We start from the raw sequence: 57,671 nt of genomic DNA on the forward strand, positions 1-57,671 counted from the left end.
TTGCGAGAAACGGATATATCACTGAAGAAATGGATTTTGTTGCTAAAAAAGAAAATCTACCAGTTTCTTTAATAATGGAAGAAGTTGCGCGAGGAAGATTAATTATTCCAGCTAATATTAATCATTTGAATCTAGAGCCAATGTCCATTGGTATTGCCTCTAGATGTAAAGTTAATGCAAATATTGGTGCTTCTCCCAATGCAAGCGATATCAATGAAGAAGTAGAGAAGCTTAAGCTGGCTGTTAAATATGGGGCAGACACGGTTATGGATCTTTCTACTGGAGGAGTAAATTTAGATGAGGTTAGGCAAGCAATTATTCACGAATCGACTGTTCCTATAGGTACAGTTCCTGTTTATCAAGCCTTAGAAAGTGTGCATGGCTCAATAGATAGATTAACTGAAGATGATTTTCTTCATATTATCGAAAAACATTGCCAGCAAGGTGTAGATTATCAAACTATTCACGCTGGATTATTAATAGAGCATTTACCCAAAGTCAAGGGAAGAATCACTGGAATTGTAAGTAGAGGGGGCGGTATATTAGCTCAATGGATGTTGCATCATTTCAAGCAAAATCCTCTTTACACAAGGTTTGATGATATTTGTGAAATTTTTAAGAAATATGATTGTACTTTTTCTTTAGGAGATTCATTAAGGCCTGGATGTTTGCATGATGCTTCTGATGATGCTCAGCTAGCTGAATTAAAGACTTTAGGGGAGCTTACTCGAAGAGCATGGGAACATAATGTTCAAGTAATGGTTGAGGGTCCTGGTCATGTACCTATGGATCAAATTGAGTTTAATGTAAGAAAGCAAATGGAGGAATGTTCAGAGGCTCCTTTTTATGTGCTTGGTCCATTGGTTACTGATATTTCTCCTGGATATGACCATATTTCCAGTGCTATTGGAGCTGCAATGGCTGGTTGGTATGGAACTTCTATGTTATGTTATGTAACCCCTAAGGAGCATCTAGGTCTCCCAAATGCAGAAGATGTACGCGAGGGATTAATTGCTTATAAGATAGCTGCTCATGCTGCTGATATAGCAAGACATCGAGCTGGAGCTCGTGATAGAGATGACGAACTTAGTCATGCAAGATATAACTTTGATTGGAATAAGCAATTCGAACTTTCTTTAGATCCAGAAAGGGCAAAGCAGTTTCATGATGAAACACTACCTGAAGAAATCTTTAAAAAGGCTGAGTTTTGTTCAATGTGTGGACCTAAACATTGTCCAATGAATTCAAAAATTTCTGATGAGTCTCTTGACCAACTTAAAGATAAACTTGAAGGTTGTAATACTTCGGTATAGTTATCAACTAATATCTATAGAATTTCTTTCGTCTTATTGACTACGTTTTCAACAGTAAATCCAAAATTTTTCATACATTCTCCACCTGGAGCTGATGCACCAAACCTATCCATTGTAATACAAATCCCATCAAAACCTGTATACTTATGCCAACCAAATGAATGGGCAGCTTCTACTACTACTCTCTTTTTCACATTACTTGGTAAAACACTTTCTTTGTAAGTTTCCTCTTGCTCTTCGAAAAGTTCTACACAAGGCATAGAAACAACTCTAATTTTTTTACCTAAGTTTGAGATTTCCTTACTTGCTTCAATACAAAGATTTAGTTCGCTTCCAGTACCAATAAATATTAGATCTGGTGTTCCTTCGCAATCGGAAACAACATATCCACCTAGAGCAACTTTGTCTATCGAAGTATTTTCTTGATTTGGCATACCCTGTCTACTTAAACAAAGGGCAGAAGGCCTTTTTCTATTTTGAATAGCAAGCTTATAAGCTCCACTTGTCTCATTTCCATCTCCTGGTCTGAAAACTAGCATGTTAGGCATGGCACGAAGAGAAGGGATAGTTTCAATAGGTTGATGTGTTGGTCCGTCTTCTCCTACACCAATTGAATCATGGGTTAATACATAGATAACTCCTAATTCGCTAAGTGCTGATAGCCTCATTGAACCTCTCATGTAATCGGCGAAAACGAGGAATGTCCCGCCATATGGAATAAGACCACTATTGTGATAGGCAATACCATTAAGTACAGCTGCCATTGCATGTTCACGTACGCCAAAGTGTAAATATCTTTTTTCAGGACTATGAGGCTGGAATGATCCAGTTTCTCCTTTGATATCTGTGTAGTTAGAGTGAGTTAAATCTGCTGATCCACCAATTAATTCAGGTAGGTTAGGGCCTAATGCACCTAAACATATTTGCGAATGCTTTCTGGTAGCTAACCCTTTATCATCAGATGTATAAGAGGGGAGATCTGAGTCCCAATTCTCAGGCAATTTACCCTCTAACATTCTTTTTAACTCGGCTCCTTCAGAGGGATACTTTTTTTGATATTCATCAAATTGAGAATTCCATTCTTTCTCTAAGTATTCTCCTTTGTTAATTGATTTTCTAAAATGTGCATATACTTCATCTGGTATTTCAAATGGAGGATATTGCCAATTTAGAAACTCTCTAGTTAATGCAGCTTCTTCTTCTCCAACTGCAGCTCCATGAATTCCAGCAGTATCTGATTTATTGGGTGAACCATAACCTATTGTTGTAGAAATTTTAATAATTGAAGGTTTGTCTGTAATTAATTTTGCTTTTTCGATAGCTTCAGTTATTCCTTTAACATCATGATTGCCATCTTCAACATGTTGGATATGCCATCCATAAGCTTCGTACCTTTTTAAAACATCTTCTGTGAAAGAAACATCGGTTCTCCCATCAATTGTAATTTGATTATCGTCATAGAGCGCAATTAATTTTCCAAGCTTAAGATGACCAGCTAATGAGCAGGCCTCTGATGCGATACCTTCTTGATTACAGCCGTCACCCATTATTACGTAAGTGTAGTGATCAACAATGTTGCAATCAGCCTTATTAAATTTAGCTGCTAAGTGAGTTTCAGCTATTGCTAAACCAACAGCGTTTGAAATTCCGGCTCCAAGTGGCCCAGCAGTAACTTCAACCCCCTCAGTTTCGAATGTTTCTGGATGTCCAGGAGTTTTTGATCCCCATTGCCTAAATTCTTTAATATCTTCTATAGAAACTGATTTGTAACCTGTCAAATGAAGCAAAGAATATAACAGCATACAGCCATGTCCAGCTGATAATACAAAACGATCTCTATTGAACCATTTTGGGTTATTGGGGTTGTGATTAAGTATATTTTGCCATAATGCATAACCCATAGGAGCACACCCCATTGGTAAGCCAGGATGTCCACTATTAGATTTATTTACTGCATCTACAGCAAGCATTCTTATACTATTTACACAAAGTGATTCTAATGAAACAGATGCAGCGACCATTGTTTTAAAAATAAGTTAAGTTGGAAATACAGAATTGGTTGTCTTTAATTCATTTTGCTGAAAGCAAGGCAAACGTTGTGACCACCAAAGCCGAAAGAATTAGAAAGAGCTACTCTTATTTGAGCTTCTCTCGCATTATTTGGTACATAATCAAGATCACATTCAGGATCTGGATTGACGTAGTTAATTGTAGGAGGGATAAAATTATGTGTCAAAGAAAGTATACAAGCTACAGCTTCTATACCTCCCGAGCCTCCCAAGAGATGACCAGTCATCGACTTAGTAGAGCTTACAGGAATATGGTAAGATCTGTCTTTAAAAATAGATTTAATAGCAGAAGTTTCATTTTTATCGTTAGCTGATGTACTTGTTCCATGAGCATTTATGTAATCAATTTTTTCAAGGCTGAGACAAGCATCTTCCATTGCTAATTTGATAGCTTCGGCACCTCCAACCCCGCCTGGAGATGGAGCAGTAATATGATGAGCATCACATGTTGTTCCATATCCAGTTATTTCTGCATAAATTCTTGCATTTCTCTTTTGTGCATTTTCTAAAGTTTCTAAAACAAGAATTCCAGATCCCTCTCCAATAACAAATCCATCTCTTTCAGCATCAAAAGGTCTACTAGCAGTTTGAGGACTATCATTTCTGAAAGAAAGAGCTTTAGCACTGGCAAAACCAGCTACTCCAAGAGGCGTAATACTTGCTTCTGCTCCTCCACAGATCATTGCATCTGCCTTGCCAAGTTGAAGTAATCTAAAAGAATCACCAATTGCATTTGAACCAGCAGCGCAAGCGGTGGAAACAGAGGAACTTGGTCCTTTTGCACCCAAAGCGATGGCAGCCAATCCAGTGGCCATATTTGGAATCATCATTGGAACTGTAAATGGACTTACTCTTTTAGGCCCTTTATGACTCAATATTTGAGCTTGACTTTCCATAGTTAGCAAGCCTCCAACACCAGAACCAATAATCACCCCAATTTTTGATGCATTAGCTTCAGTAATTTCAAGTCCAGAATCATTAAAGGCTTGCTTTGCAGCAATAACTCCAAACTGGGAAAAACGATCCCATCTTTTGGATTCTTTAGCTTCAATAAAATTATTAGATTGAAGATTTTTTACTTCTGCAGCAAATTTGCAGGGATGTTGTTCAGGATCAAAGAGAGTAATATCTGAAACCCCATTTGTTCCTGTTTGAAGACCGACTAAATATTCATCAATGTTATTACCAATTGGAGTTACTGCTCCGATACCAGTAATAACTACTCGATGGAAATTTGGCATTCTTTATTAACCTTTTTTTTCTTCGATGAATTTTACTGCATCGCCAACAGTTGCGATTCCTTCAGCGGCTTCATCAGGAATTTCAATATCAAATGCCTCTTCTAAAGCCATAACGAGTTCAACTGTATCTAGAGAATCTGCACCTAAATCATTTTGGAAATTTGAATCTGATTTTACTTCTCCTGCTTCAACACTTAATTGTTCTGAAACAATAGAACAAACTTTTTCGAGGATTTCTTGTGACATAGTTTATGGAAATTACTAATTATCTATATGATTTTATGCCCTAGAGTTAACAAGAGTGAAGCATATCTTAATTTTTTTAATTTCTTTGTAAGACAATAGTATTATAAAACGAGGTTCAAAAGACAATTTTTACATGTCACACGCAGTTAAAATTTATGATACTTGCATTGGTTGTACCCAATGTGTAAGGGCTTGCCCACTTGATGTTTTAGAGATGGTTCCTTGGGACGGCTGTAAAGCTGGTCAAATAGCCTCTTCTCCAAGAACAGAAGATTGTGTGGGTTGCAAAAGATGTGAAACGGCATGTCCAACTGATTTCTTAAGTATTCGTGTTTATTTAGGAGATGAGACTTCTAGAAGTATGGGCTTAGCATATTAATTTTTATAGTGCAGTTTTAAGAGAGTCCATCACTTAATAAATATGTACTCTATTTCAATATAATCGGAATAAAAGTTCATATGTGTGGAATAGTTGCAGTAACTGGATATAAAAAAGCTTTACCATTATTAATTAATGGTTTAGAAAAACTTGAATATAGAGGTTACGATTCTGCGGGTATTGCCATAATAAATTCCGAAACAAATTCTATTTCTTGTAATAAAGCAGAGGGAAAACTCAAGAATTTAATAAGTAATCTTAAAGATCATAATATTTCTGGAACTGTTGGTATAGGTCATACCCGATGGGCAACGCATGGAAAGCCTGAGGTTAAAAATGCACATCCTCATACTGATAGTTCAGGAACCATAGCAGTTGTTCAAAATGGCATTATTGAAAATTTCCAAGATTTAAAAAATAAATTAGAGAAAGAGGGCATTATTTTTAATTCTGATACAGATACTGAGGTAATTCCTCATCTAATAAAAAGAGAATTAAATACATTAAGTAAACTTAACCTTGAGAATAATGGCTCTACATTATTAGTGGCTGTGAGAAATGTAATATCCGATTTGGAAGGATCTTATGCTTTAGCCGTTTTATGGGCTGATGCTCCAACCTCTTTGGTAGTTGCGAGAAGACAGGCACCCTTGATTATTGGTTTGGGCGAAGGTGAATTTATTTGTGCAAGTGATACTCCAGCTATTGCAAACTTTACAAATATTATTTTGCCTATGGAGGATGAAGAAATAGCTTTGTTGACTCCTCTTGGAATAGAAATATATGACACAAATAATGAGAGACAATATCGAAATCCAGTTTCTCTCAAAGTCTCAGAGCAAATAATGGATAAGATGAATTTTAAACACTTTATGTTAAAGGAGATATATGATCAGCCCCAGACTGTAAAAAACTGGTTGGAAAGTTATTTAATTCAAAACTTACAAGAGGGCAAATATCAAATTAATTATTCTTTTGACACAAAGTTTTTTGAATCAATAGAAAGAATTGAAATTATCGCTTGTGGTACAAGTAAACATGCTGCAATGGTGGGTAGTTTTTTACTAGAACAATTTTCAGGTATCCCCACAAATGTCTTTTATGCAAGTGAGTTTCGATATTCACCTCCTCCGTTGCTCCCAAATACATTAACTATTGGGGTCACTCAATCTGGAGAAACTGCTGATACAATTGCAGCTATCGATATGGAAATTAAGAGACGGTCTTCGATTGAAGATACAAGTTTCAAACCAAATCTTATTGCCATAACAAATAGAAAAGAGAGCTCGATAGGAAGGCAGGTTTCAAATATAATTGATATCTGCGCAGGAATAGAGGTGGGAGTTGCAGCAACAAAAACCTTTTTTGCTCAATTACTTTCTTTTTATGGTTTAGCTATAAAATTTGCGGAAATTAAAGGTAGTCGAAGCTTAAAGGAAATAAATAATTTAATAAATGAACTTATTAAACTTCCTCCATTAATAGAAAATCTTTTAGAGCAACATAATAAATCTTCAGAAAAGCTAGCACATGATTTTTTTAATATTAAAGATGTTATTTTTTTAGGAAGGGGTATAAATTATCCTATAGCTCTTGAGGGAGCGTTAAAACTCAAAGAAATTAGTTACATTCATGCGGCTGGATATCCAGCTGGAGAGATGAAACATGGTCCAATAGCTTTGTTAGATAAAAAAGTCCCTGTAATTTCTATTGCTTCCCCTGGTGAAGTTTTCGATAAAGTTATAAGTAATGCTCAAGAAGCAAAAGCTAGAGATTCATATTTGATTGGGATTGCCCCTCAATGTAATGGAACTGAAATTTTTGATTATTTAATGGAAGTTCCTTCCTCTAATGAATGGATTGCGCCTTTACTTAACATAGTGCCGTTACAATTGTTGAGTTATCATATCGCTGCTCATAGAGGACTTGATGTGGATCAACCAAGAAATTTAGCTAAGAGTGTAACTGTTGAATGATGAGTTTCTAATAAATTTTTACTTTTTAAAATTTATAGCTCTAAAAGTCCATTTGGAGGATTGATAATTAGAAAATTATTTTTTATATCTACTAATGGAACTATTGCTTTAACAAATGGTACAAAAACTTCTTTTTGATTTTTAAATAGTTCAATAACAAGTAAATTATTGTTCTCATTTTCTAAATTGATAACTTTCCCAATTGTCTTTAATTCATCATTTTCTAAAGTCTTGACCTCAAGATTTATAAGTTCCAACAAGTGAAATTCTTCTTTATTTAAGGTGGGTAGTTTATCGGTTTTTACAAGAATTTTAAATTTTTTTAGTTGCTCTGCATTATTTCTTGTATTTATTCCTTGGAACTTAACAATAAAAGTTTCTTTACCAGGCTGTTTGAAACCAGAGGTAAGTTCTATTTGTGTTGGAGCTTCAAATTCTTTTTGTAACCATCTCTTACCTGGTTTTAAAAATCTTTCATCAAAATCACTTAGAGATTTAACCTTTACTTGCCCATTAATTCCATGACATGATGTTATTAATCCAACAACCAACCATTCATTTTTATTTATCATATATTGTATTAAGTAATGTTTTTTATGGAATTATCGTCTAAACCTATACTCCCTGGCTCTTTTGTAATTGTAAAAGATAATAACTCCATATATAGGGGATATAAAGGGTTTGTACAAAGAGTTACAAAAAAAAAAGCAGCCGTTCTCTTCGAAGGAGGTAATTGGGATAAACTCATAACTTTTCAGCTAATTAATTTAGAAATATTGTAAAAATTAGAATTTACCTATATTTATTAATTTTTCTATTAAATTTCTAGCTGCGTTAGTTTCTGCTTGTTTATGTGATTTGCCTAATGCAGAGGATTCTTTTAATCCCTCGATAAAAATATCGCAAGAAAATCTTTTTGGGTCTCCATTTTTTTTAGAGAGTTCAATTATTTTGTACATTGGTAAATCAAACCCTTTACTTTGACACCACTCTTGTAATACTGTTTTAGCTTTAAATTTATATGGAGCTTTAAGAATAATTTCTGAATCTTCCTCCCAAAAATCATCTAACCATAGATTTATTTCTTGAATTGAATCAAAGCATTTATAAATTGCACCAATTAAAGCTTCTGTGGCTTCACCAATAATAGTGTTTTTTGAATTTATGTCCCCAACAGCTTTTGGCCCTTTAATTATTAATTTCTCAATACCAATTTTTTTTCCTAATTTAGTTAACCATTCATCACTTACAATCTGTGCCCTCAACTCTGACTGTTCTCCAACACTCATTTGAGGATATTTTTTTTCAATAAAATTCGAAGCAGCTAATCTGAGAACAGCATCGCCAAAAAATTCTAATTTTTCGTAATTTATAATCTTGTTATTTGAGGCATGGATGAATGCTTTATTACAATCTTGAATCAATGAAATATTTTGTTCATTAATTATCTCAGAAAATCTTTTTGATCTAATTTTTAAAGACTTTAAAAAAGTAATTATTTGATTAATTCTCGCTTGGTTAATTATATTTGTCATATGATTTAAATAATCAAAAATAATTAGAAAGCAGGTCATAAGCCGGGTTCTGTTCATCTTAAATAAGATGGGCAATCATCTATCTAGGGCTGGAATTACTCCTCAGTCTCAAGCGGCTCTTAAAAGTAGATTGTGTAATGGTCATTAATCTACTAAGCCTTGCACCCAGCCGGGGTTTACCTAGCCAACACTTCTCAATGTTGCTGGTGCGCTCTTACCGCACCCTTGCACCCTTGCCATACATAAGTATTAGGCGGTATGTTTCTGTGGCACTATCCTCACGGTTACCCGCACTGGGAATTACCCAGCAAGCCTGACCATTTGGGAGCCCGGACTTTCCTCAAAAAAGTTTTATTTTGTTTCCAAAATAAAACTTTTTTGCGATCGCCTCTCCTGCTTTCATTTAGCATAGTGCTAATTACACAAAAAATCATCTATTGGGGCTGTAGCTCAGCAGGATAGAGCAACGGTTTCCTAAACCGTAGGTCGTGGGTTCGACTCCCGCCAGTCCCGTTAAAGTAATAAACTATATGTAGTATATGTGCAAACTTGCTACTCTCTAGCTAGCGTATAGTTAGTAGTAAATCTTTTATGGCTAAGTTGCATGATATGCGTTTAAAACTCTTAATTCAACAAGAGCATGAACGTATTTCTAAATCCCAACCTAATGATTTAGATCTTTCAATAGTTCAGGCAAGATGCTTGTGTTGGCTTGCCTTATTGGCAGAAGCTCATGAAGATCAAGCAAATGATGCTGAAAAAAGAGGAGATGCTGAACAAGCAATGGGTTGGTTTGCTGATTCTATGAGATTAAGAGATGTCATAAATTTGGTTACCAGTATTGAAATACCTTTGCCAGATACTCCGGATTCACTAGATGAAAATGACGAATTATTGGATGGCCCTACAATTATGCCTAAATAGTGAGATGATATAAAAAGAGTTATATTTTCTTTTGACCGAAGAACCATGTCAATGCTCTGATTGTCAGAGATTTTACAAAGAGCATGATCGTTTGATTAGAGAATTCCCTACTTTTAAACAACAACAAGAATTAAATTGGGCATCAATACAATCTTTCAGAACTCTTTGCAATAATGTGACTAATGAGTTGCAAAGGTTAATATCTGAAAGATGTTCTAATGAAGATATTAATTTAGAAGAAAAACATATTTCTGACATTGATATAACTGAAGCTTTAGATCAACTTGAAAGTGTTAATGCTTATTTGTATTCCATTGAAACTTTGATGGAAAGAATTTTGGATACAAAAATTTCAAACAATATTGAATCAAAATTTAAAGAAATTGCTGACGAATTAGCACCAGACCCATTAAATATAGATCGACTAATTTTGAATAGATTATTTCATCAAACTCCAGATTCACAAGATAAGAAAAATATTAATTAGTTAATTCTTCGACATCGCAAGTTATTTCTACTGGCATTGGAGAGACTTTCCAAATGGATTTGCAGTACTCTCTAATGGATCTATCTGAAGAAAAATATCCTGATCTAGCAGTATTTAATAATGCCATTTTATTCCAAGATTTTTTGTTATTCCAGCATTCACTTACTTCGTCCTGTTTATTTAAATAGTCTTCAAAGTCAGCCATAACAAAAAATGGGTCATGACCAGTCAAGCTATTTAATAAAGGTTTAAATAATTCTTTATCTCCATTGCTAAAATGGCCGATTTCAATTAACCGTATTACCTCTTTAAGCTCTGGACAATTGTCAATGAAAGTTTTCGGGGAGTAATTATTATTGTTTAAATCCATAATTTCGCTTTCAGTTTTACCAAAAAGAAAGAAATTCTCTTTTTTTACAAGATCTCTTAGTTCCACATTAGCTCCATCTAAGGTTCCAATAGTTAATGCTCCATTCATGGCAAACTTCATATTTCCAGTTCCAGATGCTTCTTTTCCTGCAGTCGAAATTTGTTCTGAAAGATCAGTTGCAGGATAAACTATTTCTCCAAGTTTAACGTTGTAGTCTGGGAGAAAAACAACCCTTAATAAACCATCCATATCTGGATCAGAATTAACTACATCAGCAATACCATTAATGAATCGAATCATTAGCTTTGCCATAAAGTAACCTGGTGCGGCTTTACCGCCGAATATTATTGTTCTTGGTACTTCATACTTGTTTGTACCATTTTTTATTCTTAGATATTGAGCAATAATTTGTAGAGCGTTTAAGTGTTGCCTTTTGTATTGGTGGATTCGTTTTACTTGAACATCAAATAAACTTGATGGATCTACTAGTATTCCAGTTTTTGAATGGATAAAACTAGCTAATTTTCTTTTGCCATTTAATTTAGATTCTTCAAATTTTTGTAAAAAATTATTGTCATCTTTTTTCTCCTCTAACTTTTTAAGAAGTTCCATATTAGTTATCCAATCAGGACCAACCTCCTTTTCTAGCAGGTTAGATAATGATGGATTTGATAGAGCTACCCATCTCCTTGGGGTAACTCCATTAGTAACATTCGTGAATTTTTCAGGCCATAGTTCTGCAAATTCAGGAAGAAGTTGTCTTTTTATTAGATCTGAGTGGAGTGTTGCGACTCCATTAATATGATGTGCTCCAATTGTTGCTAAATGAGCCATTCTTACTGATTTAGAGCCTTCTTCATCAATTATTGAAAGTTTTTGAAGGATTTTGTCATCTCCAGGATATCGTAGTCTTAATTGTTGTAAAAATCTCCAATTAATTTCATAAATAATTTCTAGATGGCGAGGGAGGAGATCATTAAATAAACCTAAATCCCATTTCTCTAAGGCTTCTGGAAGTAAAGTATGGTTTGTATAAGCAACTGAGGAGGTTGTTATATTCCAGGCTTTATCCCAACCTACTTGATATTGGTCAATAAGAAGTCGCATTAATTCTGCAACTGCAATTGCAGGATGAGTATCATTTAATTGGACTGTCCAATGTCGAGGAAAGTCTGTTATTGGTATTGATCTTTTTTCAAGGCTTCTCAACATATCCTGAAGAGAACAACTTACGAAAAAGTGCTGTTGTTTGAGTCTTAATCTTCTTCCCTCATCAGTTCCATCATTTGGGTAAAGAACTTTTGAAAGAGTTTCAGAAGCAACTTTTTCTTCTACTGCTCCATAATAATCACCAATATTAAAGGCATAAAAATCAAAACTCTCTGTTGCATCAGCTCTCCATAATCTTAATCTGTCACATGTGTTTACTCTGTATCCAAGTACTGGAACATCATGAGGAACTCCAATAGCATGTTCCGAAGGAATCCATCTTGATCTGAAGTTTCCTCTATCATCTCTATAACTTTCAGTTCTACCTCCAAATCCTACAAAACATGATTCGTCAGGTTGCGGAAGTTCCCATGGCCATCCACCTTTTAGCCATTTATCAGTAACTTCAACTTGCCAACCATCTCTAATTAATTGGTTGAATATACCAAATTCATAGCGAATACCATAACCAACTGCTGGAACTTGTAGAGATGCTAATGATTCCATATAACAAGCAGCCAGTCTGCCAAGTCCACCATTACCTAGTCCAGGTTCCTCTTCTACTTCAAGAATTGTTGATAATGATTCAATTCCAAATCTTTTCAAAGCATCTTCCGCTTCTTGAGTTATTCCAAGATTTAGGAGGTTATTACTTAATTGAGGACCTATTAGAAATTCTGCTGATAAGTAGGCAACTGTTTTTTGAGGTTTTTTTCTTATGACTTCTTGACTAGCTAAATATCTTGTCATTAGCCTATCTTTGACTGCATAGCTTAAAGCCATATACAAGTCATGAGGACTTGCAGAAGTAGCTAACTTACCAAGTGTGTAGAAAAGATGAGCTGTCATTCCTTGAAAAACAGCATCAGAATCCATGCCAGCTTTCTCAGGATCTAAATAGCAGCCTGGAGTAGGCAAGCGTAGATCGAAGGGTTCGTTGGAATTCGTTGGATTAGCCATATAACAAACAATAGCCATTTTTTTGGAAATTTCTTTGTTGTAACTTCAGATCCACACTTGTTGAGTATTTTTGCTTTTTTCTTACATATTTCTTAAAGTGGGCCCTCTATAAACTATCTTCCAATTAGGTAGTTTATTTTTTCTTTCATTTCATATGTATTGTTTACTTGCTGAATTAAGTGCACATGATTTAGAAGTTGCTGAAACGTTGATAGGAGTTATAAGGTTTCTATTGATATTTTTGGCTGCAAGAGCATTAGCAGAAGTATTAGTGAGACTAAGTTTACCAACGATAGTAGGCGAGCTTCTTGCAGGGGTTGTAATAGGGGCGTCAGGATTCCATTTATTGATACCTCCTTCGGCCGGAACGGAACTAAATGAAGGACTTGTAAATGTTATAAGCTCCTTAGCGTCAATCCCTCCAGAAGCTGTACCTGATGTTTATTTCGAAAGTTTTCCATCTCTACAAGCAGTAGCAACTCTTGGCTTATATGCTCTTTTATTTTTAACAGGATTAGAAAGTGAGTTAGAGGAATTAGTAGCTGTTGGAGCTCAGGCTTTTACAGTTGCTATGGCTGGTGTAATTTTACCGTTTGCATTTGGAACTCTAGGATTGATGTTTATTTTTCAAGTAGATTTGATTCCAGCAGTTTTTGCTGGAGCATCCATGACAGCAACAAGTATAGGAATTACTGCAAGTGTTTTTGGAGAATTAGGCTATTTGAAAACTAGAGAAGGACAGATTGTTATTGGTGCGGCTGTTTTGGATGATATTTTGGGTATTGTTATTCTTGCAGTTGTAGTCGCCCTTGCCGCCGGAGGTTCATTAGAAATTGCTCCTATCGTTAAATTAGTTGCAGCAGCTGTAGTATTTGTGATTGCTGCTATAGCATTAAGTAGAACAGCAGCTCCCGGTTTTGATTGGTTACTAGATAGATTAAAGGCTCCAGGAGCCGTAGTGGTAGCTTCCTTTGTGATACTGGTTTTGTGTTGTTTTGTCGCGACAGCCATTGGATTAGAAGCAGCTTTGGGTGCATTTGCGGCTGGACTAATTCTTAGTAGTTCTAAAAATAATCACGCAATTCAACAATCTGTTTTACCTTTAGTATCCTTATTCGCAACTATTTTCTTTGTATTAGTAGGAGCTGGAATGGATTTATCAGTTATCAATCCACTTGATCCAACAAGTAGATCAGCTTTAGTGGTTGCAGGCTTTTTGTTAGTTGTAGCAATCATTGGAAAAATTGCAGCAGGATGGGTATTTTCAAGTGACAAACCTACAAATAGATTAGTTGTAGGTTTGGGTATGATGCCTAGAGGAGAGGTTGGTTTAATTTTTCTTGGACTAGGAACAAGCGCAAAGTTATTAACTCCTTCTCTTGAGGCAGCAATTTTATTAATGGTTATTGGAACTACATTTCTTGCTCCCGTTCTATTGAGGATTGTTCTAAAAGATAAGCCACCAAATGATGGCAATAAAATTTCAGATGATGTTGCAGCTGATCCTGTGGGCCTTCTTTAGGAAATAAGTTTATTAGAATTAAAAAACAAAAAGATTTAAATAAATGGAAAAAACAGCTTTGATAGATAGTGATGTAAATTACGACTGGAATTTTTTAAATTACCCAATACATATTGTTTCTGCTAAGCCTGAGAAAACATCAAAAGAATGTGCAATTTTATTAATTCATGGTTTCGGTGCTTCTACGGATCATTGGAGATTTAATATCCCTGTATTGAGTACAAAGTATGAAGTTCATGCTATGGATTTACTCGGTTTTGGAAAAAGTCCTAAGCCTCAAGATGTTGATTACTCAGGATCTTTATGGAAAGATCAGGTTGTCGCTTATGTAAAAGAAAAAATAAAAAAACCTACAATTGTTGTTGGAAATTCATTAGGTGGTTATGCAGCATTAGCAGCTGGTGCAGAATTAAATGAGCTAAATGCAGGAGTGATATTACTTAACGCCGCAGGATATTTTAGTGAAGAAAAAACTATCAAAAAGAATATGTTGCAAACTTCAATTGAAACAGTTGCCGGAATATTTTTGAAAAATATTGTTCTTCAACGTCTGATTTTTGAGAATATGAGAAATCCAAAAAATATTAAAAAAACTTTGAATCAAGTTTATGTTGATAAAAAAAATGTTGATGATTTTTTAGTTGAGTCTATAAGGAAGCCTTCGCTAGATTTCGGAGCTTTTAATGTTTTTAGAAGTGTATTTAACCCATCAGGTCCGCAGGGATTGCCTTTAGATAAGTTATTCGCAAAACTAAATGCACCATTATTACTTCTTTGGGGAGGAAAAGATCCATGGATGAATACTCCAAAAAAAAGAAATCTATATAAAAAATTTACACCAAAGAATACAAAAGAAATTATTCTTGATGCAGGACATTGTCCTCATGATGAGATACCTGAATTAGTTAATCAGCACATTTTGGATTGGGTTGATTCTATTTAAGTAATAATTGTGAAACTTGAATTATCTAACAAAGAACAAGGAATTTTTGTCTTTCAATTAGATAAAAAAAACTACATTAAATTTTGTCCTGAAAGAGGAGGTGTTATTACAAATTGGGTTTCGGATGGTAATGAAATACTTTATTTCGATGAAAAAAGATTTATGGAAAAGGAAAAAAGTATTCGTGGAGGCATTCCAATCTTGTTTCCAATATGTGGAAATCTCAATACATCGAGTTCAGTATTTGGAAATGGTTATCTGCAATTACCACAACATGGTTTCGCTAGGGATTTGCAATGGCAATACTCCTTCAATGAAAATGAAAAAATTTTATGCTTATTCTTAAATGCATCTAAAAAAACCAAAAAATATTATCCTTTCGATTTCGAACTAAGAATAGAAGTTACCTTAAAGATTAACTGTTTAGAATTTGAAATTATAATCTTTAACAAAACAGACTTTGCAATGCCTATAAATTTTGGTTTGCATCCTTATTTTAATGTTTCAGATTTCAAATATTTAGAGTTTATTGATCATCCACTTAATTGTCAGGATCAAGAAAGAAACACTTTAAGTAATACTTTGGATCAATTAAACAAAATTAATTTAGGAGTTGATCTGCTTATGTATACTTCCGGTAGAATTTCTTTTAGAGATGAAATTTTTAAAAGAGAGGTAACTTTAAATCATCCATATCCTTTTGATTTAGGCGTTATTTGGAGTGATCCTCCAAGGAGAATGATATGTCTCGAACCTTGGACTAGTCCCCGAAATTCTTTTGTCGATGGATTTAGAAGCATTATGATTCCTTCAAATGATAGTAAAAGGTTAAATGCCTCAATCCAAATAAAATCTCTTAAGTAGTAACAATGCAATACTTATGAAATTTGTCGTTATAGATGATGATCCCACAGGCTCTCAAACTGTTCATCATTGTTTATTACTTCTTAAGTGGGACTGCACAACTTTACTCAAAGGTTTTGAATCTAAATCTAATTTATTTTTTATTTTGGCTAATACAAGGTCATTATCGGAAAATGATGCGAAATTAACAATAGAGGAAATTTGCAAAAATCTAAAGACTGTAATTGCTTCTCAAGCCTATGAAGAAGAAATTATTTTTATAAGTAGAGGAGATTCTACTCTTAGAGGACATAATTTTTTAGAGCCAAGTGCTCTAAATATTTGCTTAGGTCCTTTTGATGCTACTTTTCATATTCCAGCTTTCATAGAGGGTAAAAGATTAACAATTAATGGATCTCATTTTGTTGATAATACCCCTATTAGTAAAACTATTTTTGCAAAAGATAAAATATTTGGATATGAGACAAGTAATGTCAAGAATCTTTTATTTCAGCAGAGTAAATCGCAGCTAAATATTGAAGATATTCAAAATCTTTTATTGTCAGATGTCGAAATGCTAAATGATGAAGAAAATAATATTGTTTTTAAAAGACTAAAGAACTTGAAGAATAATAAACATGTAATTGTAGATGTAGAAAATTATTCTCAACTAAAAAACTTTTCTTTAGTAATTAAAAAATTAATTAAACATAAAAAATTCCTTTTTCGAACTGCAGCAAGTTTTATAAGTTCAATTTCTGAGAAAAAAAGTGTCTCTCAGAGTGAAATATTTTTCTCTAATTTAAGAATAAGAAATAAAGAAAAGAATTTTCTTCCAGGGCTGATAGTTGTTGGATCTTATGTAGAACTTTCAACAATGCAATTGAATAATTTATTGGAGATAAGTGATTGCAATCCAGTTGAATTAGATGTTTATGAATTCTTTAAAATTATTTCATCAGATAATAATCAAAAGCAAAGGAATTTGTTTAAAAATAAATTCTTGAAAGAAATTAGATTTTCTTTTGAGACAGGAAAAACTCCTGTTTTGTTTACTTCAAGAAAATTTATGTCCTTAGATTCTTCTGAACTATTTAACTTTTATAATTTACTTGCTTGTTTTATTGCTGAATTAGTAGCAAATTTGAAGTATGAAATAGGATATTTGATTTCAAAAGGTGGAATAACAACAAATTTGATTCTTAGTAATGGACTTAATGCAGATTATGTTTATCTTGAAGGACAGATTTTAAAAGGCATTTCAGTGGTGACTTACAATCTAAAAAATGGCGAAAAACTTCCTATTGTTACTCATCCTGGAAACATTGGCACTAAAGATTCACTAGTTGATATTTGGAAAGTTTTTGACAATAAAAATAATTTTTAAAATTAGAAATTTGAGATAATTTCTTCAGCAAAACTGCTGCAGGATAAAGGTTCTACTTTTGGTTCCATTAAGCGTGCTAGATCATAGGTGACTTTTTTTTGCTCTATTGCATTACTTAAACCGTTAGTAATTAAGTTAGCTGCTTCATTCCAACCAAAATATTCCAGCATCATTACACCACTAAGAATTACTGAGCCTGGATTAATCTTGTTTAAGCCTGCATGTTTTGGAGCAGTACCGTGCGTAGCTTCGAAAATTGCTGCATTATCTCCAATATTTGCACCGGGGGCCATACCTAGGCCTCCAACAATTGCTGCAGCCGCATCAGAAACATAGTCCCCATTAAGGTTTAATGTTGCAAGAATTGAATATTCTTGAGGTCTTGTTTGAATTTGTTGGAATATACTATCAGCTATCCGATCATCAACAAGAATAAGTTCTCTCCATTTTCCATTTCCGTGAGAATTTGATATTGATGCAATAACTTCTTTAATTTCTTCGCAAATGAATGCTTTTTTGTTGTTTGTAAGCTTGTCAAAACCTGGTTCAATTTTTCGAGCATTATTTTCAATTGTAATTTCTGGATTTTTCTGAATATTATCTAAAATCCAGCTTTCTCTTTCTGTGATGCAATCTTCTCTAAATTCATTTACTGCTAATTCATATCCCCAATCTCTAAATGCACCTTCTGTATATTTCATGATATTCCCTTTATGAACAAGAGTCACATGTCTTTTATCTCCTGATAATCTTTTAGCATGTTCAATAGCTTTTCTAATATGCCTTTGGCTACCAGATTTACTAACCGGTTTTATTCCAATACCTGATCCGTTTGGTATGGATCTATTTTTTAAATTTTTACTTTTTGGTATGACAAAGTTATTTAAGTGATTAATTAATTCAAGACAATTATTATCCTCCGCTTCCCATTCAATTCCCATATAGATATCCTCAGTATTTTCTCTATAAACAATAACGTCTAAATTTTGAGGATTTTTGTGAGGGCTTGGAGTTCCTGAATAATATTTACATGGTCTAACACAGCTATATAAATCAAAGATTTGCCTTAATGCAACATTAAGAGATCTAATACCTCCACCGATGGGAGTTGTTAGAGGACCTTTGATGGCTACACCAAAGTGTTTTATTGCTTCAATAGTGTCTTGAGGGAGATAGTTATATGTTCCATAAAGTTCACAAGCTTCATCGCCTGCATAAACTTTAAACCAATTAATTTTTCTTTCATCTCCGTAGCTTTTCTTAATCGCTGAATCAAGAACGATTTGAGTAGCAGGCCAAATATCAACTCCAGTACCATCACCCCTAATAAATGGGACAATTGGATTATTAGGAACATTAGGTTTGCCTTGATTAAAAGTTATTATCTCGCCTTTATTAGGTAAAGTTAATTTTTCAAATTTTGGCATAGCATTGAATTAATAAAAGATAACTCACTGAACTTCCTCGTATTGTAATTTGCGATGGGTTATTTTCTTTAAAACCTAGAAATTTATTATTCAAATGTGAATAGAGAATACTTTATTGATCAGCATTTCAACATCTTTATTAAAAGAAAAAGTAGTTAATAAGCAAGTGAAAGCAAATTATGTCATTTTCAAAAAAAATACTCAGCTACTGATGAATGCGAGTTCAAATGTAAGTAATGTTGAAATAGCTAATAAAATTGCTTCTACTGCGGCTTTGTTTCGGAAATATTTTCCAGATGCAAGCGTAAACTTTAGTCCCTGGGACAATTCAAATAATGAATCCATGCAAGATACTATTGATTTTGCGTTTCATTTCCCTGGTTGGAGTCCTCTTATTGAATGTAGAGCGATACTTTTACAATTAAGAATTGAAAATTATAATAATGACAGAGTCCCGAAATTGTTGGGAATAATAATGCGAGGTATGATTGTTCCATCCGAGAGATGGAGAGTGGCCACCATCGGTGATTGGGAAATGACTGGCACTCATCTACCGCAAAAGGAACAAAAAGATAACCTTTTTTTGGTTTGTAAAGAACTTTATAAGCTATTCTCTACAACATCTGCTGGTAACAAAAATTAGCTGTTTTGTGTATTTTCCTTGTAGATTAAATACACTTACAAAATAATTCAAAATATATGGCAGTCGCTCTTGCAGGACAATTAAGAGAAGGGACAAAAAAATCCCATACTATGGCAGAAAATACCGGCTTTGTGGCTTGTTTTTTAAAAGGTGTTGTTGAAAAAAAATCTTATAGAAAATTATTAAGTGATTTATATTTTGTTTATGAGGCTATGGAAGAAGAAATTGAAAGACTGATCAATGAGGAACATCCCGTAATAAAACCTATAGGTTTTAAATCATTATTCAGGAAAGAAACTTTAGTAAATGATCTTAAATTTTATTTTGGTGAAAACTGGAAGAATGAAATTAATATTTCTCACTCAGCAAAGGAATATGTTGAAAGAATCCGAGAGGTCGCAAAAAATTCGCCAGAGCTGTTGGTTGGTCACCACTATACTCGCTATATAGGAGATTTATCTGGGGGACAAATTTTGAAAAGGATCGCTAAAAAAGCTTTAAATTTGAAGGGAAATGATGGTTTAAATTTTTATGAGTTTGAATTAATTGCTGATGAAAAGAAATTCAAGGAAGAATATTCCCTTACTTTGAATCAACTTCCAATAAATCAAAAGACTGCTGATCAAATTATTGATGAAGCTAATCAAGCTTTTACTTACAATATGAAAATGTTTAAGGAGCTCGAAGGTAACTTGATTGCTGTTTTAGGCAAGATTGTATTTAACTACATTACAAAAAAAGTAAGGAAAGGAAGCACCGAGACCTAGTAATTTATGTTTGATTCATTAGTTGATTTCCTTAAAACCAATATTGATGAATTAAATGGTCATGAAGTACAAATATCTAGCGAATTCAAAGAACATCACAATGAAGACTCAAAATATATTATTAAAAATTGGCTTTTTTCATCTCCCGAATATAGAAAGTGGCGAATAACAAGACTAGATGGTGGCAAAAAACTGCAAGTGTTTAATACAGTCGCATATCCAAATTTTGATAGTGAAATGCCTATTTTAGGAGCTGATATTTTATGGTTTGAAACTTCTCAAAAGTTATTAGCAATACTTGATTATCAACCTTTAATTCAAGAAGGGAAGTATCTTGAAAAATATTGTTCAAGTTTAGGTAGTATTAAGAAAAAATATTCTGCATTTGATAATAATAAAATGAAGAATATATATGATTCAAAAAAGTATTTTTCCCCATGGGTGATTATATGTAGAGGAAACAAATCAAATCTTGATAGAGATTTAAATAATATATTCCATTCATTTGTAAATAACTATTTGAATATTTATAAATCGAATCCTGTTAATCAATTTTTAAATGCAGAAGAAATTAAGATTAATCAAATTAAATATGATAAGTACAGTTTTGAAAAAGACCCTGCAGATAAATTGTTTAAATCTTTTTTTGGAGAAAAATGGACAAATAAATTTATAAATAAATTTCTTTTTACATTAAATAATGAGATTATTCATTGAATGTTGATACAAGATACTATTTTTTACAGGCCAGATTGGAGATGGCATAATTTTCTAAAATATTTAACTAATAATTTAAGAAAATATAACTGTTTAGAAAAAATAATACCCTCGGAATATTCTTATAAAGATTCAACATATGGTTCAAAAAAATCAAAAAAAAATGTGAATCTCTCTACTTGGGGTGTGACACATAAAAAAAGAATTCAATTCGCAAGAGCAGTGTGTATAAATAGTCCAAATTATTCTGTTTTAAATTTTTTAATTATTCCTAATACTATTTATAATGTCCCATTTTTTGGATTAGATTTTGTTTCTCTTCCTAATAGTCATTTATTAGTATTAGATTTTCAGCCTTCATTAAAAATACAAGATCAATACAATAATGAGTTATTAGAAAAACTTATAAAACTCAAAAATCATTGTCATTCATCACTCCCATTAGCTGAAAAAATGCCTGAAGATGTAGCTAAATTTTTTTCTCCAGGAGTAATCTGGTCAAAATTACCAAAAGAAGAAAGAAGTGATTTTTTAATTGCTAATCAGCTTTATATCTCATTTAAACAATATCTTGATTTATATTTGGAAATTCTTTTCGAAACCAAAGTAGCCAATATGGAACTGCAAAAAGAATTAAAAAATGGTCAAAATAATTATTTGAAGTATAGGAGAGATAACGATCCAGCAAGGCCAATGTTGTCGAGTTTGTTTGGTAAAGAATTTACTGAATCTTTAATCAAAGAAGTTTTATTTACTACTTAAAAGTCTTATAATTTAGATGAATTTGAAATAATATGCAAAAAATTTCTGTTCTTTTTGTATGTTTGGGAAATATTTGTAGGTCTCCTGCAGCAGAAGCTATCTTTATCAGTCTACTTGAAAGGAAGCGATTAACGGATGGCTTTATTATAGATTCTGCTGGAACTGGCAGTTGGCATATTGGAAAAAAAGCTGACTCTAGGATGAGAATTGCGGCAGAAAGAAGAGATATAAATATCTTAAGCAGGGCTCGGCAAATTACTAGCAAAGATTTTGACAAATTTAACTATATTCTTGCGATGGACGACTCAAATTTTAGAAATATTCAAGATCTTAAAAATAGAACAGCTTCAACTGATTTTGCATCGATAAAAAAAATACAAGATTTTAGATCAGTTTTTAATGAGCAAGAAGTACCTGACCCATATTTTGGAGGTGATGAGGGCTTCGATTATGTCCTTGATATTTTAGAAGACTCTGTAAACGGTTTTTTGGAAAGTATTTCTTGAATTTAATTGATCTCAGTCTCTTTAGGAATCTTGTCATTATAAAGATCAATAATTTTATCCACTACCTCATTAATTGAGTATCCATCCGTAACAATTTCTATTGCGTCATTCGCTTTTGTTAGAGGTGAAATATCCCTATTGGAATCTTCAAAATCTCTTTTCTTAATAAGTTCTTTTAATGTATTGAGGTCTATCTCTTGTGAATCTTTACTATTTTTATCAGATTTTCTTCTTTTTGCTCTTTCATCGATGCTAGCAGTTAAAAATATTTTAAGTTCTGCATGAGGAAAAACAGTAGTTCCTATATCTCTTCCCTCAGCAACAAGTCCGCCTGTTTTACCAATTTTTCTTTGTTCTTCTACTAAGAATTTTCTTACTTCTTTTATTGAGGAAATTTTAGAAACGATGGAACTTATCTTTTGCGAACGAATTTCTTCAGTAACACAGTAGTTATTAATATAAACATCCTGATGTGAATTTGTATTCGACTTGAAAACAATAGATATATCTTTAAGAATATTCTGTAATTTTTTTTCTTTTTTATAATCAATACTTTCTTTTATCATAAGCCAACTCAATGCTCTATACATTGCTCCAGTATCTAAATATAAAAGTTTAAGTTTCTTCGCTATTAACTTTGTTACGGTACTTTTACCTGAACCTGCAGGACCATCAATTGCAATAATCGGCCTTCTTTTCATTAGAAAAACGTGATCAATTAATCTTGTCTCTCCACATCTTATCGCACCAGCCAGTAACGAAATATTATCCTCAAGACTTGCTTTTTGGAGTGTATAAGGGTGTAAATGTTCTAAATATTCAACTGAAATTTTTTTTGCTGATAGCTTTTTAATTATTGCGTTTAAATTAATCTTTTTTTCTTGTTGAAAAATTTTTTTTGCTTCTAATAACTCACTTGAAAAAAATTTAATTAATTTTCTTTCGTTTTTTGATAAATGTAAATTACGTGAACTTAAAGGAATTCCATCAAAATCTCTTTGTGTAGGAATAGATTTAATAGCAACATTTAATTTCTTTCTTTGGACAAGATTCTTTAAAATTAAAAGTTGTTGCCAATCTTTTTCTCCTAAGTAAAGATTTTTTGGCTTGATCAGATTAAGTAATCTATAAACTACTGTACAAACGCCATCAAAATGTCCAATTCTATTTAATCCACATAATGTAGAAGACAATTCTTTTGGAGCTTTTAAGAATTTAATATTTTTATTATTCGGTGGATATATATCTTCATTACTTGGGATGAAGATGGCATCTGCGCCATTTGAAAAGGAGATTTTTATATCATTATCAATTGTTTTAGGGTATTTCTCTAAATCTAACTTGTTATTAAATTGAAGTGGATTAATAAAAATACTTACTAAATTAACATAAGCATTGTCATTTTTTGCTGTTGATATTAGTTTTATATGTCCATTATGAAGATTCCCCATTGTTGGAATGAAGTTAATTTCACTATTTATATTTCTCCTCCAATTTTCTATTTCTTCAGTTTTCCTTATGATTACTTTCTTCACTTTGTTTTTAAAAAATAAATCTATTTGATAAATAATTACTGGACAAAAGCAATCTTAGGAGGAATATCTATATAGGAAAGTCTATCATTTTTATTTCATGGATTACAAAACATCGGGTGTTGATATAGAGGCTGGGAGAGAATTTGTTTCCGAAATTAAACAGGCAGTTGAAGGAACTCATACATCGAATGTGATTGAGGGTATTGGTGGGTTCGGAGGTTTATTTAGAATTCCCATCGATAGTTTTAAAAAACCAGTTCTTGTTTCAGGAACTGATGGTGTTGGAACAAAATTAGAATTAGCCCAAAGTAAAAATTTTCACTTTGAGGTTGGTATCGATTTAGTTGCTATGTGTATTAACGATATCATTACTAGTGGTGCAAAACCTTTATTTTTTTTGGATTATATTGCAACTGGCAAACTTGATAAGAAACAATTATTGAGGGTTGTTCAGGGAATTTCATATGGCTGCCGAGAAAATAACTGTTCATTACTTGGCGGAGAAACTGCTGAAATGCCAGGATTTTATTCAAAAAATAAGTATGATCTTGCAGGATTTTGTGTTGGAATAGTTGATGAGGATAAGCTTATTAATGGTAAAAAAGTATCTGAAAATGACTTAATAATTGCTTTAAAAAGTAATGGAGTTCACAGTAACGGCTTTAGTTTAATCAGAAAAATTATTCAAAACAATAATCAAATAGATAAAGAATTTGAAAAAGTTTCTCACTTAAATTTTTATGATGAGTTATTGAAACCTACAAAAATTTACAATAATGTCATCAACCAAATGTTATCTGAAAATATAGAAATCAAAGCAATGTCTCATATTACTGGAGGAGGAATTCCAGAAAATTTACCAAGATGTATGTCTTCTGATTTTATCCCTTATATAAATACGAGTTCTTGGGAAATACCTATTTTATTTAAATTCCTTAAAGATAAAGGATCAATTCCTGAAAAAGATTTTTGGAATACTTTCAATCTTGGTGTGGGATTTTGTCTAATTATTGATAAACAATTTAAGGACGCGATATTAAATATCTGTAAATATCATGGCATAGATAGTTGGGAAATTGGAAAGATAGTTCGAAAAAATGATTCAACAATTAGTAAATTTTTGCCAGAAATTTTAACCTAAATTTTTTTATCTTTTTAAAATGAGTTTTAAAAAATTATTTTTTATACCCAAATGAAAAAGTTAGGTGTAATATAATAAGATTACCGCCGAATTATATCGGAAGTTTAAGTATTAAGATTTAACCTTTATTCAATGCCCTTTGCAAATAATCAAAGAATTACACGTAGACGTAGTTCAGCTGGCCCTACACCTCCAAAAAGACCAATAGGTGCAAATTCTGAATCAATTGGTAGGCAGGCTCAAGGCCCAAGACCAACTTTCTTAACACTAAGGGATCATGGGAAAGTTTTTGTTGCTGATTTACCTAATTTGTCCGACGGTCAATTAGCTCATATAAGTAAAGAAGCAAATGAAGTTTTAAATAGTTTGGAAAAAAGACTTAGTGATCTTGAAAATGAACCTAATGTTACTAATCCTGAAAACGATACACTGATAAAAGCCTCTACCAAAAGAGATGTCACACTGAGGTTTATTAAATCAATAGAAGAAGAGCAAGAACATAGAAAGAATAATCCTGCTTTACGAGATGCTGCATCTGAATCGTTGCCGAGAACTTTTCTTGAGGTTGCTAGACATAGATTGCCAGGAGCAACCTTTGACTCACTACTTCGAGAGGCTCTTGAAGCTTGCGCAGTTGATGAGAGTACTGAAGAAAATCAAGTTATTGATGAACCTAAAGAAACTGTAAAAATTATGGACATACCCTCTTCCAACACAAATGCTTCACTTGTTGTTAGTATCGAATCGAGCGATGCTTCCAAGAATGACTCTATTTGATTCAACACAAGAGTTAATAAGTTTTAAAGACGAAAATAATTCAAAAATTAACCATTCTTCAGATAAAGATCCCATTTTATGTAAGCATTGCGAAAGAACTGCATCTAATGGTGTTAGATGTTTAGGAATGTGTGTAGCAGATAATGATTACTAAAATAATTCAAACTTATATATAAATAATCTGATGAAAATAATTAATAGATCCATTAAATTTTATTTATTAATAGATATAGGGTATTATTTATCAGTAATAAAGAAAAGATTATTTTTCTGTGTATCAATAAGTAATTGAAACTTTATACCCATTATTTGAAATTGAAGTTCTTCGAAAACTTCATAATTAAATTTGTAAAAAAATTAAATAAGGCGGCACCCAGATTCGAACTGGGGATAAAGGATTTGCAATCCTCTGCCTTACCACTTGGCCATGCCGCCGAAAAAGATTCGATTGAGTCTTCTTATGATCTTAACAGTAAGGTGTCTCATTCTCTATTATTTATATGCAATGGTCATGGAGAAGATGTAATAGCAAGGGAAATCATAAAAAGATTACTAAAAAAAATAAAAAATAAAAATATTGAAGTTTTGCCGTTAGTAGGAAATGGAGATTTATTTAACTCTATAAAATCAAGGAATTTTAGTAAAATAGGATATTTAAAAGAGCTGCCTAGCGGAGGTTTTAGTAATCAAAGTCTGAAGGGATTTGTTCTTGATTTATTTGCAGGATTTTTAATCTATAATTTAAGAAATTTTCTACTTGTAAAACAGAAGTCAAAACATAACTGCAAAATTATCGCAGTAGGCGATTTCTTGCCATTACTTTACGCTTGGAGTTCAGAATGTGAATTTAGTTTCATTGGAACTCCTAAAAGTGATCATACTTGGAGTAGTGGTCCAGGGTGTGATTTAAGCGATTTTTATCATAAGTTGAAAGGTTCCGAATGGGATCCATGGGAAATGTTTTTAATGAAATCTCCAAGATGTAAAAATATAATTATGAGAGATAAAATTACAGCTAATAATTTAAATAGAAAAAATATTGATGCAAAATACCTAGGTAATCCAATGATGGATTTTGTTAATGCAACAAACAAGAAGGTGTCAAATATTATTTCTTTTAAAAGGATTATTTTATTAGTTGGAAGTAGATACCCTGAAGCTTTTAAAAATCTTGATAATTTTCTTAAATGTCTGCAAGATTTTCATTTATCAAAGGATCTGCTAATACTTTTGCCCTTGAGTATTAATGCAAATATGATTCAAATTCAAAGTTTTTTAAATAAACATGGTTTTATAAAACAAAGTAAGGTTAAATTTCTAATTGATGAAGATTCAGTATGGAAAAAGAAAAATCAATATGTAGTGATCGGAAAAGGTAAATTCAATTCATGGGCCAATATGGCAGAAGTTGGCTTGTCTAATGCAGGAACTGCTACAGAGCAAATAGCTGGCCTTGGGATTCCATCTCTTTCTCTTCCGGGACCTGGACCACAATTTACAAAATCATTTGCAAAAAGGCAATCAAGGTTATTGGGAGGTAGTGTTTTAGTTTGCAAGAACAAAAAAATTCTTTTAAAACGTTTAAGTTTTCTTTTGAAACGCAAAGTTGATAGGTTAGAACAAGCAAAAATTGGAAAAAAAAGAATGGGTGAATCCGGAGCGAGTAAGAAAATCGTAGATGCTATAAACCTCCATTTGTTATCTTAGTAAATGGTACTAGCTTATTAATTATTAATTCTTTTATGTATCCAATAAATGATCGGCAATATCTAAAAATTTGTGCAGAAATTGCAAAACTTATGAGTATAAGCTTATCTTCTGCTAAAAAGAAAGTAGAAATTCAAATTGCAAAAGAAGGCTCGAAAACTATTCAAGAAAAAATACAAGTTGCTCAAAATGTCTTAAAAATTTGCGAAAAAAATGATGGAGATAAATTTAGTTCCTCAAAAATACTTGATAAGCTTATGAAAACTCTTGATGGTGAAGATAATTTTTTAACTGATGATTAATTCTTAATGTTCAAATATATTTGAGAATTTTAGTATGTCTAAATCAGCATGTACAGAAACTGTTTCGAAACATTTTTGAGCTAATTCGAGTCTACTCTCTCTTTCTAAGATAACTTTTAATTTGTGCATAGCCTCAATTAAATATCTAACATCATTTGCTGCATAATCTAATTGATCTTTTGTTAAATCTTCATTGCTACCCCAGTCACTACTTTGCGAGCTTTTGTCCAGTTCTACACCTAACAGTTCATTAATTAAATCCTTTAAACCGTGCTTATTTGTATAAGTTCTTGCCAACTTACTAGCAATTTTTGTACAAAAAATATTTTTTGTATTAATTTCAAGATTGCATTTTAGAGCTGCTACATCAAATCTCGCATAGTGAAATATTTTAGTAATTTTGTCATCTTCAAGAAGTGCTTTTAAATATGGTGAAGAAGATGTATTAAGTTCGATTTTTATACAGGATGTTCTTTTAAATTCATTGCATATTTGTACTAGACAGAGTCTATCTCTTCCATGAATCAAACCCATTGCTTCAGTGTCAATAGCTAGGTAGGATGATTTTTTATAAAGATTGTATAAATCTGCTGTTAAATCGCTATAAAGAAGATCAATATTAGTATTTTCAATAGTCATTTTTAATAAGTTTTTAAAGTAATTTAAGATTTAGAATATTAATTAAGATTTTATTTAATTAAGAATTTTTATCTAATGGAAATATTTTACAGAATAATTCTAAAAATTTATAATATGATGTAACTTTAATTTTTATTCTCGAATTAATAGAAAAAATTTATTTAATGTCCTATTCCTTAAATTCAACATTATTACTGACAATTCTTTTGGCCATAGGATTATTTTTTTTTCTTAGGGCTTCCAGTAAAGATAGAACAACAATCGTTGAGATTTCATCTTCTCAGAAACCAGTTAAGGTTTTAAATGGTTTATGTGAATGGCTTAATTTGAGGGGATGGAAGCAAACAGGAGGAGATTTTGAACAAAAAATTTTAATATTTAAAGGTCAAGTTGTTTCTAGTAAATTTTTAGCAATTTTTTTAGGATTTCTTGGCGGTTTTGGTTCTTGCGCTTTGGGATTAGTAATTATTCAAATATATCCTGATTTAGGTTGGTGGCCTATTTTTTTGGGATTAATTGGTGGCCCTTTGTCTGGAATTGTTTATTTTAAAAAATCGGCAAGGGAGGAGAAATTTGAATTAAGGTTGATCAATGAAAATGAAAATGATTCAACTTTCATGAGACTAAGAGCGCATAGGGATGAATTAATCTCTTTAGAAAATGAACTTGGAGAAAAACTTCAATTAAAAAGTGACGGTTCTTTATTTAAAACACCTATTTAAGATACTTTAAAATTTTGTTCGATAATTTTTAATCAAAAATATCATTGTCTATACAGAATTTCTCTAACTGTTTATCGTTTAACCAATCTTGGGGTTTTGTAAAAATTGATGTGAGAAATTCCTCTCGTGAACCCTTTTTAGCTTTATATCCATATTCCCATCTTGCTAAAGGCGGCAAGGACATCAATATAGATTCAGTTCTGCCATTTGTTTGAAGTCCAAAAATCGTCCCTCTATCCCAAACTAAATTGAATTCGACATATCTACCTCTTCTATATAGCTGGAATTCTCTTTCCTTCGATGAATATTTTTGAGAAGCTCTTTTTTCAATAATGGGCAAATATGAAGGGAGGAATGCCTGCCCACAGTTTTCCGCTAAAGAAAATAAATTATCCCAATTTAAATTAGATCTGCCAACATTTTGTGAAGCTTTTGATGCCTCTCCATTTTGATTATTTCCCCTATAAATATTGCCTGAACCATCTTGATAATCATAAAAAATACCTCCTATGCCTCTAGATTCATTTCTATGCTTCAAGAAGAAATATTCATCACACCAAGGTTTGAAAACTTTATGCAAATCTTGATCAATTTTCTCACAAGCTTTTTTATGCTCGTTATGAAAATTCTTTACATCAGAAAGATAAGGATAAAAAGGGGTTAAGTCTGCACCTCCCCCAAACCACCAAACAGGACCAGCTTCGAAATATCGATAATTCAGATGAACGGTAGGAATATAGGGATTCTTAGGGTGCAATACCATAGATGTTCCCGTGGCAAACCATTCATGACCTTTTGCTTCGGGCCTTTGAGAGATTATAGATTGAGGTAATTCTTTTCCATGTACTTCCGAGAAGTTTACTCCTGCTTGCTCAAAAATAGAACCATTTTTCAATACTCTTGATCTTCCACCGCCACCTTCGTCTCTTATCCAGGATTCTTCTGTAAACGTCCCTTTGCCATCTACATTTTCAAGCCCTGAACAAATTTTGTTTTGTAGAGTTAATAAGAGATTTTTAGTTTTTTCTCTCGAGTTTTTAGGAGGTTCTTTCAACATGTATTTAGTAAATCTTGAAGAAAAAAATTTTTTTGGTTAATTATAAGTTTCCCTTTATAATTTCTCTTAGGGGAACCTTATTGCCTATTATTTGATAGTTCGACATAGTTCTTAATCTTTTAAACAGTCGACTACCTTGTCAAAATATTTAAAAATTTAATGACCACAATAGAAGATGCGAATTTTGCTTTACAAAAGGTTCTAGATGCTGGATCAAAGAAAAATGTAATTGAATTAGCTTGGATTAAAAACGTAAGAGTAACTATACCGAGAGTAATCGTAACATTATCATTACCATCATTTGCAAATTCACAGAGAGATAGAATTGTACAAGAGGTTAGAAAAGTACTACTGGATTTTGAAGATATTGATGATGTTCAAATAGAAATAGATAATAATCCTCCCAAAACAGAATCTCAAAATCAAAGTAATACTCCAGATTTGCAGAAGATTGATGGGATTCGGCATATCATCGCTGTGAGCAGTGGTAAAGGTGGAGTTGGAAAAAGTACTATCGCAGTAAATCTTGCTTGTTCTTTGGCTAAATTAGGCTTGAAAACTGGTTTACTGGATGCGGATATCTATGGACCTAATACTCCCTCAATGATGGGAGTCGCCGAACAGAATCCAAAGGTTACAGAAGGTGGTGGTAATGATCAAAGATTAATACCAATAAACAAATATGGAATTTCATTAGTGTCAATGGGTTTCCTCATTGAAGAAGGTCAGCCAGTTATATGGAGAGGACCAATGCTTAATAGTATTATTCGTCAATTTCTTTATCAAGTTGAATGGAACAATCTTGACTTTTTGGTTATTGACTTGCCTCCTGGAACAGGAGATGCTCAAATATCCCTTTCTCAATCTGTGCCTATTTCTGGAGCAATCGTTGTTACTACTCCTCAACAAGTATCTTTGCAAGATGCGAGGAGGGGATTAGCAATGTTTCAACAACTCGGAGTGCCTTTACTGGGAATTGTAGAAAATATGTCAGTATTTATTCCGCCGGATATGCCAAGTAAAAAATATGAAATTTTTGGAAAGGGGGGTGGACAAACATTAGCTCAAGAAAATGATTTACCATTATTAGCACAAATTCCTATTGAAATCCCTCTCGTTGATGAAAGTAATAAAGGTGTACCAATCTCAATAAGTCAGCCTAATAAAGAAAGTTCTATTGCATTTGGTAACTTAGCTCAATTAATTAAGAATCAATTTGTTGTTAGATAATTGATGTTTAGGAGTTTTTCTTTATTAAATAAGAGAGGATTTTTATCAAAAAAAGACAAACTTAATAGAAGTTTTTTATTTTCTCCACTACTTTTAATTCCTCTGTTTTTAGTTATTATTTCGGGTTTATTAATAAAAAGTATTCAGGAAAATTTAATTACGTCAAATTACTTAGATCATATCCTTACTGGTTTTTTAGGTTATTTTTTAGCATTTTTTATTTCTTTTATACCGTTAGAGAGAATTAGAAAATATTTGGGCCCATTTTATTTGTGTACTTTAATGTCCTTATTACTAGTTTATTTTTTTGGAATCTCAGTTTCTGGTGCTCAAAGATGGCTAAACTTGGGTATCTTTTCTTTTCAGCCTTCAGAAGTAGCTAAACTAAGTACTGTATTAACTCTTGCTTTAGTACTTGATAAAAAAATAATTTCAACAATAAGAGATTTAGTATTGCCCTTATTAGTAGTAGTTATTCCTTGGGTTCTAATTTTTTTTCAACCGGACTTAGGCACCTCTTTAGTTTTACTTGTTTTGACAGGTGTGATGCTCTATTGGTCGCAAATGGCCATAGAGTGGATATTGATATTAGTGTTTTGTATTCTCACTTCAATATTATATTTATCCTTACCAACTCTTCTTATTTTCTGGATTCCATTTATAGGATATCTTGCTTATAGATCTTCGAAAAAGAAAATTATTTTTTCTGCTCTCGCTATTTCGTTCCATTTATTAGTGGCAAAATTGACACCAATTTTGTGGCAATATGGTTTAAAAGAATATCAAAAAGATAGATTAGTTTTATTTTTAGATCCAAATAGAGATCCATTAGGTGGGGGATATCATTTGATACAGAGTCAAATTGCAATTGGCTCTGGAGGATTATTTGGGACTGGCTTGCTTCGAGGTAAGCTCACTAATTTGCAATTTATACCAGAACAACATACTGATTTTATATTTAGTGCTTTAGGAGAAGAATTGGGTTTTGTGGGGTGCATAATAGTTTTATTTTTGTTCTTTTTTTTGATTCAAAAACTTATTAATACTGCAACAATTGCTAGGACAAATTTTGAATCTCTAATTGTAATTGGAATAGCTTCAACTTTTTTATTCCAAATAATTATTAACTTATTTATGACTATTGGATTAGGACCAGTAACTGGAATTCCGCTTCCTTTTATGAGCTATGGTCGAACGTCATTGGTGACTAATTTTATATCTATTGGATTTGTTTTATCTATATTGAAACGCTCTAGATCACTCAGAAGTTGATGAAATCACAAATTACCATAAAAAAAATTCAAGACCTTTTGATGGAAGGAGTTCAAACTATCTATGTGGATGATGATACATCTAGAAGAATGTGGTGGGCTTCTTTAGAAGTAATTCAAAAAGATTTCCTTTCTAAGAATTTTAAATATGGGGGAGTTTGGGTTGCTTCGCCTTTGCCAGCATTTAATGATAAAAAATTTTTAAATCAACTTCATGGATGGCTTTGGTCTCCTGAGGGGTTTCCATACTTTCAAAATGAGAATGCAGGTTTTTTACCAGTTAATAATTCAGACAAGATAAAAAAAGATTTAGATTTAGTTAGTAATTATAAAGTCTTAAATCTTAGTCAAGAAGATGGTTATGAACCTTTTCTTATGATAATCACACCAAATTTTCAATGCATTTTATCAATTGTAGGAGAAAAAGATAAGAAAATTCTATTAATAAAGTGTGATGAAGAAAGCCTAAAACTTTCAATTGAATTAATGCATGCAAAATTAAATCAAGAAAATTATGATGAAGGAGTAAAATTTCGTAATGCGATTAATAATTTAGGTAACCTTAATATTAATATTCAATTTGAAAAATTATTTTGGCCAATGTTGTCGGCAAAATTAGCAAATATTGCGCCAAATCATAATATTAAAAATTCTTTTAAAAATGATCAAAAAAATGTACAAATAACTGAAGCAAAACTATTACGTGCAATATCTCATGAAGTAAGAACACCATTGGCAACAATAAGAACCCTTATAAGTTCTACTTTAAAAAAATATAAGATGGACGAATCAATGAAAAATCGTTTAATGCAAATTGATAATGAATGTAATGAACAAATTGATAGGTTTGGTTTAATCTTTAATGCAGCAGAATTAGTGAGCAATGAAGTTCCAACACAAAATAATTTGGCAAAAATCAATTTAGCTGAAATTTTTAAAAAGCTTGCTCCTTTATGGAATAAACAATTAAATCGACGTGGGATTTTTTTAAAAATTGATATTCCAAATCAACTCCCACAAATTTTGAGCGATTCTGAAAAATTAGAATTAATGTTAAGTGGATTAATTGATAAAAATACTAGAGGCTTAAAAGAAGGTAGTACATTAATTTTAGAATTAAGACCGGCTGGTCAAAAACTGAAACTTCAACTAAAAGTGCAAAAATTAGATAGTAATAATAAAGAAATTCAAAAAAGAGAGAAAGGTTCTGATCTAGGACCCGTTTTAAATTGGAATCCTCAAACTGGTAGCCTTCAACTAAGTCAGAATGCTACTCAAAAGTTGTTAGCGAGTTTAGGAGGACATGTCACACAAAGGCGTGATACGGGTTTGACAGTATTTTTTCCGATTTCAGATTCAAATTAAAATGAGAAAGAAATTTTACATTTATTAAATAATGTAGAAACTTTCCTATTAATTTGAATTTTGTAAAATATGAATGCTAATTTCTTATTATAAATAACTCAAAATCTAGGATGACTGAAACTTTAGTTGGTCAATTTCCAAAGCATATAGGAAGTACTGGGGGTTTATTAAACTCAGCAGAAACCGAAGAAAAATATGCAATTGTATGGAAAAGTACGAAAGAACAAGCATTTGAATTACCTACAGGTGGTGCCGCTATTATGCATGAAGGTGATAATTTAATGTACTTTGCAAGAAAAGAACAATGCCTTGCACTAGGGACGCAATTACGATCTTTTAAGCCAAGAATTGAAGACTTTAAAATTTATAGAATTTTCCCAGGTGGAGATATTGAATTTTTACATCCTAAAGATGGCGTCTTCCCTGAGAAAGTTAACGAGGGCAGAGAAAAAGTAGGACATAACCCAAGAAGAATAGGCGAGAATCCTAATCCAGCTGGGTTGAAATTTACAACAAAAAATACTTTTGATTAATTTCTTTAAAGTTGATATAAAAGAAAAATATATTTATAATTTGGGTTGACATTATAAGTATGATCGGCTCTCAGAAAGATAGTTTTTTAAAGGCTTACCAAGAAGGTAAAAATTTTATACCTATTACTCAAACTTGGCCTGCAGATTTAGAGACTCCATTATCAACTTGGATAAAATTATCCGAAAAAAATTCACATGGTGTTTTCCTTGAGTCAGTAGAAGGTGGGGAAAGTTTGGGTAGATGGAGCATAGTTGCTACTAAACCTCTCTGGGAAGCAGTGTGTAAAGGAGAAGAAATAGTGAAAACTTGGAACAGTGGAAAAACTGAAATATATAAAGGCGATCCTTTTGATATTTTAAAAAATTGGACAAAGGAATATAAATCAATCATTCTTGATGACTTACCATCAGTTGGACAATTGTATGGCTCTTGGGGTTATGAATTAATAAATCGAATAGAACCAAGCGTTCCAATAAATGAGACACCAGAAAATAATATCCCTTATGGTTCCTGGATGTTTTTCGATCAGTTAGTTGTTTTTGATCAAATTAAAAGATGTATAACTGCAGTGGTTTATGCAGATACAACTTCTTCAAAAGAGTTCTCTATTGAAGAGTTATATTTAAATTCAATTTCTAAAATTCAGAAAACTCGAAATTTGATGAGAGTTCCTCTAAAAGAAAATGAGTTTTTAGATTGGAATGAAAACGAGAATATGAATTTAGATCTTGAGAGTAATTGGAAAAAAAAAGATTTTGAAGATGCAGTTCTTTCTGCAAAAGAATACATAAGAAAAGGAGATATTTTCCAAATAGTTTTAAGTCAGAAATTCCAAACTAAAGTCAATAATGATCCATTTAATTTATATAGAAGTTTGAGGATGGTCAATCCCTCTCCCTACATGTCATTTTTTAATTTTGGTTCATGGTATTTGATAGGTTCTAGTCCTGAAGTAATGGTTAAAGCTGAAAAAAATAAAAATAACCGGATTGTTGCAAGCTTAAGGCCTATAGCAGGTACAAGACCTAGAGGTATTGATAAACGACAAGACCTAGAATTAGAAAAGGATTTGTTAAAAGATCCAAAAGAGATAGCTGAGCATGTAATGCTTATTGATCTCGGTAGAAATGATCTAGGAAGAGTATGTGAAATTGGTACTGTTGAGGTTAAGGACTTAATGGTTATAGAGAAATATTCACATGTTATGCATATAGTTAGTGAAGTGGAGGGAATTTTAAGAAACAATGCTGATGTATGGGATTTGCTAAAAGCGTCTTTCCCCGCTGGAACAGTTACTGGTGCGCCAAAAATAAGAGCGATGCAATTGATTCATCACTTTGAAAAAGATGCTAGAGGGCCTTATGCTGGTGTTTACGGATCAATTGATATCAATGGTTCTTTAAATACGGCGATTACAATAAGAACTATGATAGTAAAACCTTCTAAAGATGGTAAATATGATGTTTCAGTGCAAGCAGGTGCTGGAATAGTTGCTGATTCCTCTCCTGAAAATGAATATCAAGAGACGATAAATAAAGCAAAGGGGATACTCAAAGCATTAGCCTGTTTAGATAAGTAAATGAGTCACAATCATCTTTTTAAGGGTTTTGAGGTTGAACTTTTCACTGGTTCTTTAAAATCTCATATTGGGGTTTCGGCTGAAATTGAGAAACAATTCCCTGATTTTGTAAAAGAGCCAGATAATAGAAACGTTGAATACATAACAACACCTGAAAAAGACTACGATTTTTTATACAAGAAATTAATAACTCCAAGAAAAAAGTTAAGAAGATGGCTAAACAAAAAAGAGTTAACAATCATTCCTTCATCTACTCTTTGTTTTAAACACGATATTCAATTTCAAAGATCTGATATTGACAATGTTTATCATCAATTTATACAAGATAATTATGGAACCTCAATTGCAACTTCAAGTGTCCATATAAACGTAGGAATAGATGATTTAGATAAGCTTTTTGCGGCTATAAGACTTATAAGATCTGAAGCTGCTATATATCTATCACTAAGCGCTAGCTCACCTTTTTTAAATAATAAAATTACGGAGAATCATTCTCAGAGATGGATACAATTTCCTAAAACACCAAGAAAGGTGCCTTTTTTTGTAAATCATAATTCTTATATCGAATGGATCGAGGAAAATATAGCTAATAAAAATATGCAAAATATCCGGCATTTTTGGTCTTCAATACGACCTAATGGTCCTCAAAGACCTTTAATTGTTGATCGGTTGGAATTAAGAATTTGTGATTTTATTTATGATGTTAACTTGCTTTTAGGGATAACGGCCATGATAGAACTAAGGATTTTAAATCTTTTTGAAAATATAAATACTTTAGATCCTTTGAATGCCAGTTATTTTTCTATTGATAAATTACCCGAAATATGTGATCAAAATGAAATTAATGCTGCTAAAGAAAGTTTGAATTCAGAATTAATTCACTGGCAGGATGGCAAAAAAGTTATTTGTAGAGAGTGGATTCATAATTTATTATCAGATTTGTCATACACAGCAGAAAATTTTGGTATGAAACATCTTTTGAATCCTATTTATAAAGTCCTTGAAGAAGGCAATCAATCTATGAAATGGATAAATCAATATGAAAAAGGTCTTTCTATTGAGCAAATAATGAAAATTTCTATCGAAGATATGATTAGGAGTGAAGGCGGGAATGTTTAATTATTTAAACAAACATTTGATCTGAACATTTTTACTTGTGACATAATGATTATATGGAATCTTTTAGACAGGTAAAAAATAAAAACGTGGATCTGATAAGTAACAATGATCCACTTGATAAAAATCGTCTTTTAATAGAAGATCTTTGGGAATCTGTACTCAGAGAAGAATGCCCAGATGATCAAGCAGAGAGATTGATACAGCTTAAAGAATTAAGTTATTCAAAACAAATTGATGGTGATATTTCAAAAACTTTTAAAAATGAAATAGTTGATATTGTAAATTCAATGGATTTAGCAGAATCTATTGCAGCCGCAAGGGCGTTTTCATTGTATTTTCAACTTGTGAATATTTTGGAACAAAGAGTTGAAGAAGATAGATATATTCAGAGCTTTACCAATAAGGATGTTCAAAAATCGCCCGATAATCTTGATCCATTTGCTCCAGCATTGGCTAGGCAAAATGCTCCAGTAACTTTTAGAGAATTATTTTACAGGCTGAGGAAATTAAATGTACCACCAGGTAAATTAGAAGAGTTATTGCAGGAAATGGATATCCGTTTAGTTTTTACCGCACATCCTACTGAGATAGTGAGACATACGATTAGACATAAGCAAACAAGAGTAGCAAATTTATTAAAAAAAATACAGATTGAGCAATTTCTAACAAAAGAAGAAAAAAATTCTCTAAAAACCCAATTAAAAGAGGAAGTAAGACTTTGGTGGAGAACAGATGAATTGCATCAATTTAAACCATCAGTTCTAGACGAAGTGGATTATGCCTTGCATTATTTTCAGCAAGTTTTATTTAATGCGATGCCTCAATTGAGGGGCAGGATCAGTGAAGCGCTAACCGAAAATTATCCAGATGTTCAGTTGCCCTCTGAATCTTTCTGTAATTTTGGTTCTTGGGTAGGCTCCGATAGGGACGGTAATCCATCGGTTACTCCTGAGATAACATGGAGAACAGCTTGCTATCAAAGGCAGTTGATGTTGGAAAGATATATTATTGCGACATCTAATCTTAGAGATCAATTAAGTGTCTCGATGCAATGGAGTCAAGTTAGTTCTTCTCTATTGGAGTCACTCGAAACGGACAGGGTTAAGTTCCCAGAAATCTATGAGGCAAGGGCTACAAGGTATAGATCAGAGCCTTACAGATTGAAATTAAGTTATATTTTAGAAAAATTAAGGTTGACACAAGAAAGAAATAATTTATTAGCTAATAATGGTTGGAAATTCGACTTAGAGGGAGAAATTGATAACAAAAATCTAGATAAAGTTGAAAACTTACATTACAAGTCAGTCAACGAATTTACTTATGATCTCGAATTAATTAAAAATAGCCTGATCAGTACAGATTTAACGTGCGAGTCTGTAAACACCTTACTTACTCAGGTTCATATTTTTGGATTTTCTTTGGCAAGTTTAGATATTCGTCAAGAGAGTACAAGGCATAGTGACGCTATACAAGAGCTTACAAATTATCTTGATTTATCTGTGCAATATGACCAAATGTCTGAGGAAGAGAAAATTCAATGGCTCATAGACGAATTAAATACAAAAAGGCCTCTTATTCCATCTGATGTTAACTGGACAAAAACTACTGAAGAAACTTTTTCAGTTTTTAAGATGGTTAAGAGATTACAGCAAGAATTTGGAAGCCGCATTTGTCATTCTTATGTAATTTCAATGAGTCATAGTGCATCTGATTTACTTGAAGTGCTCTTACTGGCAAAAGAAATGGGGCTTCTTGACCAAAATTCACAAAAGTCAAACTTATTAGTTGTTCCTCTTTTTGAAACTGTAGAAGACCTTAAAAGAGCACCAGAAGTAATGGAAAAGTTGTTTAAATTAGACTTCTATAGATCATTATTGCCAAAAGTGGGAGAATCTTTTAAACCTCTTCAAGAATTAATGCTTGGATATTCTGATAGCAACAAAGATTCGGGGTTTGTTTCTAGTAATTGGGAAATTCATAGAGCTCAAATAGCTCTTCAAAATCTTTCAAGTAGAAATAACATATTGCTAAGACTTTTTCATGGCAGAGGCGGTTCTGTAGGGAGAGGAGGAGGTCCAGCCTATCAGGCAATATTGGCTCAACCGAGCGGTACTTTAAAAGGGCGAATAAAAATAACAGAACAAGGCGAAGTTTTAGCTTCTAAATATAGTCTTCCTGAACTGGCTTTGTATAATCTTGAAACTGTCACTACAGCGGTGATTCAAAATAGTTTGGTGAATAATAGACTTGATGCTACTCCAGAATGGAATAAATTAATGTCTAGGCTGGCAGAAACATCAAGGTCTCACTACAGAAAATTAGTGCATGAGAATCCTGATTTATTAAATTTCTTTCAAGAGGTCACTCCAATAGAAGAAATAAGTAAATTACAAATATCTAGTAGGCCTGCTAGAAGAAAAAAAGGTGCAAAAGATTTGTCAAGTTTAAGAGCTATTCCATGGGTATTTGGTTGGACGCAAAGTAGATTTCTTTTGCCAAGTTGGTTTGGAGTAGGTACTGCTTTGTCATCTGAATTAAATTCAGATCCAGAACAAATTGAGTTATTAAGAGTTCTGAATCAAAGATGGCCATTCTTTAGGATGCTTATATCTAAGGTTGAAATGACATTATCCAAAGTGGATTTGGAAGTTGCTAGATATTATGTTGATACTCTTGGAAGCAAAGAAAATAAAGATTCTTTTGATGATATTTTTGAAGTAATTTCCAAAGAATATAATCTTACAAAATCTTTAATACTTCAAATTACTGGTAAAAATAAGCTCCTCGAATCTGATAGAGACTTGAAATCATCAGTAAGCTTGAGAAATAAGACAATTATCCCATTAGGGTTTTTGCAGGTTTCACTTTTAAGAAGACTAAGAGACCAAACAAGACAACCCCCCATAAGCGAATTTATTATTGATAAAGATGAATCTAGAAGAGCTTATAGTAGAAGTGAACTTTTGAGGGGGGCACTTTTAACTATTAATGGGATAGCAGCTGGTATGAGAAATACAGGTTGATAATTGCAATATTTTTCTAAAAAAAAACTTGTTCTTCCAGAAGGTTATTTTGTTAACTCTTCTCAAATCCCATTAGCTAGAGAAGTTAATAGACTTTTAGCGACTTGTGGCTGTGAGACATTTCCAATAAAACCTCTTTCTGAGGCTATTCAGAAAAGTAATTTCTTTTTTACCATACAGAGTGAATTAAAAAATAAATTATATGGCTTTGTAAGGGTTACGTCCGATAAGGGATTGAATGCTAACTTGTGGAATTTAAGTGCATTGCCAGGTAATAATCAGCAACTTTATTATTCAATATTGCTTCAAGTAACTCTCGAAAAAATTAATAGAGAAATGCCTGGATGCAGTATTTCTGTACAGGCTCCAATATCTTCGTTTTTAAGTTTAGAGGAAAATGGATTCATACTTGATCCAAATGGAATAAGAGTAATGGGATATAAACTTTAAAAATAATGTTACGAGCATGGAGGGATTCGAACCCCCGACTCTCAGAACCGGAATCTGATGCTCTATCCAACTGAGCTACATGCCCTTTAATTTTTCAATTTCTTTAAAGAAAATCTAAATATTTTAAACTTAGCTAATTTAATTAATGAATGCACAAAAAAAATTTTTTTAAATAAATTAAAAATTAAAAATTTTCGGAACCATAAAAGTTTTGAAATTGATTTAAAAGAGCGAAGAGCTATTGTTCTTGGCTGTAACGGTATTGGTAAGTCAAATTTACTTGAATCGGTTGAATTTTTAAGTCAATTAAAGTCTAATAGAGCATTAAGCGATAAAGATTTAATAGAGAAAGACAGTGATATGGCTGTAGTCATAGGACAGATTAACTTTGAAGACGATTTAAAGTTAAATTTGTTCCGAAAAGGCCCTAAAAGAATTTACGTCAATGAATCAATCTTGAAAAAACAGAGTGAAATAAAGAATTATATTCGAAGTGTATGTTTCTGCTCTAATGATATAGATATTGTTAGAAGTGAACCAAGTTATCGAAGACTATGGATTGATAAAGTCGTATCTCAGCTTGAACCAGTATATTTAGACTTAATAAGTAAATTTAACAGACTTTTAAAGCAAAGAAGTCATTTTTGGCGTTCTGAAAGTTTCTTAAAAACGCAATCCTCAGATATTGTTGAAAGCTTTGATATTCAAATGTCAATAATAAGTACAAGAATTTTTAGGCGTAGAAGGAGGGCTCTATTAAAAATAAAACCATATGTTGAATATTGGCATAATCACTTAAGTAAATCTAAAGAGCAAATAGAAATAAATTATCTTTCAGGGATACAAAATATAAGTCCAGAAGAAGAAGAAGAAGAAGTTATTAGTAAAAAAATAGCAGAACAACTCTTAAATCAGCGTTCAGTAGAAGCATTGACTGGTAAATGTAATTTTGGCCCTCATCGTGATGATGTTGAGTTTCTAATCAATAATGTTTCAGTTAGAAAATATGGTTCATCAGGACAGCAAAGGACTTTTATCCTGGCTTTAAAGATGGCTGAACTAGATTTATTAACCAAAACACTAAACGTCCCTCCAATACTTATATTAGATGATGTCTTGGCGGAATTAGATTTAACCAGGCAAAATTTGTTATTGAATTCTGTTGGTAAAGATAGTCAATGTTTGATAAGTGCGACACATATAGATAAATTTAATCGGTCTTTCTTGGGCTCTTCACAAATGATTCACTTATGATTTCAAAATTGCGTTATTTTAGCTAATCTTAAATTTATATAAATTGCTTGAATGAAAATCCAAAAAAAAAGTCAAATATTAAGTTCGTTCAGTGATGAACAAAAATTAAGTCATCAGAGTAAACACCTTTTGTTGGAACTTTATAGATGTAATTGCGAAAAATTAAATGACGAATCCTTTTTGCGTTGTATTTTAAACAGAGCTTCTAAATTGGCAAATGCAACAGTGCTGAATTTGATAAGTAATAAATTTGAGCCTCAGGGGGTTACGGCAATTGCATTACTGGCAGAATCTCATATTTCAATACATACTTGGCCTGAATCTAATTATTCTGCAGTCGATATATTTACATGTGGTCAAAATATGATGCCTGAATTAGCTAGTCAATATTTAATTGAATCTTTGATGGCTAAAGAACATTCTTTGCGTGTAATTGAGCGAAATCCACCCTCAGCAGTACCTAAACAGATCAGAACAGCTGTTTAATTCAATATTTATCTATTTAATTTTCCGCTTATCAGTCCTTCAAGATCTAAGCTTGTGCAATTAAATCCTAATTTCGAAAAATACTGAACTAATTCATTAAACTTATAGTTGTTAAAAAAGTGCCTTATTTCATCTTGGGGAATTTCTATTCTTGCGGTTGAGCCTTGGCATCGCACTCTAACCTCCGATAATCCACCTTCTTTAAGGTATTCTTCTGCTTTTTCAACCATTTTTAGCCTCTCACTAGTTATTTCATGCCCATAAGGAAATCTTGATGATAAACAAGGTTGAGCAGGTTTATCCCACCAAGGAAAACCTAATGCTCTTGATATGTCCCTAATATCTTGTTTTGAGAATTTAAATTTTGCAAGGGGAGAGATAACTCCTGCTTGTTTTGAGGCTTGTATACCTGGTCTATAATCTTTAAGATCATCAAGATTTACTCCATCTAAAACAATCTTGTAATTCAATTTTTTAGAAAGGTAGGTTGTATGTTTGTGAAGCTCTTTTTTGCATGCAAAGCATCTATCCTTGGGATTTTCACTATAACTTGGGTGGTCTAATTCTGATGTTTTAATTTCTAAGTGTTTTACTCCAATCCATTTTGCTTGACTTTTTGCTTCTTCTCTAAGAGTATTGGCTAAAGCAGGAGAAATACCAGTTATTGCAATTGCTTTGGCACCTAATTGCTCGAATGCCAATGATGCTACGAGTGTACTGTCAACTCCTCCGGAATAAGCAATACAAACACTTTCAAGATTCTTAATGTACCTTCTAATTGTATAAAGCTTTTCACTTTGTTCATCAGAGAGAATTTCTAGTTGATTGAACATGTTAATTACTTTAAAATTTAAATTACATATGAATAGGTTGAATTTATTATTAAATCTTTAATAATATTCTTATTTATATATTAGATTAAATTTATTAATTTTGTTCAATTGGCGAATAAGAGTAGAAATAGAGGAATTGGAATTGTCACAGCAAGTGACAGTCAAGAAAGATCAAAAGGTCAATTACATATTTATGATGGAGAGGGTAAGGGAAAAAGTCAGGCTGCTTTGGGAGTAGTTCTCAGGACAATAGGATTAGGAATATGCGAAAAAAGACAGTCAAGAGTCTTACTTCTAAGATTTTTAAAAGGCCCTGAGAGGTCATATGACGAGGACTCAGCTATAGAGGCTTTGCAAAGAGGCTTTCCACATTTAATTGACCATGTTAGGACAGGCAGATCTGAATTCTTTAATGCTGATCAAGTAACAAAGTTTGATGTTGGTGAGGCTGAGAGAGGTTGGAATATTGCTAAAGGAGCAATTGCTAGCTCTCTTTATTCCGTTGTTGTACTAGATGAGTTAAACCCAGTTCTTGATTTAGGAATGCTTGATATCAATGAAGTAGTTGATTCTCTTCAAAATCGTCCAGATGGATTAGAAATAATTATTACTGGGAGGGCAGCCCCTTCCTCTTTGGTAAGAATATCTCAACTTCATTCAGAAATGAGACCACGTTTGAAAGGAGAATTGTCAGCACAAACCACACAAAGTAGTTCTAGTGGTGGAATTGAGATTTATACTGGTGAAGGAAAGGGTAAATCAACAAGTGCACTTGGTAAGGCTCTTCAAGCTATCGGCAAAGGAATATCTCAAGATAAAAGTCATAGAGTTTTAATATTACAGTGGCTAAAAGGTGGCAATGGTTATACCGAAGATGCTGCTATAGAAGCTTTGAGAGAGAGTTACCCACATTTAGTAGATCATTTGCGCTCTGGCAGAGATGCCATCGTATGGAGAGGTCAGCAACAACCAATTGATTACGTTGAGGCTGAGAGAGCATGGGAAATAGCTAAAGCTGCTATTTTGAGTGGTTTATATAAGACTATTATTTTAGATGAATTGAATCCAACAGTTGATTTAGAGCTTTTACCTGTGGAATCAATACATCAAACGCTTTTAAGAAAACCATCAGAAACAGAAGTTGTTATTACTGGGAGATGTAAAAATGAACCTTCTTACTTTGAACTTGCTGATGTTTACTCTGAAATGGTTTGTCACAAGCATTATGCAAATGTTGGAGTTGACTTAAAAAGAGGTGTAGATTACTAAATATTTTTCAAAAATATTAGTCGCTTAATATTTCTTTTACCATTTCAATGCCGCCCTCAATTGATCTTGATTGAATTTTGAATTTAGACAATATTTTTGAGGCTTTTACCGAACGTTTCCCCGATTGACATATAGTGAAAACCTCTTTAATTAAACTTTCTTTTTGGATATATTTTAAGTCAGACTCATTATTCAAATGACTAAGAGGAATTGATATTGAACCCTCTATTGCAGAATTAGAAAACTCTTCATTTTCTCTAACATCAATTAAAAGTATTTTGTTGGGTTTTGATTTATATAAGCTATTAAAATCATTAGCATTAATTCTTTTGATTTCATTATTATCCTCACAATTTTCATTGCTATCGTAAAATTCCTCAAACCGTATCAGATTTTTTATTCGTTTATTCAACTGATCACCTTTTAGATGTAATTTTTTCATATTCATATTCAATAGATCAAAAATCAAAATCTTCCCATCTAAAATTTCACCTTTTTTCAAAATGATTTTAATAATTTCATTAACCTGAAGAATTCCTATTAAACCCGTTGAAACACCCACAACCCCGTATTCTGCACAACTAGGGACAGCATTGTTTGAAGGTGATTCTGGAAATAAGTCTCTTAAATTTGGACTATTTTTACATAAATTGAATACACTAACTTGCCCTTCAAAGCCTTGTACACTTCCAAAGACTAAGGGTTTATTTAAAATCAGGCATGAATCATTTATTAAATATCTTGTGCCAAAGTTATCCGAGCAATCACAAATAACATCGAACTTCTTTATTAATTCAAGAGCGTTTTTAGGATTAATTCTTTCTGAAAAGGTTAATACTTCACAATTAGGATTGAATTTTTTAATTCTTTCTCTGGCAGAATCAATTTTAAGATTGCCAATAGTATTTGTTTCATGAATTATCTGTCTCTGAAGATTAGACTTTTCAACTTTATCGTTATCAACTATGCCAATTCTCCCAATTCCTGCTGCAGCTAAATAAAGCAAAACGGAAGACCCAAGCCCACCTGCTCCGATACATAATACTGAGCTGTTTTTAAGATTTAGTTGACCCTCATAACCTATTTCTTTAAGGGTGAAATGTTTTTGATATCTCTCTTCCTCATCAGAGTTTAAGAAATTTAATTTGATATCTTTGGGCATTTCAATACTTTAATTTTTGCGAACATAGCTATGAAAACATAATAATTAAAATAAAAATTTTAGCTTTTTAAATTTTTCTTATTACTGAGATTTATTAATGTTTTTGTTAGAACTAGATAATAATGTGAAGTTTTTATAAATCAATTATAAGTTTAAATATCTTCAGAAACCCTTCATACTAACGCCTCTAAAAAATACAAAATGTTTCGGTTCGGAATTTTGCACAACAAAAAGGTAGTCAATAGACGTTTTTTCCGATACTGTCTGGTTCATATATTAAGTTTACTGAATTCATGAGTGATAACACTCCAGAGTCAAACCAAGACTCCGGCTCCGATACAAGCTCAGAAACCAAAAGTTTTTCAGAGAAGTACTCTGATGTTATGGGAAAAGTCAACGAAACCCTTGGTAATGTTGATTGGACTCAAATGGGTAAGTACGGCAAGGCGGCAGGAATAATTGCTGTTGTCGTAATAGCTCAGATAATCATTAAAGTTGTCATTGACACGATAAACTTTTTCCCAATTCTCCCTGGTTTACTAGAACTACTAGGCGTAATTGTTGTCGGTCAATGGAGCTGGCAAAATCTTCGCACCAGTGAAAATCGTGAAGCTGTTTTAGATAAGGTACAAAATCTTAAGAAGACATATTTAGGTTAGTTAAAGATTACATATTAAGTATCACTTGTACGTAATCTTTAACTTGTCTTAAGTACCCTCCTCCAAACATATTGGCGTGATTTAAAATGTGATAAAAATTATAAATAATAATTCTTTTTTCAAATCCGTTTTTTATAGGAAAAATTCTATGATATTCTTCATAGAACTCTTTTCTAAAACCTCCAAATAGTTTTGTCATAGCTATATCTACTTCATTATCTGCCCACCAGGATGCAGGGTCAAATATAACCCCCCTTCCGCTTTTGTCAATTCCTGCATTTCCTGACCATAAATCACCATGAACTAAAGCATTTATTGGTTTATGATTCAGTAATTCTGATTTAATTTTTTCTTTAACTTTATTTATAGTTTCTTTATCTAAAAACGTCGATTCAAGAATTAATAATTGAGGTATAATCCTTAAGTTTAAGAAACAATCTATCCAATTATCTTGCAATCCTTTCTTCTGATCTGTTGTTCCGATAAAACCCTCAATTTGTAGTCCAAACATTTTGGGATTAGATTCAGATGATTTTAAGTGCAATTCACCTAAACCTTTTCCAAGCTTTTTTTGATCAAAATTATGCATATCTATCCATTCAATTAGAAGAATCTCTATATTTTTTATATTTTTATATGCAATAACTTCAGGAATAACTAAGTTTTCTAGATTAATATATTTTCTCAAATTTTGAAGACAATAATTTTCAAATTTAAGAAATTTTTTGCTTCTAATATTTCTTTTTAGGAATAACTTTTTAGTTGAGAATTCTATTCGCCAGGCACTATGAATATCACCACCATGAACTTGTTCAATACTTTTTGGATAGGTTTCACCTAATTCTTCACAAATTTCGTTAATTTCAATAGGAGATAATTTTTGCATTTTAATGAAAAAGTCTGAAGTTATTGTTGTAGGGGCAGGTATAGCAGGATTAACTTCTGCAGCGATTTTATCAAAACAAGGCTTATCAGTGACTTTAATTGAATCTCATACTCAAGCCGGAGGATGTGCAGGTACTTTTAAAAGAAAGAATTATATTTTTGATGTTGGCGCAACTCAGGTTGCGGGTTTAGAGAAGGGAGGAATACATGCCAGAATTTTTGATTTTTTAGATATTCCATCCCCAGAAGCCACAATTTTAGACCCTGCTTGCATTGTTGACTTAAATGATGGTAGTAATCCTATTCCTATTTGGTATGAAAAAAGTAAATGGATTGCTGAACGAGAAATTCAGTTTCCTGGGAGTCAAAGATTTTGGAAACTTTGTACCTTTATACATGAAAGTAATTGGATATTTGCTAATAATAATCCTGTATTACCAATAAGTAATTTTTGGGATTTTTCTCAACTTCTTAAAGCAATAGTACCTTCAAACCTTGTCACAGGTATCTTACTTAAATCTACTATTTTTGATTTATTGCGAATATGTGGATTAAACAATAATGAGCGCTTGATAAAATTCTTAAATCTTCAACTAAAACTTTACTCTCAAGAGGATGTTTATAATACTGCAGCCTTATATGGATCTACTGTTCTTCAGATGTGTCAACAGCCACATGGCCTTTGGCATCTTAAAAAATCTATGCAGTCTTTAAGTGAATCATTAGAAAGTTCATTGATTAAAACTGGAGTTAATTTAATTTTTGGACAAGAAGTTAATTCTATAACTTTTGACGAAGTAAATATGTGTTGGAAAGTATTTGCTAATTCCAAAAAAAAATCTTTTATTTACCAAGCAAAAGACGTGATTTATACAGCGCCTCCACAATCTTTGCTCAAGCATTTGAAAGATCCTTTAAAAAGAAAAAAAAATTATAAAAATCGAATAAATAGTTTGCCTGATCCAAGTGGAGCTGTAGTTTTTTATTCAGCTTTAAAAAAAGAACATATTAAAAAAACATTCTCCAATCATTATCAATTTGTTTCGAAAGAATTTTGTTCATTATTTGTATCAATTAGTGATGATGGTGATGGAAGAGCACCAAAAGGTGAGGTTACTTTAATTGCGAGTATCTTTACCAAGACTAAAGATTGGTTTGAACTAGATAAACAAACTTACCTGAAGAAGAAAAATGGTTTCATGAAAAAAATATCGCTTGAATTGGAAAGTCAATTTGATATTGATCCTGACAATTGGCTACATAGGGAATTAGCAACTCCATTGGGATTTGAAAAATGGACAAATAGACCTAATGGAATAGTAGGTGGGCTTGGTCAAAATCCAGATATTTTTGGTTTATTTGGATTATCAAGCAGGACGCCTTTTGAAGGTTTATGGCTATGTGGAGATTCTATTTATCCGGGAGAGGGGACTGCAGGTGTTAGTCAGTCTGCATTAATGGTTTCAAGGCAAATTTTAGCTTCCAAAGGTATAGAAAATTTTAGTTTATAAACTTTTGTCTGATTTCTTTTGCTTCAGTAAGTTTGTTAGTAAGTAACTCCCAATTTTTTTCTTTAATAAGAGATTCCATTATATTCAGCTTATTTTTAAAATTATTTATGGAATTTAAAATATTAATCTGATTATTAATAGCTAAATCTAAGCCTAGTTGCTCATTGCCGCCCCCAACTCTCGTAGTGTCAGCAAATCCAGTAGCAGCCAATTTTTGCGTTAGATCTAATAAAGATTGATTATTTTTTGTATGCGCAGTTTCAATAAGAGCAGAAGCTAAAAATATAGGTAAATGAGAAATTAGAGATACTGCTTCATCATGCTCTTGTGGGGAGGAATGGCAAATTTCACAATCCATTGATTTTATAAGCTCATAAATAGTTCTTAATGCATTTAAATCACTATTTTGTGTTGGAGTAATAATCCATTTTGCATTTTTAAAAAGGCCTTCAAAACCTGAATCAACCCCTTTTTTGTCTGTTCCTGCCATTGGATGAGATCCAATAAACAGGGGATGTAAATTTTCCCATGTTTTTACAATTGGTTCTTTAACAGAGCCTACATCAGTTAATATTGTTCCCAAAGGTATTGATGCTACTAATTGTTGAGACGGAGTAATCAAATCTTTGATAGGCAATGCCAAAATTATTAGCTCACATTTTTTTAATAAACTCAGATCACAGCTAACAAAATTTGCAAGTTTTTTATCTCTAGCTTTTTTTTCATTTAATTCATTATTTGCTATGCCATAAATTGTATGATTTAGACTTTGGAGTTTTAACCCTAAAGAACCACCAATTAAACCTAATCCTACTATTCCAATTTTCATAGATTGATAAATTCAAAGCCCTCTTATATTGATAACAATTTTTTGTATATTAGGTTCATAAATTTTATATGTATTTGAAATTAAATTAATTATAAATGCTTGAAATTTTAAGTCATCAATATTTGAAAAATTTTTTGAGAAATCAAAGTATTAGTTGGGAACATATTTATTCTTTTGGGAGGATAGTTTCCAAATGTATTGAAAATGATTCTACATATCTAATTAATTCAGAAATTTTCTATAGCTATGATTGGTTACCTCCAATTTTGATTTCTTTATTTTTAAAGGAAGAGGATTCAACTTTTATTTTATCTAAAGAAAAAATTCAATTTATAAGACAATTTCAGATTGATTCATTAAAAAATCTAGGGTTCAATTTTATTTTGAAAAATGATCAGCTTATTTTTGAAAATCATCATGTTCGCTTGATAACAATACAAAATTTACTTAACGAACCCAATTCTCCTAATCTTAGAAATCATCGAATAGTTTATTCTGGCATCGAGAATATAAAACAGGATTTGAAAAATCACTTTAGAATTTCTTTACTGAAAAAGGATTGGACAAAAAATTTTAAAGAATTTGGATTAATTAATCAAAAATTTATAAAAGTATATGATTCTTTGAAGAAAAAGTTTTTTATGAGAAAGGTCTTAGGAAATAGTTATATCAATTTAGATGAAAAAGAAATTAGTTTTTTGTCATATTTTTTTCATGAAAATTCTTTTTTTTCTGATAAATTTTTAAGCGTTAACAGAGCATTATCTCAAGGTTGGGCATGCTGGGTAAAGTTAAACGATACAAATTTAGATTGGAATTTGTATTTGCAGCCAATAGATGAACTTTCTCAAATTAAGGAATTTTTTTCAAATAATAAATTTGTTTTTTTATCAGCATTGAGAAAAGATAATTTTTTCCAAATGTATTTTAAAAAGCATAGTTTAGATATTGACTTGGTTATTAATTTTAAAAGTAATTTTGAAGAGAAAAAGATTTCATTATATATACCCCCTAAACAGTTTCTTCCTAATAATCCTCTTTTTACTAATTCAATCTTGGATAAATGCAAAAAGTTAATACTTTTTAGAAAGGGTTTAACTTTAATTCTGTCTGATGATATTGATTTAAAAAATTATCTTGCTACAGACTTAGCTTCTAAGTACGGGAAGAGGGTATTGCTTGAGACAATTCCCTCTGGTAAAAATGAAATTCTTTGCTCTAGTTTTGACTGGTGGATTATGAATTCTTATTTAATTCAAATTCCAGAACAAATTATAATTCCTTTACTGCCGATTCCCAATATGTCAGAACCTATTAATGCAATTACAGTCTCTCATAAAAAGAAGCTTTCTCAAGATTGGTTTAGAGACTTCTTTCTTCCTCAAGCTAGAATAAAACTTGAAAGATCTATTTCTCCTTTAAGAAGAAATTCAGGTAAGTTAATAATCTTAGATGGAAGAGCAAATAAAAGAAACTGGGGAAGATTACTTTTGCAAAACATTCAACCATCAAAACAAATTAACTATATGCTACCTTTTGACTAGGTTATGATTTTTTAAATAACTAAAGAAATATGGGAGAAGCAAAAAGACGTAAAACACTTGGGTTACCTCCAAAAAAAAATAATACTAAAACTAAAATTGATGATTCTGCAAGATTGTTTGATTGGTTTCCCTTTACAATCAATCAAAGAGATAAACTAATTAAATTGAGTATTAAGGCCAGTTGGTTTGGTATCGGAGGGTTAGTAATTTTATGGATTGTAGTGAGATTTATAGGCCCGGCTGCTGGGTGGTGGACTTTAGCTGATTCTTTATAAATCTAAGCTACGGTTTTTATATCATTAACTGCGATTGTATTAGCAGGATTGCTATTTAATGCTTTCATTGAATTAGAACTGACTTCAGTTCCTTCTGTTAATTTCTCTTTAACCATGGATTCTACTTTATTCCTGATTTCTAGGTTTTGATCAAGCCAAATTATTGTATTATCTCTTCCTTGTCCAATATTTTCGCCTTCATAACTATACCAAGCACCTCTCCTTATTATAATATTAGTCTCTTCTGCTAAATCTAATAAACATCCTGTTGTACTAATACCTTTTCCAAAGAGAATATCAAACTCTGCAATTCTAAATGGTGGTGCAACTTTGTTTTTTGCTACTTTCACTTTTGCTCTTATGCCATATTCTTCAGTACCTCTTTTAAGAGTTTGAATTCTTCTGATATCAAGTCTCACTGAGGCGTAAAATTTTAATGCATTACCTCCTGTGGTTGTTTCTGGATTGCCGTATGTAACGCCAATTTTTAGGCGTAATTGATTCAGGAATATTACTGTACATCCAGATTTGCCGATATTTCCTGTTATTTTCCTCATTGCTTGGCTCATTAGCCTTGCTTGGCTTCCAATTACGTGATCTCCCATCTCTCCTTCTATCTCAGCCCTTGGGGTTAGTGCTGCGACCGAGTCAACAACTACAAGATCTACTGCACTCGATCTTATAAGTTGGTCAACTATTTCTAGAGCCATTTCTCCAGTATCTGGTTGTGAAACTAACAAATTTTCAACATCAACTCCTAAGGAGGCTGCATAAACTGGATCGAGTGCATGTTCAGCATCTACAAATGCAGCTACTCCTCCATTCTTTTGGACTTCCGCGATCGCGTGAAGCGTTAATGTGGTTTTTCCTGAACTTTCTGGTCCGTAAACTTCTACTACTCTTCCTTTTGGATAGCCTCCTCCTAATGCTAAATCTAAGGTGAGAGCTCCAGTAGATATTGTTTCTACTTTCATTCTTGAGGCGTCACCAAGTCTCATTATTGATCCTCGTCCAAAATTTCTTTCTATTTGACCTAAGACAAGACTTAATGCCTTGTCTTTTTCTTTTGATTCGGTTTTTTTCTTTTCTTCAAGGCTCATTGTTTGATTTATCGGTTAAAGTTCTTGTAATTATTCTAAATTTGGAAATTTTTATTTAAACCAAACTTCATAAATACAAATTATAGTACACTTGTACTCTAGCTGATTATCTTTAAATTGCAACTAACTCCTCGAGGTTGCCTAATTTTAATAATTTGATTTCATTACTTAAAGTACATCTATCTGATTCTTTCAAATAACCCCAATCAGCTAGGAAGCATGGAATATGAGAAGTTTCTGAATTTTGTTTAATATCGATTAGGGTTTTCTTCCTATCTTCTATAAAACCTAAAATTTCATAATTTTGTGTAAGCTTTTCTGCTATTTTAATTTTTGTTCCGGATTCATAACCAAAAATCAATTCTGGAAAAATATTTAATTGTTTAAGAATTTTTTCTGCAAATATTTTACCTTTAGTTGTTATGACTCCAGTTTTTATTCCTCTCTTCCGTAATTCTTTCATAAAATTTACAATTTCAAAAAAAGGATTATATAAATTTACCCACGATTTAAAATCTTTATCAATTTGGTACTTGCGAGACTTATCTAATATTTTTTGTAAATCTTCGGCAGTCCATGAATTTTCATTTAATATCCTTTGGCAATTTTGATAATAATTATTGATGAAATCATCTTTATTTTCATTTTTTAATGGATTTTCTATTTTTATAATTTCGTGAACAATTAGAATCATTTCCCAACCATATTTAACCCAAGGCCTAATTTCTTTGAAAGAATTTGGTACTCTTTTAAAAAGTTTTTGATCAATAGAGATGTAGGGTGAATTTAAATATTTTTCACAGGCCAGCAAGGAACTACGCCAATATTCTTGCATTCCATCAACTATAACTCCATCGAAATCAAATAGAAATATTTTTTGAGAAGACACCAATTGAATATTAGTACTGGGCCGCTAGGATTCGAACCTAGGAATGTCGAGACCAAAACCCGATGCCTTACCACTTGGCGACGGCCCATTGAATTTTTATTTTAATACATGAAAAGATTTTTTTCTATCAAAAAAAATACAAATTTTTTTTATAAATACTACGCAGTTTTTGAAAATAAAAAGATTATTTGAATGAGCTCGATTTCCATGGCTCTAGAAATTTTTGAGCTTTCTTGATTGCTAAAGCCATTTTTTCAGGATCCTCATAGAGTTTTTTGTTATTTTTATGAGCAAATTCAATAAATGGCTGCATAATTTTTCTTGCAGCACTTCCAAATGCTATTCCGTCTGGAAGATTGTTAGAATTCAAAAATTCATGAGTTTTATCATTTGTTCCTCCTGCCAATTGAATTAATCCTGGAGGAAGATCTGATCCGATTTTTTCAAACAACTTAACAGCATCTTTACTTGTTGTAGGAGCAAGATCTCCAGACATTGGCCTTCCATCTAGCTGCCAAATAAGGGGAATATTTAGTTCATTCAGAATTTCATATCTTTCCCAAAGAGCTTTCAAAAGATCTTCGGGCTCTTGTGCTTTTTTTAAAGAATGACTTAATCCACAACTAATAGATATCTTGTCTAATCTCATTCTTGAACTTTTAAGGATACTTACAACTTTTGTAAAAGAATCTATGCGATTGATTTCTGTATGAATTTCTACTGCATTAGGCTTTATTTTTTGAAGTGTTAATGCTAAGTCATCTTTTGACAAGTTATATTCATATTCACTAATTAGATTTAGGGGGCAGCTATTTAAACATCTTCCACATCCATAACATTTACTCTTTTTGATTCCAGAACTATCAATTGCAAAGGTGGGGCACACTTTTTCGCATGGTCTTGGACAATTGGGGGGACATTTTAATGGATCAAATTTTGCTTTACGAAAGTGGATATCATTACCATCACTAATACTTATCATTAATCCAGGAGAGTTTTTAAAGACATTTTTGGCCCACTCGATTCCTTTTTTTGCAGCATGAACTATGGATTCTTCTGCGGCAACATCTATGTAATCTACGCCTGCAGCAGTATAAATTGCACATAAATCTTCTATGGCAAGAATATCTTCATTACTGGCGCCACAAATTAACTTAATCCATTTATCTTTTTTATTCTTGGTTTTAATCAAACAATTTAACTTTCAAATTCATCCAAAATATAATTACTTAATGGCTTCCATTCAAGTTTTCTTGAACCCCCCATTTCAACAACCATTGTTAGTTTATTATCATTAGTGCAAATTTCTATTAGGCTCTCTAGTTCGGATTGAGACAATACTTGACCTTCTAATAACCAAAGTAATTTATTTTTATCATATTCATTAAATAACTCAGAAGCTTGTGGGATTACTTGTTGAACTTCCCCGAGCGCTCCATTTCTTCCCACGCTTTGATGACCAAGGTGAGGTGGCCTAATGCCATGCAATTTGAGCAAAAAGACTTCCGGATCTCCTAGCCCTCTTGCTGAGGTTATAAAAGTTTTAAAGCCCTTGGCCCTCATTCTCCTTAGGAGACGAGTTTCATATCCACCTTCAAGAGGAGCAAACATTGCAAGACATTTGTTAGTTTTTAAATCGTTATGAAACTTTTTCCCTGTGAGAAGTAATGGCATGGAAATTTCCTTTATTTCTATTTTATTTTATTTTATGGTACTTGATGATGTACAATTGTAACTCAGTGAATTTTTAAGCTCGCAAGCTAGCCGAGCCTCTGCAAAATTTCACAATTTTTAGCGAAACGCTAAAAAATTTAGGTGGGTTTATCCCAAGAGAAACTATCTGTATTTTCAGATAAGTCTCAACCTTATTAAATTGTTTTTTTATTAACTTTACCTTAATAACTGAAGGGTATAGTTAATTGAAAAATTATTGCGAGCTAGCCCAATTTAGTCTTATGTCTATAGGAATTTTAGGAAAGAAATTGGGGATGTCCCAACTTTTCGACGGCAATGGTAATTCAGTACCAGTTACTCTTATCGAGGCAGGACCTTGCCGTGTTACTCAATTGAAAACAAGCGCTTTGGATGGTTACACTGCTGTTCAGATAGGTTATGGCTTGTCTAAAGAGAAGCATATAAGTAAACCTGAAAAGGGACATTTGTTGAAATCAGGCAAAGAACTTTTAAAGCATTTGAAAGAATATAGGGTTGAAGAAACTTCATCTTATGAAATCGGAAATCAAATAACTGTAAAAAACTTTGAGGTTGGTCAAAAAGTTGATATTAGTGGAAAATCTATGGGAAGAGGTTTTGCTGGTTACCAGAAAAGACATGGTTTTAGCAGAGGTCCTATGAGTCATGGTTCAAAAAATCATAGAGCACCTGGATCTACAGGAGCAGGAACAACTCCAGGTAGAATTTATCCTGGAAAAAGAATGGCAGGAAGATACGGCGGAAAACAGATTACTACTAAAGGGTTGTTAGTTCTAAAAATTGATGATCAGAAAAATTTGCTTGTAGTTAAGGGTTCAGTCCCAGGGAAGCCAGGTTCAATTGTCAATATTAAGCCAAACAATGCTGTAGGCAAAAAAGGAGGTGAAAAATCATGACAACACTCGAAACTCTTAAGTGGGATGGTAAAAAATCCGGCAAAGTTACACTTGATTTAGCAGTTGCTAAAGAAACTTCTTCGTCAGACTTAATCCATAGAGCAGTACTTAGGCAGCTTGCAAACAAAAGGCAAGGGACAGCATCAACTTTGACAAGATCTGAAGTGCGTGGGGGTGGAAGAAAGCCATACAAACAGAAAGGTACAGGAAGAGCCCGTCAAGGATCAATAAGGACACCCTTAAGACCTGGCGGTGGAATTATTTTTGGACCGAAGCCACGTTCTTATAATCTTGATATGAATCGTAAGGAACGTAGATTAGCTCTTAGAACAGCACTTATGTCCAGAGTATCTGATATGAAGGCTGTTGAAGATTTTGGATCTACTCTTAAGCAGCCTAAAACAAGTGAAATTATTAATGGCCTTGCTCGATTAGGTATACAAAAAACTGAAAAAGTTTTGGTTATTCTTGATAGTCCGCCCGATGTTATAAAAAAATCAATTAATAATATTGAAAAAGTAAAGTTAATCGCTGCCGATCAATTAAATGTTTTTGATATTCTTAATGCCAATAAATTGGTAATAGGTCAATCTGCGATAAATAAAATTCAGGAGGTTTATGCATCATGATTAAATTATTCGATTCTCGTTTAGCCGATGTAATACGAAAGCCAGTTATTACTGAGAAAGCTACAAATGCACTAGATTTTAATCAATATACTTTTGAAGTAGATCATAGAGCGGCAAAACCACAAATAAAGGCAGCTATTGAAGCCTTATTCGGTGTTAAAGTCATAGGAGTTAATACTATGAATCCTCCTAGGAGATCAAGACGAGTCGGGAAATTTTCCGGTAAACGTTCTCAGGTCAAAAAGGCAATTGTTCGTCTTGCTGAAGGAGACAAAATCCAACTATTTCCAGAATCTTAAGGAGTTTTAATCATGGCAATTCGTAAATTTAAACCTTATACACCTGGCACTAGGCAGAGAGTAGTTACTGATTTTAGTGAAATAACAAGTGCAAAACCTGAAAGATCACTAATAGTTTCAAAACATAGAGTGAAAGGCAGGAATAATCGTGGAGTTATTACTTGTCGTCATCGTGGAGGTGGTCACAAAAGGCAATATAGATTAGTTGATTTCAGAAGAGATAAAAGAAATATTAATGCTAAAGTTGCAGCTATACACTACGATCCTCATAGAAATGCAAGATTGGCACTCTTATTCTACGAAGATGGAGAGAAAAGATACATTATTGCCCCAGCTGGAGTAAAAGTCGGCCAAAATGTCATATCTGGAGAAAATGTTCCAATTGAAGATGGAAATTCAATGCCACTCTCTGTTATGCCATTAGGCTCTAGTGTTCATTGTGTAGAGTTATATGCAGGAAGAGGTGCTCAGATGGTTAGATCTGCAGGGGCGAGTGCTCAAGTTATGGCAAAAGAGGGAGATTATGTTGCTTTAAAACTCCCGTCTACTGAGGTAAGGCTTGTTAGAAAAGAATGTTACGCAACTCTTGGAGAAGTAGGTAATTCAGAAATAAGAAATACTAGCTTAGGAAAAGCAGGAAGAAGAAGGTGGCTCGGAAGAAGGCCTCAAGTCAGAGGAAGTGTAATGAACCCATGTGATCATCCACATGGAGGAGGAGAGGGAAAAGCACCAATTGGTAGAGCCGGGCCTGTTACTCCATG

58 protein-coding genes, 4 tRNA genes and 1 other RNA gene (1 of these 63 running past the window's edge) are annotated in these 57,671 nt (G+C 32.4%); 41 read left to right on the forward strand and 22 right to left on the reverse strand.

Annotated features, from left to right (window positions below):
- The coding region (thiC, locus tag EU95_RS05505) for a phosphomethylpyrimidine synthase ThiC (RefSeq protein ID WP_032521928.1) at positions 1-1,313 on the forward strand (1,313 nt) is incomplete at its 5' end.
- 14 nt (positions 1,314-1,327) lie between these two features.
- Here the strand turns inward: thiC and tkt are convergent.
- Genes tkt through acpP form a run of 3 tightly spaced genes read right to left on the reverse strand, consistent with a single transcriptional unit; the run spans position 1,328 to position 4,869 of the window.
- Positions 1,328-3,334: a transketolase gene (tkt, locus tag EU95_RS05500; protein ID WP_032521929.1), complete on the reverse strand. Its 2,007-nt coding sequence runs from the start codon at positions 3,332-3,334 to the stop codon at positions 1,328-1,330.
- 44 nt (positions 3,335-3,378) lie between these two features.
- Positions 3,379-4,623 carry a beta-ketoacyl-ACP synthase II gene (gene fabF, locus EU95_RS05495; RefSeq protein WP_032521930.1) on the reverse strand — a complete coding sequence of 415 codons (1,245 nt, stop codon included), beginning with the start codon at positions 4,621-4,623 and terminating at the stop codon, positions 3,379-3,381.
- A 6-nt stretch (positions 4,624-4,629) separates the two neighbouring features.
- Positions 4,630-4,869, reverse strand: coding sequence for an acyl carrier protein (acpP, locus tag EU95_RS05490; RefSeq protein ID WP_002808065.1), 240 nt, complete (start codon positions 4,867-4,869; stop codon positions 4,630-4,632).
- A 133-nt stretch (positions 4,870-5,002) separates the two neighbouring features.
- On the opposite strand from acpP, the gene psaC reads away from it, so the two are divergent.
- Together psaC and glmS are read left to right on the forward strand one after the other, a co-directional pair.
- Positions 5,003-5,248 carry a photosystem I iron-sulfur center protein PsaC gene (gene psaC, locus EU95_RS0108860; protein WP_007099573.1) on the forward strand — a complete coding sequence of 82 codons (246 nt, stop codon included), beginning with the start codon at positions 5,003-5,005 and terminating at the stop codon, positions 5,246-5,248.
- 80 nt (positions 5,249-5,328) lie between these two features.
- Positions 5,329-7,224: a glutamine--fructose-6-phosphate transaminase (isomerizing) gene (gene glmS, locus EU95_RS05485; RefSeq protein WP_032521931.1), complete on the forward strand. Its 1,896-nt coding sequence runs from the start codon at positions 5,329-5,331 to the stop codon at positions 7,222-7,224.
- 32 nt (positions 7,225-7,256) lie between these two features.
- Here glmS and rimM read toward each other — a convergent pair whose 3' ends face one another.
- The gene (rimM, locus tag EU95_RS05480) at positions 7,257-7,796 is read right to left on the reverse strand and encodes a ribosome maturation factor RimM (RefSeq protein ID WP_032521933.1); all 540 of its coding nucleotides are present in this window, start codon (positions 7,794-7,796) and stop codon (positions 7,257-7,259) included.
- Between the two features lie 24 nt (positions 7,797-7,820).
- On the opposite strand from rimM, the gene EU95_RS05475 reads away from it, so the two are divergent.
- Positions 7,821-8,006 carry an NAD(P)H dehydrogenase subunit NdhS gene (locus EU95_RS05475; RefSeq protein ID WP_032521935.1) on the forward strand — a complete coding sequence of 62 codons (186 nt, stop codon included), beginning with the start codon at positions 7,821-7,823 and terminating at the stop codon, positions 8,004-8,006.
- 3 nt (positions 8,007-8,009) lie between these two features.
- Here EU95_RS05475 and EU95_RS05470 read toward each other — a convergent pair whose 3' ends face one another.
- Positions 8,010-8,759, reverse strand: a complete 750-nt coding sequence (locus tag EU95_RS05470) for a ribonuclease III family protein (RefSeq protein WP_032521936.1) — start codon at positions 8,757-8,759, stop codon at positions 8,010-8,012.
- A gap of 22 nt (positions 8,760-8,781) precedes the next feature.
- Positions 8,782-9,160, reverse strand: an RNA gene (gene rnpB / locus EU95_RS09345) — RNase P RNA component class A.
- A 38-nt stretch (positions 9,161-9,198) separates the two neighbouring features.
- Between rnpB and EU95_RS05465 the strand changes: the two genes are divergently transcribed.
- The 3 genes from EU95_RS05465 to EU95_RS05455 all read left to right on the forward strand — a co-directional run bounded on the left by EU95_RS05465 (position 9,199) and on the right by EU95_RS05455 (position 10,170).
- A tRNA-Arg gene (locus EU95_RS05465) sits at positions 9,199-9,272 on the forward strand.
- A gap of 78 nt (positions 9,273-9,350) precedes the next feature.
- Positions 9,351-9,683 (forward strand): hypothetical protein, encoded by a 333-nt coding sequence (locus EU95_RS05460; RefSeq protein WP_032521937.1) that lies wholly within the window; start codon positions 9,351-9,353, stop codon positions 9,681-9,683.
- Positions 9,684-9,714: 31 nt separating this feature from the next.
- Positions 9,715-10,170, forward strand: a complete 456-nt coding sequence (locus EU95_RS05455; protein ID WP_032521938.1) for a hypothetical protein — start codon at positions 9,715-9,717, stop codon at positions 10,168-10,170.
- Here EU95_RS05455 and EU95_RS05450 read toward each other — a convergent pair.
- Positions 10,163-12,709, reverse strand: a complete 2,547-nt coding sequence (locus EU95_RS05450) for a glycogen/starch/alpha-glucan phosphorylase (protein ID WP_032522119.1) — start codon at positions 12,707-12,709, stop codon at positions 10,163-10,165. The two genes, EU95_RS05455 and EU95_RS05450, sit on opposite strands and share 8 nt — an antisense overlap.
- 154 nt (positions 12,710-12,863) lie before the next feature.
- On the opposite strand from EU95_RS05450, the gene EU95_RS05445 reads away from it, so the two are divergent.
- From EU95_RS05445 to EU95_RS05430, 4 genes are read left to right on the forward strand one after another with little or no spacing between them, the layout of a single operon-like run.
- Entirely contained in the window at positions 12,864-14,231 is a 1,368-nt protein-coding gene (locus tag EU95_RS05445; protein ID WP_032521939.1) for a cation:proton antiporter, read from the forward strand.
- A 43-nt stretch (positions 14,232-14,274) separates the two neighbouring features.
- Positions 14,275-15,174, forward strand: a complete 900-nt coding sequence (locus EU95_RS05440) for an alpha/beta fold hydrolase (RefSeq protein WP_032521940.1) — start codon at positions 14,275-14,277, stop codon at positions 15,172-15,174.
- A gap of 9 nt (positions 15,175-15,183) precedes the next feature.
- Positions 15,184-16,038, forward strand: coding sequence for a galactose mutarotase (locus tag EU95_RS05435; protein ID WP_032521942.1), 855 nt, complete (start codon positions 15,184-15,186; stop codon positions 16,036-16,038).
- Between the two features lie 16 nt (positions 16,039-16,054).
- Positions 16,055-17,404 (forward strand): four-carbon acid sugar kinase family protein, encoded by a 1,350-nt coding sequence (locus EU95_RS05430; RefSeq protein ID WP_032521943.1) that lies wholly within the window; start codon positions 16,055-16,057, stop codon positions 17,402-17,404.
- A gap of 2 nt (positions 17,405-17,406) precedes the next feature.
- On the opposite strand, the gene EU95_RS05425 is transcribed toward EU95_RS05430, so the two are convergent.
- On the reverse strand, positions 17,407-18,831 hold the full coding sequence (locus EU95_RS05425; RefSeq protein ID WP_032521944.1) for an NADP-dependent isocitrate dehydrogenase: 1,425 nt from the start codon (positions 18,829-18,831) through the stop codon (positions 17,407-17,409).
- Between the two features lie 211 nt (positions 18,832-19,042).
- Here EU95_RS05425 and EU95_RS05420 point away from each other — a divergent pair, with 211 nt between their 5' ends.
- From EU95_RS05420 to EU95_RS05400, 5 genes are read left to right on the forward strand one after another with little or no spacing between them, the layout of a single operon-like run.
- Positions 19,043-19,474: a hypothetical protein gene (locus EU95_RS05420; RefSeq protein WP_032522120.1), complete on the forward strand. Its 432-nt coding sequence runs from the start codon at positions 19,043-19,045 to the stop codon at positions 19,472-19,474.
- Positions 19,475-19,530: 56 nt separating this feature from the next.
- On the forward strand, positions 19,531-20,241 hold the full coding sequence (locus EU95_RS05415; RefSeq protein WP_032521945.1) for a heme oxygenase (biliverdin-producing): 711 nt from the start codon (positions 19,531-19,533) through the stop codon (positions 20,239-20,241).
- Positions 20,242-20,247: 6 nt separating this feature from the next.
- Complete coding sequence (locus EU95_RS05410; RefSeq protein ID WP_032521946.1) at positions 20,248-20,958, forward strand: 15,16-dihydrobiliverdin:ferredoxin oxidoreductase; 711 nt, start codon at positions 20,248-20,250, stop codon at positions 20,956-20,958.
- Positions 20,959-21,720, forward strand: coding sequence for a phycoerythrobilin:ferredoxin oxidoreductase (locus EU95_RS05405; RefSeq protein WP_032521947.1), 762 nt, complete (start codon positions 20,959-20,961; stop codon positions 21,718-21,720).
- Positions 21,721-21,752: 32 nt separating this feature from the next.
- Positions 21,753-22,226, forward strand: a complete 474-nt coding sequence (locus EU95_RS05400) for a low molecular weight protein-tyrosine-phosphatase (protein ID WP_032521948.1) — start codon at positions 21,753-21,755, stop codon at positions 22,224-22,226.
- A 2-nt stretch (positions 22,227-22,228) separates the two neighbouring features.
- Here EU95_RS05400 and EU95_RS05395 read toward each other — a convergent pair whose 3' ends face one another.
- On the reverse strand, positions 22,229-23,761 hold the full coding sequence (locus EU95_RS05395) for a bifunctional pantoate--beta-alanine ligase/(d)CMP kinase (RefSeq protein ID WP_032521949.1): 1,533 nt from the start codon (positions 23,759-23,761) through the stop codon (positions 22,229-22,231).
- Positions 23,762-23,858: 97 nt separating this feature from the next.
- Here EU95_RS05395 and purM point away from each other — a divergent pair, with 97 nt between their 5' ends.
- The 3 genes from purM (at position 23,859) to EU95_RS09865 (ending at position 25,833) form a co-directional block, all read left to right on the forward strand.
- Positions 23,859-24,902: a phosphoribosylformylglycinamidine cyclo-ligase gene (gene purM / locus EU95_RS05390; RefSeq protein ID WP_032521950.1), complete on the forward strand. Its 1,044-nt coding sequence runs from the start codon at positions 23,859-23,861 to the stop codon at positions 24,900-24,902.
- A gap of 132 nt (positions 24,903-25,034) precedes the next feature.
- Positions 25,035-25,679 carry a hypothetical protein gene (locus EU95_RS05385; protein WP_032521952.1) on the forward strand — a complete coding sequence of 215 codons (645 nt, stop codon included), beginning with the start codon at positions 25,035-25,037 and terminating at the stop codon, positions 25,677-25,679.
- Positions 25,666-25,833 carry a hypothetical protein gene (locus EU95_RS09865; RefSeq protein ID WP_193742462.1) on the forward strand — a complete coding sequence of 56 codons (168 nt, stop codon included), beginning with the start codon at positions 25,666-25,668 and terminating at the stop codon, positions 25,831-25,833. The genes EU95_RS05385 and EU95_RS09865 overlap by 14 nt, the downstream gene beginning before the upstream one ends.
- Positions 25,834-26,043: 210 nt before the next feature.
- Here the strand turns inward: EU95_RS09865 and EU95_RS05380 are convergent.
- Positions 26,044-26,114, reverse strand: a tRNA-Cys gene (locus tag EU95_RS05380).
- A 42-nt stretch (positions 26,115-26,156) separates the two neighbouring features.
- Here EU95_RS05380 and EU95_RS09410 point away from each other — a divergent pair.
- Entirely contained in the window at positions 26,157-27,386 is a 1,230-nt protein-coding gene (locus EU95_RS09410; RefSeq protein ID WP_241466719.1) for a lipid-A-disaccharide synthase-related protein, read from the forward strand.
- 35 nt (positions 27,387-27,421) lie between these two features.
- The gene (locus tag EU95_RS05375) at positions 27,422-27,688 is read left to right on the forward strand and encodes a hypothetical protein (RefSeq protein ID WP_032521955.1); all 267 of its coding nucleotides are present in this window, start codon (positions 27,422-27,424) and stop codon (positions 27,686-27,688) included.
- 3 nt (positions 27,689-27,691) lie between these two features.
- On the opposite strand, the gene EU95_RS05370 is transcribed toward EU95_RS05375, so the two are convergent.
- Complete coding sequence (locus tag EU95_RS05370; protein ID WP_032521956.1) at positions 27,692-28,327, reverse strand: ribonuclease D; 636 nt, start codon at positions 28,325-28,327, stop codon at positions 27,692-27,694.
- Between the two features lie 164 nt (positions 28,328-28,491).
- On the opposite strand from EU95_RS05370, the gene EU95_RS05365 reads away from it, so the two are divergent.
- Positions 28,492-29,049, forward strand: coding sequence for a cofactor assembly of complex C subunit B (locus tag EU95_RS05365; RefSeq protein ID WP_032521957.1), 558 nt, complete (start codon positions 28,492-28,494; stop codon positions 29,047-29,049).
- Positions 29,050-29,077: 28 nt separating this feature from the next.
- On the opposite strand, the gene hemF is transcribed toward EU95_RS05365, so the two are convergent.
- Entirely contained in the window at positions 29,078-30,106 is a 1,029-nt protein-coding gene (hemF, locus tag EU95_RS05360; RefSeq protein ID WP_032521958.1) for an oxygen-dependent coproporphyrinogen oxidase, read from the reverse strand.
- Positions 30,107-30,265: 159 nt separating this feature from the next.
- Here hemF and EU95_RS05355 point away from each other — a divergent pair, with 159 nt between their 5' ends.
- The 8 genes from EU95_RS05355 to EU95_RS05320 all read left to right on the forward strand — a co-directional run bounded on the left by EU95_RS05355 (position 30,266) and on the right by EU95_RS05320 (position 40,677).
- Positions 30,266-31,336 (forward strand): Mrp/NBP35 family ATP-binding protein, encoded by a 1,071-nt coding sequence (locus EU95_RS05355; protein ID WP_032521959.1) that lies wholly within the window; start codon positions 30,266-30,268, stop codon positions 31,334-31,336.
- A 3-nt stretch (positions 31,337-31,339) separates the two neighbouring features.
- Positions 31,340-32,608: a rod shape-determining protein RodA gene (gene rodA, locus EU95_RS05350; protein ID WP_032521960.1), complete on the forward strand. Its 1,269-nt coding sequence runs from the start codon at positions 31,340-31,342 to the stop codon at positions 32,606-32,608.
- The gene (locus tag EU95_RS05345; RefSeq protein ID WP_032521961.1) at positions 32,608-33,972 is read left to right on the forward strand and encodes a sensor histidine kinase; all 1,365 of its coding nucleotides are present in this window, start codon (positions 32,608-32,610) and stop codon (positions 33,970-33,972) included. Before rodA ends, EU95_RS05345 begins: the two co-directional genes overlap by 1 nt.
- A 110-nt stretch (positions 33,973-34,082) precedes the next feature.
- Positions 34,083-34,505, forward strand: a complete 423-nt coding sequence (locus EU95_RS05340) for a photosystem I reaction center subunit II PsaD (RefSeq protein WP_032521962.1) — start codon at positions 34,083-34,085, stop codon at positions 34,503-34,505.
- A 59-nt stretch (positions 34,506-34,564) separates the two neighbouring features.
- Positions 34,565-36,085, forward strand: a complete 1,521-nt coding sequence (locus EU95_RS05335; protein WP_032521963.1) for an anthranilate synthase component I family protein — start codon at positions 34,565-34,567, stop codon at positions 36,083-36,085.
- Positions 36,086-37,204, forward strand: coding sequence for a glutamate--cysteine ligase (gshA, locus tag EU95_RS05330; RefSeq protein ID WP_032521964.1), 1,119 nt, complete (start codon positions 36,086-36,088; stop codon positions 37,202-37,204).
- 53 nt (positions 37,205-37,257) lie between these two features.
- A complete protein-coding gene (ppc, locus tag EU95_RS05325; RefSeq protein ID WP_032521965.1) occupies positions 37,258-40,227 on the forward strand; it encodes a phosphoenolpyruvate carboxylase in 2,970 nt (989 codons plus the stop codon).
- Between the two features lie 3 nt (positions 40,228-40,230).
- Positions 40,231-40,677: a hypothetical protein gene (locus tag EU95_RS05320; RefSeq protein WP_032521967.1), complete on the forward strand. Its 447-nt coding sequence runs from the start codon at positions 40,231-40,233 to the stop codon at positions 40,675-40,677.
- An 11-nt stretch (positions 40,678-40,688) separates the two neighbouring features.
- Here the strand turns inward: EU95_RS05320 and EU95_RS05315 are convergent.
- A tRNA-Arg gene (locus tag EU95_RS05315) sits at positions 40,689-40,762 on the reverse strand.
- A 77-nt stretch (positions 40,763-40,839) separates the two neighbouring features.
- On the opposite strand from EU95_RS05315, the gene recF reads away from it, so the two are divergent.
- Both recF and speD read left to right on the forward strand, forming a co-directional pair.
- Positions 40,840-41,931 (forward strand): DNA replication/repair protein RecF, encoded by a 1,092-nt coding sequence (gene recF, locus EU95_RS05310; RefSeq protein WP_072014835.1) that lies wholly within the window; start codon positions 40,840-40,842, stop codon positions 41,929-41,931.
- A 51-nt stretch (positions 41,932-41,982) separates the two neighbouring features.
- Positions 41,983-42,417 (forward strand): adenosylmethionine decarboxylase, encoded by a 435-nt coding sequence (gene speD, locus EU95_RS05305; RefSeq protein WP_032521969.1) that lies wholly within the window; start codon positions 41,983-41,985, stop codon positions 42,415-42,417.
- An 8-nt stretch (positions 42,418-42,425) separates the two neighbouring features.
- On the opposite strand, the gene larE is transcribed toward speD, so the two are convergent.
- Positions 42,426-43,250 (reverse strand): ATP-dependent sacrificial sulfur transferase LarE, encoded by an 825-nt coding sequence (gene larE, locus EU95_RS05300; protein ID WP_032521970.1) that lies wholly within the window; start codon positions 43,248-43,250, stop codon positions 42,426-42,428.
- Positions 43,251-43,358: 108 nt separating this feature from the next.
- Between larE and EU95_RS05295 the strand changes: the two genes are divergently transcribed.
- The gene (locus EU95_RS05295; RefSeq protein WP_032521971.1) at positions 43,359-44,519 is read left to right on the forward strand and encodes a cob(I)yrinic acid a,c-diamide adenosyltransferase; all 1,161 of its coding nucleotides are present in this window, start codon (positions 43,359-43,361) and stop codon (positions 44,517-44,519) included.
- A gap of 16 nt (positions 44,520-44,535) precedes the next feature.
- On the opposite strand, the gene moeB is transcribed toward EU95_RS05295, so the two are convergent.
- Complete coding sequence (moeB, locus tag EU95_RS05290) at positions 44,536-45,681, reverse strand: molybdopterin-synthase adenylyltransferase MoeB (RefSeq protein WP_032521973.1); 1,146 nt, start codon at positions 45,679-45,681, stop codon at positions 44,536-44,538.
- 293 nt (positions 45,682-45,974) lie between these two features.
- Between moeB and EU95_RS05285 the strand changes: the two genes are divergently transcribed.
- On the forward strand, positions 45,975-46,340 hold the full coding sequence (locus tag EU95_RS05285) for a CAAD domain-containing protein (protein ID WP_011819180.1): 366 nt from the start codon (positions 45,975-45,977) through the stop codon (positions 46,338-46,340).
- 7 nt (positions 46,341-46,347) lie between these two features.
- Here EU95_RS05285 and EU95_RS05280 read toward each other — a convergent pair whose 3' ends face one another.
- A complete protein-coding gene (locus tag EU95_RS05280) occupies positions 46,348-47,226 on the reverse strand; it encodes a fructosamine kinase family protein (RefSeq protein WP_032521974.1) in 879 nt (292 codons plus the stop codon).
- A gap of 4 nt (positions 47,227-47,230) precedes the next feature.
- Here EU95_RS05280 and crtD point away from each other — a divergent pair, with 4 nt between their 5' ends.
- Positions 47,231-48,736 (forward strand): C-3',4' desaturase CrtD, encoded by a 1,506-nt coding sequence (crtD, locus tag EU95_RS05275; RefSeq protein ID WP_032521975.1) that lies wholly within the window; start codon positions 47,231-47,233, stop codon positions 48,734-48,736.
- Here the strand turns inward: crtD and EU95_RS05270 are convergent.
- Entirely contained in the window at positions 48,726-49,565 is an 840-nt protein-coding gene (locus tag EU95_RS05270; RefSeq protein WP_032521976.1) for a prephenate/arogenate dehydrogenase, read from the reverse strand. The genes crtD and EU95_RS05270 overlap by 11 nt on opposite strands.
- 95 nt (positions 49,566-49,660) lie before the next feature.
- Here EU95_RS05270 and EU95_RS05265 point away from each other — a divergent pair, with 95 nt between their 5' ends.
- Together EU95_RS05265 and EU95_RS05260 are read left to right on the forward strand one after the other, a co-directional pair.
- Positions 49,661-51,109, forward strand: coding sequence for a DNA helicase (locus tag EU95_RS05265; RefSeq protein ID WP_032521977.1), 1,449 nt, complete (start codon positions 49,661-49,663; stop codon positions 51,107-51,109).
- Positions 51,110-51,138: 29 nt separating this feature from the next.
- Positions 51,139-51,384 carry a DUF2839 domain-containing protein gene (locus EU95_RS05260; protein ID WP_032521978.1) on the forward strand — a complete coding sequence of 82 codons (246 nt, stop codon included), beginning with the start codon at positions 51,139-51,141 and terminating at the stop codon, positions 51,382-51,384.
- Positions 51,385-51,386: 2 nt separating this feature from the next.
- Here EU95_RS05260 and recA read toward each other — a convergent pair whose 3' ends face one another.
- The 5 genes from recA to ndhN form a co-directional block, all read right to left on the reverse strand.
- Entirely contained in the window at positions 51,387-52,484 is a 1,098-nt protein-coding gene (gene recA / locus EU95_RS05255) for a recombinase RecA (RefSeq protein ID WP_011819174.1), read from the reverse strand.
- Positions 52,485-52,596: 112 nt separating this feature from the next.
- Entirely contained in the window at positions 52,597-53,373 is a 777-nt protein-coding gene (locus tag EU95_RS05250) for an HAD family hydrolase (protein WP_032522121.1), read from the reverse strand.
- Positions 53,374-53,389: 16 nt separating this feature from the next.
- Positions 53,390-53,461: transfer RNA gene (locus EU95_RS05245), tRNA-Gln, on the reverse strand.
- A gap of 96 nt (positions 53,462-53,557) precedes the next feature.
- Positions 53,558-54,565, reverse strand: a complete 1,008-nt coding sequence (locus EU95_RS05240; protein ID WP_032521979.1) for an LdpA C-terminal domain-containing domain — start codon at positions 54,563-54,565, stop codon at positions 53,558-53,560.
- Positions 54,566-54,570: 5 nt separating this feature from the next.
- Positions 54,571-55,047 (reverse strand): NAD(P)H-quinone oxidoreductase subunit N, encoded by a 477-nt coding sequence (gene ndhN, locus EU95_RS05235; protein ID WP_032521980.1) that lies wholly within the window; start codon positions 55,045-55,047, stop codon positions 54,571-54,573.
- Positions 55,048-55,328: 281 nt separating this feature from the next.
- On the opposite strand from ndhN, the gene rplC reads away from it, so the two are divergent.
- The 4 genes in view from rplC to rplB are tightly spaced (at most 12 nt apart) and all read left to right on the forward strand, a layout consistent with a single transcriptional unit that may run on beyond the window.
- Complete coding sequence (gene rplC, locus EU95_RS05230; RefSeq protein WP_032521982.1) at positions 55,329-55,982, forward strand: 50S ribosomal protein L3; 654 nt, start codon at positions 55,329-55,331, stop codon at positions 55,980-55,982.
- A complete protein-coding gene (gene rplD, locus EU95_RS05225) occupies positions 55,979-56,611 on the forward strand; it encodes a 50S ribosomal protein L4 (RefSeq protein WP_032521983.1) in 633 nt (210 codons plus the stop codon). Before rplC ends, rplD begins: the two co-directional genes overlap by 4 nt.
- Complete coding sequence (locus EU95_RS05220) at positions 56,608-56,910, forward strand: 50S ribosomal protein L23 (protein WP_032521984.1); 303 nt, start codon at positions 56,608-56,610, stop codon at positions 56,908-56,910. Before rplD ends, EU95_RS05220 begins: the two co-directional genes overlap by 4 nt.
- A gap of 12 nt (positions 56,911-56,922) precedes the next feature.
- Positions 56,923-57,671: the 5' portion of a 50S ribosomal protein L2 gene (gene rplB / locus EU95_RS05215; protein ID WP_032521986.1), read on the forward strand. It continues 115 nt past the right edge of the window; only the first 749 of its 864 coding nucleotides appear in the window; its start codon is at positions 56,923-56,925; its stop codon lies beyond the right edge, outside the window.

Origin of the sequence: Prochlorococcus marinus str. MIT 9201, assembly GCF_000759955.1 — a bacterium.
Classification (GTDB): domain Bacteria; phylum Cyanobacteriota; class Cyanobacteriia; order PCC-6307; family Cyanobiaceae; genus Prochlorococcus_A; species Prochlorococcus_A marinus_G.

Excerpts from the sequence above, each read along its gene's own strand:
- tkt (WP_032521929.1), bottom strand. The coding sequence starts at position 3,334 with ATGGTCGCTGCATCTGTTTCATTAGAATCACTTTGTGTAAATAGTATA.
- fabF (WP_032521930.1), bottom strand. The coding sequence starts at position 4,623 with ATGCCAAATTTCCATCGAGTAGTTATTACTGGTATCGGAGCAGTAACT.
- acpP (WP_002808065.1), bottom strand. The coding sequence starts at position 4,869 with ATGTCACAAGAAATCCTCGAAAAAGTTTGTTCTATTGTTTCAGAACAA.
- psaC (WP_007099573.1), top strand. The coding sequence starts at position 5,003 with ATGTCACACGCAGTTAAAATTTATGATACTTGCATTGGTTGTACCCAA.
- glmS (WP_032521931.1), top strand. The coding sequence starts at position 5,329 with ATGTGTGGAATAGTTGCAGTAACTGGATATAAAAAAGCTTTACCATTA.
- rimM (WP_032521933.1), bottom strand. The coding sequence starts at position 7,796 with ATGATAAATAAAAATGAATGGTTGGTTGTTGGATTAATAACATCATGT.
- EU95_RS05475 (WP_032521935.1), top strand. The coding sequence starts at position 7,821 with ATGGAATTATCGTCTAAACCTATACTCCCTGGCTCTTTTGTAATTGTA.
- EU95_RS05470 (WP_032521936.1), bottom strand. The coding sequence starts at position 8,759 with ATGACAAATATAATTAACCAAGCGAGAATTAATCAAATAATTACTTTT.
- EU95_RS05460 (WP_032521937.1), top strand. The coding sequence starts at position 9,351 with ATGGCTAAGTTGCATGATATGCGTTTAAAACTCTTAATTCAACAAGAG.
- EU95_RS05450 (WP_032522119.1), bottom strand. The coding sequence starts at position 12,709 with ATGGCTAATCCAACGAATTCCAACGAACCCTTCGATCTACGCTTGCCT.
- EU95_RS05445 (WP_032521939.1), top strand. The coding sequence starts at position 12,864 with ATGTATTGTTTACTTGCTGAATTAAGTGCACATGATTTAGAAGTTGCT.
- EU95_RS05440 (WP_032521940.1), top strand. The coding sequence starts at position 14,275 with ATGGAAAAAACAGCTTTGATAGATAGTGATGTAAATTACGACTGGAAT.
- EU95_RS05430 (WP_032521943.1), top strand. The coding sequence starts at position 16,055 with ATGAAATTTGTCGTTATAGATGATGATCCCACAGGCTCTCAAACTGTT.
- EU95_RS05425 (WP_032521944.1), bottom strand. The coding sequence starts at position 18,831 with ATGCCAAAATTTGAAAAATTAACTTTACCTAATAAAGGCGAGATAATA.
- EU95_RS05420 (WP_032522120.1), top strand. The coding sequence starts at position 19,043 with ATGAATGCGAGTTCAAATGTAAGTAATGTTGAAATAGCTAATAAAATT.
- EU95_RS05415 (WP_032521945.1), top strand. The coding sequence starts at position 19,531 with ATGGCAGTCGCTCTTGCAGGACAATTAAGAGAAGGGACAAAAAAATCC.
- EU95_RS05410 (WP_032521946.1), top strand. The coding sequence starts at position 20,248 with ATGTTTGATTCATTAGTTGATTTCCTTAAAACCAATATTGATGAATTA.
- EU95_RS05405 (WP_032521947.1), top strand. The coding sequence starts at position 20,959 with ATGTTGATACAAGATACTATTTTTTACAGGCCAGATTGGAGATGGCAT.
- EU95_RS05400 (WP_032521948.1), top strand. The coding sequence starts at position 21,753 with ATGCAAAAAATTTCTGTTCTTTTTGTATGTTTGGGAAATATTTGTAGG.
- purM (WP_032521950.1), top strand. The coding sequence starts at position 23,859 with ATGGATTACAAAACATCGGGTGTTGATATAGAGGCTGGGAGAGAATTT.
- EU95_RS05385 (WP_032521952.1), top strand. The coding sequence starts at position 25,035 with ATGCCCTTTGCAAATAATCAAAGAATTACACGTAGACGTAGTTCAGCT.
- EU95_RS09865 (WP_193742462.1), top strand. The coding sequence starts at position 25,666 with ATGACTCTATTTGATTCAACACAAGAGTTAATAAGTTTTAAAGACGAA.
- EU95_RS05375 (WP_032521955.1), top strand. The coding sequence starts at position 27,422 with ATGTATCCAATAAATGATCGGCAATATCTAAAAATTTGTGCAGAAATT.
- EU95_RS05370 (WP_032521956.1), bottom strand. The coding sequence starts at position 28,327 with ATGACTATTGAAAATACTAATATTGATCTTCTTTATAGCGATTTAACA.
- EU95_RS05365 (WP_032521957.1), top strand. The coding sequence starts at position 28,492 with ATGTCCTATTCCTTAAATTCAACATTATTACTGACAATTCTTTTGGCC.
- hemF (WP_032521958.1), bottom strand. The coding sequence starts at position 30,106 with ATGTTGAAAGAACCTCCTAAAAACTCGAGAGAAAAAACTAAAAATCTC.
- EU95_RS05355 (WP_032521959.1), top strand. The coding sequence starts at position 30,266 with ATGACCACAATAGAAGATGCGAATTTTGCTTTACAAAAGGTTCTAGAT.
- rodA (WP_032521960.1), top strand. The coding sequence starts at position 31,340 with ATGTTTAGGAGTTTTTCTTTATTAAATAAGAGAGGATTTTTATCAAAA.
- EU95_RS05345 (WP_032521961.1), top strand. The coding sequence starts at position 32,608 with ATGAAATCACAAATTACCATAAAAAAAATTCAAGACCTTTTGATGGAA.
- EU95_RS05340 (WP_032521962.1), top strand. The coding sequence starts at position 34,083 with ATGACTGAAACTTTAGTTGGTCAATTTCCAAAGCATATAGGAAGTACT.
- EU95_RS05335 (WP_032521963.1), top strand. The coding sequence starts at position 34,565 with ATGATCGGCTCTCAGAAAGATAGTTTTTTAAAGGCTTACCAAGAAGGT.
- gshA (WP_032521964.1), top strand. The coding sequence starts at position 36,086 with ATGAGTCACAATCATCTTTTTAAGGGTTTTGAGGTTGAACTTTTCACT.
- ppc (WP_032521965.1), top strand. The coding sequence starts at position 37,258 with ATGGAATCTTTTAGACAGGTAAAAAATAAAAACGTGGATCTGATAAGT.
- speD (WP_032521969.1), top strand. The coding sequence starts at position 41,983 with ATGAAAATCCAAAAAAAAAGTCAAATATTAAGTTCGTTCAGTGATGAA.
- larE (WP_032521970.1), bottom strand. The coding sequence starts at position 43,250 with ATGTTCAATCAACTAGAAATTCTCTCTGATGAACAAAGTGAAAAGCTT.
- moeB (WP_032521973.1), bottom strand. The coding sequence starts at position 45,681 with ATGCCCAAAGATATCAAATTAAATTTCTTAAACTCTGATGAGGAAGAG.
- EU95_RS05285 (WP_011819180.1), top strand. The coding sequence starts at position 45,975 with ATGAGTGATAACACTCCAGAGTCAAACCAAGACTCCGGCTCCGATACA.
- EU95_RS05280 (WP_032521974.1), bottom strand. The coding sequence starts at position 47,226 with ATGCAAAAATTATCTCCTATTGAAATTAACGAAATTTGTGAAGAATTA.
- crtD (WP_032521975.1), top strand. The coding sequence starts at position 47,231 with ATGAAAAAGTCTGAAGTTATTGTTGTAGGGGCAGGTATAGCAGGATTA.
- EU95_RS05270 (WP_032521976.1), bottom strand. The coding sequence starts at position 49,565 with ATGAAAATTGGAATAGTAGGATTAGGTTTAATTGGTGGTTCTTTAGGG.
- EU95_RS05265 (WP_032521977.1), top strand. The coding sequence starts at position 49,661 with ATGCTTGAAATTTTAAGTCATCAATATTTGAAAAATTTTTTGAGAAAT.
- EU95_RS05260 (WP_032521978.1), top strand. The coding sequence starts at position 51,139 with ATGGGAGAAGCAAAAAGACGTAAAACACTTGGGTTACCTCCAAAAAAA.
- recA (WP_011819174.1), bottom strand. The coding sequence starts at position 52,484 with ATGAGCCTTGAAGAAAAGAAAAAAACCGAATCAAAAGAAAAAGACAAG.
- ndhN (WP_032521980.1), bottom strand. The coding sequence starts at position 55,047 with ATGCCATTACTTCTCACAGGGAAAAAGTTTCATAACGATTTAAAAACT.
- rplC (WP_032521982.1), top strand. The coding sequence starts at position 55,329 with ATGTCTATAGGAATTTTAGGAAAGAAATTGGGGATGTCCCAACTTTTC.
- rplD (WP_032521983.1), top strand. The coding sequence starts at position 55,979 with ATGACAACACTCGAAACTCTTAAGTGGGATGGTAAAAAATCCGGCAAA.
- EU95_RS05220 (WP_032521984.1), top strand. The coding sequence starts at position 56,608 with ATGATTAAATTATTCGATTCTCGTTTAGCCGATGTAATACGAAAGCCA.